This window comes from Arcobacter acticola, assembly GCF_013177675.1.
Lineage (GTDB): Bacteria > Campylobacterota > Campylobacteria > Campylobacterales > Arcobacteraceae > Aliarcobacter > Aliarcobacter acticola.
Window position 1 is genome coordinate 576,341 of record NZ_CP042652.1, and the last position, 57,671, is coordinate 634,011.

General features: G+C 27.1%; 56 protein-coding genes (2 of these 56 running past the window's edge). 37 read left to right on the forward strand and 19 right to left on the reverse strand.

The annotated features are described in order from the left end of the window. Positions 1-188, reverse strand: partial view of a DUF302 domain-containing protein gene (locus AACT_RS03020; protein WP_172124842.1) — the beginning only. The gene continues 271 nt to the left of window position 1, outside the view; only the first 188 of its 459 coding nucleotides appear in the window; the start codon lies at positions 186-188; the stop codon falls past the left edge of the window. After that, entirely contained in the window at positions 185-1,333 is a 1,149-nt protein-coding gene (locus AACT_RS03025; RefSeq protein WP_172124844.1) for a type 1 periplasmic-binding domain-containing protein, read from the reverse strand. The genes AACT_RS03020 and AACT_RS03025 overlap by 4 nt, the downstream gene beginning before the upstream one ends. Before the next feature lie 129 nt (positions 1,334-1,462). Between AACT_RS03025 and AACT_RS03030 the strand changes: the two genes are divergently transcribed. From AACT_RS03030 to pqqE, 9 genes are all read left to right on the forward strand, one after another. Continuing rightward, positions 1,463-2,425 carry a PQQ-dependent catabolism-associated beta-propeller protein gene (locus tag AACT_RS03030; RefSeq protein ID WP_172124846.1) on the forward strand — a complete coding sequence of 321 codons (963 nt, stop codon included), beginning with the start codon at positions 1,463-1,465 and terminating at the stop codon, positions 2,423-2,425. A gap of 1 nt (position 2,426) precedes the next feature. Further along, entirely contained in the window at positions 2,427-3,149 is a 723-nt protein-coding gene (locus tag AACT_RS03035) for an ATP-binding cassette domain-containing protein (protein ID WP_172124848.1), read from the forward strand. 3 nt (positions 3,150-3,152) lie between these two features. After that, positions 3,153-3,935 (forward strand): ABC transporter permease, encoded by a 783-nt coding sequence (locus tag AACT_RS03040; protein WP_172124850.1) that lies wholly within the window; start codon positions 3,153-3,155, stop codon positions 3,933-3,935. Positions 3,936-3,991: 56 nt separating this feature from the next. After that, a complete protein-coding gene (locus AACT_RS03045; RefSeq protein ID WP_172124852.1) occupies positions 3,992-5,773 on the forward strand; it encodes a methanol/ethanol family PQQ-dependent dehydrogenase in 1,782 nt (593 codons plus the stop codon). A gap of 34 nt (positions 5,774-5,807) precedes the next feature. Continuing rightward, entirely contained in the window at positions 5,808-5,882 is a 75-nt protein-coding gene (pqqA, locus tag AACT_RS15700) for a pyrroloquinoline quinone precursor peptide PqqA (protein ID WP_128357823.1), read from the forward strand. Positions 5,883-5,995: 113 nt separating this feature from the next. Continuing rightward, complete coding sequence (pqqB, locus tag AACT_RS03055; protein WP_172124854.1) at positions 5,996-6,913, forward strand: pyrroloquinoline quinone biosynthesis protein PqqB; 918 nt, start codon at positions 5,996-5,998, stop codon at positions 6,911-6,913. 28 nt (positions 6,914-6,941) lie between these two features. After that, entirely contained in the window at positions 6,942-7,649 is a 708-nt protein-coding gene (gene pqqC, locus AACT_RS03060; RefSeq protein WP_172124856.1) for a pyrroloquinoline-quinone synthase PqqC, read from the forward strand. 5 nt (positions 7,650-7,654) lie between these two features. Then, complete coding sequence (pqqD, locus tag AACT_RS03065; protein WP_172124858.1) at positions 7,655-7,924, forward strand: pyrroloquinoline quinone biosynthesis peptide chaperone PqqD; 270 nt, start codon at positions 7,655-7,657, stop codon at positions 7,922-7,924. Beyond that, the gene (gene pqqE, locus AACT_RS03070; protein WP_172124860.1) at positions 7,917-9,017 is read left to right on the forward strand and encodes a pyrroloquinoline quinone biosynthesis protein PqqE; all 1,101 of its coding nucleotides are present in this window, start codon (positions 7,917-7,919) and stop codon (positions 9,015-9,017) included. Before pqqD ends, pqqE begins: the two co-directional genes overlap by 8 nt. A gap of 18 nt (positions 9,018-9,035) precedes the next feature. On the opposite strand, the gene AACT_RS03075 is transcribed toward pqqE, so the two are convergent. The 4 genes from AACT_RS03075 to AACT_RS03090 form a co-directional block, all read right to left on the reverse strand. Continuing rightward, positions 9,036-9,659: a LysE family translocator gene (locus AACT_RS03075; RefSeq protein ID WP_216658215.1), complete on the reverse strand. Its 624-nt coding sequence runs from the start codon at positions 9,657-9,659 to the stop codon at positions 9,036-9,038. Between the two features lie 13 nt (positions 9,660-9,672). Beyond that, positions 9,673-10,818: an MFS transporter gene (locus AACT_RS03080; RefSeq protein ID WP_172124862.1), complete on the reverse strand. Its 1,146-nt coding sequence runs from the start codon at positions 10,816-10,818 to the stop codon at positions 9,673-9,675. A gap of 113 nt (positions 10,819-10,931) precedes the next feature. Beyond that, on the reverse strand, positions 10,932-11,591 hold the full coding sequence (locus tag AACT_RS03085) for a response regulator transcription factor (protein ID WP_172124864.1): 660 nt from the start codon (positions 11,589-11,591) through the stop codon (positions 10,932-10,934). Beyond that, positions 11,588-13,495, reverse strand: coding sequence for an FIST N-terminal domain-containing protein (locus AACT_RS03090; RefSeq protein ID WP_172124866.1), 1,908 nt, complete (start codon positions 13,493-13,495; stop codon positions 11,588-11,590). Before AACT_RS03090 ends, AACT_RS03085 begins: the two co-directional genes overlap by 4 nt. Positions 13,496-13,717: 222 nt before the next feature. Here AACT_RS03090 and AACT_RS03095 point away from each other — a divergent pair, with 222 nt between their 5' ends. Together AACT_RS03095 and AACT_RS03100 are read left to right on the forward strand one after the other, a co-directional pair. Further along, a complete protein-coding gene (locus tag AACT_RS03095) occupies positions 13,718-15,214 on the forward strand; it encodes an aldehyde dehydrogenase family protein (RefSeq protein ID WP_172124868.1) in 1,497 nt (498 codons plus the stop codon). 77 nt (positions 15,215-15,291) lie between these two features. Next, positions 15,292-15,663, forward strand: coding sequence for a DUF779 domain-containing protein (locus AACT_RS03100; RefSeq protein ID WP_172124870.1), 372 nt, complete (start codon positions 15,292-15,294; stop codon positions 15,661-15,663). Between the two features lie 56 nt (positions 15,664-15,719). Here the strand turns inward: AACT_RS03100 and AACT_RS03105 are convergent, their stop codons facing one another. From AACT_RS03105 to AACT_RS03115, 3 genes are all read right to left on the reverse strand, one after another. After that, positions 15,720-15,938, reverse strand: a complete 219-nt coding sequence (locus AACT_RS03105) for a cold-shock protein (RefSeq protein WP_172124872.1) — start codon at positions 15,936-15,938, stop codon at positions 15,720-15,722. Between the two features lie 223 nt (positions 15,939-16,161). Beyond that, positions 16,162-16,551, reverse strand: coding sequence for a biopolymer transporter ExbD (locus tag AACT_RS03110; protein ID WP_172124874.1), 390 nt, complete (start codon positions 16,549-16,551; stop codon positions 16,162-16,164). Position 16,552: 1 nt separating this feature from the next. Beyond that, on the reverse strand, positions 16,553-17,026 hold the full coding sequence (locus AACT_RS03115; protein WP_172124876.1) for a MotA/TolQ/ExbB proton channel family protein: 474 nt from the start codon (positions 17,024-17,026) through the stop codon (positions 16,553-16,555). 64 nt (positions 17,027-17,090) lie between these two features. Between AACT_RS03115 and AACT_RS03120 the strand changes: the two genes are divergently transcribed. After that, a complete protein-coding gene (locus AACT_RS03120; RefSeq protein ID WP_172124878.1) occupies positions 17,091-17,951 on the forward strand; it encodes a 1-aminocyclopropane-1-carboxylate deaminase in 861 nt (286 codons plus the stop codon). On the opposite strand, the gene AACT_RS03125 is transcribed toward AACT_RS03120, so the two are convergent. From AACT_RS03125 to AACT_RS03140, 4 genes are all read right to left on the reverse strand, one after another. Further along, the gene (locus AACT_RS03125) at positions 17,944-20,817 is read right to left on the reverse strand and encodes an EAL domain-containing protein (protein WP_172124880.1); all 2,874 of its coding nucleotides are present in this window, start codon (positions 20,815-20,817) and stop codon (positions 17,944-17,946) included. The two genes, AACT_RS03120 and AACT_RS03125, sit on opposite strands and share 8 nt — an antisense overlap. A gap of 120 nt (positions 20,818-20,937) precedes the next feature. Further along, positions 20,938-21,501 (reverse strand): IS630 family transposase, encoded by a 564-nt coding sequence (locus tag AACT_RS03130; RefSeq protein ID WP_172124293.1) that lies wholly within the window; start codon positions 21,499-21,501, stop codon positions 20,938-20,940. Between the two features lie 43 nt (positions 21,502-21,544). Beyond that, the gene (locus AACT_RS03135; protein ID WP_172124295.1) at positions 21,545-21,943 is read right to left on the reverse strand and encodes a helix-turn-helix domain-containing protein; all 399 of its coding nucleotides are present in this window, start codon (positions 21,941-21,943) and stop codon (positions 21,545-21,547) included. A 52-nt stretch (positions 21,944-21,995) separates the two neighbouring features. Continuing rightward, on the reverse strand, positions 21,996-22,154 hold the full coding sequence (locus tag AACT_RS03140) for a CBS domain-containing protein (RefSeq protein WP_172124882.1): 159 nt from the start codon (positions 22,152-22,154) through the stop codon (positions 21,996-21,998). Between the two features lie 108 nt (positions 22,155-22,262). On the opposite strand from AACT_RS03140, the gene AACT_RS03145 reads away from it, so the two are divergent. The 10 genes from AACT_RS03145 (at position 22,263) to AACT_RS03190 (ending at position 32,912) form a co-directional block, all read left to right on the forward strand. After that, positions 22,263-22,772 (forward strand): shikimate kinase, encoded by a 510-nt coding sequence (locus AACT_RS03145; RefSeq protein WP_172124884.1) that lies wholly within the window; start codon positions 22,263-22,265, stop codon positions 22,770-22,772. After that, positions 22,773-24,068 (forward strand): histidinol dehydrogenase, encoded by a 1,296-nt coding sequence (hisD, locus tag AACT_RS03150; RefSeq protein ID WP_172124886.1) that lies wholly within the window; start codon positions 22,773-22,775, stop codon positions 24,066-24,068. A gap of 41 nt (positions 24,069-24,109) precedes the next feature. Further along, positions 24,110-24,412 (forward strand): DUF2018 family protein, encoded by a 303-nt coding sequence (locus tag AACT_RS03155; RefSeq protein ID WP_172124888.1) that lies wholly within the window; start codon positions 24,110-24,112, stop codon positions 24,410-24,412. 13 nt (positions 24,413-24,425) lie between these two features. Then, positions 24,426-25,325 (forward strand): polyprenyl synthetase family protein, encoded by a 900-nt coding sequence (locus AACT_RS03160; RefSeq protein ID WP_172124890.1) that lies wholly within the window; start codon positions 24,426-24,428, stop codon positions 25,323-25,325. After that, entirely contained in the window at positions 25,326-26,624 is a 1,299-nt protein-coding gene (gene hemA, locus AACT_RS03165; protein WP_172124892.1) for a glutamyl-tRNA reductase, read from the forward strand. Positions 26,625-26,666: 42 nt separating this feature from the next. Beyond that, positions 26,667-28,373 (forward strand): proline--tRNA ligase, encoded by a 1,707-nt coding sequence (locus tag AACT_RS03170; protein WP_172124894.1) that lies wholly within the window; start codon positions 26,667-26,669, stop codon positions 28,371-28,373. Positions 28,374-28,385: 12 nt separating this feature from the next. Continuing rightward, complete coding sequence (locus AACT_RS03175; RefSeq protein ID WP_172124896.1) at positions 28,386-29,246, forward strand: mechanosensitive ion channel family protein; 861 nt, start codon at positions 28,386-28,388, stop codon at positions 29,244-29,246. Beyond that, positions 29,221-30,618, forward strand: a complete 1,398-nt coding sequence (locus AACT_RS03180) for a CCA tRNA nucleotidyltransferase (RefSeq protein WP_172124898.1) — start codon at positions 29,221-29,223, stop codon at positions 30,616-30,618. The genes AACT_RS03175 and AACT_RS03180 overlap by 26 nt, the downstream gene beginning before the upstream one ends. A 70-nt stretch (positions 30,619-30,688) precedes the next feature. Then, the gene (locus tag AACT_RS03185; RefSeq protein WP_172124900.1) at positions 30,689-31,126 is read left to right on the forward strand and encodes a DUF3015 family protein; all 438 of its coding nucleotides are present in this window, start codon (positions 30,689-30,691) and stop codon (positions 31,124-31,126) included. Further along, complete coding sequence (locus tag AACT_RS03190; protein ID WP_172124902.1) at positions 31,110-32,912, forward strand: Lnb N-terminal periplasmic domain-containing protein; 1,803 nt, start codon at positions 31,110-31,112, stop codon at positions 32,910-32,912. The genes AACT_RS03185 and AACT_RS03190 overlap by 17 nt, the downstream gene beginning before the upstream one ends. Before the next feature lie 41 nt (positions 32,913-32,953). Here AACT_RS03190 and AACT_RS03195 read toward each other — a convergent pair whose 3' ends face one another. Beyond that, on the reverse strand, positions 32,954-34,186 hold the full coding sequence (locus tag AACT_RS03195) for an apolipoprotein N-acyltransferase (protein ID WP_172124904.1): 1,233 nt from the start codon (positions 34,184-34,186) through the stop codon (positions 32,954-32,956). A 28-nt stretch (positions 34,187-34,214) separates the two neighbouring features. Between AACT_RS03195 and yajC the strand changes: the two genes are divergently transcribed. From yajC to AACT_RS03265, 14 genes are all read left to right on the forward strand, one after another. Beyond that, complete coding sequence (yajC, locus tag AACT_RS03200; protein ID WP_172124906.1) at positions 34,215-34,490, forward strand: preprotein translocase subunit YajC; 276 nt, start codon at positions 34,215-34,217, stop codon at positions 34,488-34,490. 78 nt (positions 34,491-34,568) lie between these two features. Further along, positions 34,569-36,134: a protein translocase subunit SecD gene (secD, locus tag AACT_RS03205; protein WP_172124908.1), complete on the forward strand. Its 1,566-nt coding sequence runs from the start codon at positions 34,569-34,571 to the stop codon at positions 36,132-36,134. Then, entirely contained in the window at positions 36,134-37,102 is a 969-nt protein-coding gene (gene secF / locus AACT_RS03210) for a protein translocase subunit SecF (RefSeq protein WP_172124910.1), read from the forward strand. Before secD ends, secF begins: the two co-directional genes overlap by 1 nt. Before the next feature lie 441 nt (positions 37,103-37,543). Beyond that, on the forward strand, positions 37,544-38,044 hold the full coding sequence (locus AACT_RS03215; protein ID WP_172124912.1) for a hypothetical protein: 501 nt from the start codon (positions 37,544-37,546) through the stop codon (positions 38,042-38,044). Between the two features lie 86 nt (positions 38,045-38,130). Continuing rightward, positions 38,131-38,475, forward strand: a complete 345-nt coding sequence (locus tag AACT_RS03220; protein WP_172124914.1) for a DUF6394 family protein — start codon at positions 38,131-38,133, stop codon at positions 38,473-38,475. Further along, on the forward strand, positions 38,475-40,940 hold the full coding sequence (gene leuS / locus AACT_RS03225; protein ID WP_172124916.1) for a leucine--tRNA ligase: 2,466 nt from the start codon (positions 38,475-38,477) through the stop codon (positions 40,938-40,940). The genes AACT_RS03220 and leuS overlap by 1 nt, the downstream gene beginning before the upstream one ends. A gap of 8 nt (positions 40,941-40,948) precedes the next feature. Next, positions 40,949-41,473 (forward strand): LPS assembly lipoprotein LptE, encoded by a 525-nt coding sequence (gene lptE / locus AACT_RS03230; RefSeq protein WP_172124918.1) that lies wholly within the window; start codon positions 40,949-40,951, stop codon positions 41,471-41,473. Positions 41,474-41,475: 2 nt separating this feature from the next. Beyond that, on the forward strand, positions 41,476-42,648 hold the full coding sequence (locus AACT_RS03235; RefSeq protein ID WP_172124920.1) for a folylpolyglutamate synthase/dihydrofolate synthase family protein: 1,173 nt from the start codon (positions 41,476-41,478) through the stop codon (positions 42,646-42,648). Beyond that, the gene (locus AACT_RS03240) at positions 42,632-44,758 is read left to right on the forward strand and encodes a DEAD/DEAH box helicase (RefSeq protein WP_228720526.1); all 2,127 of its coding nucleotides are present in this window, start codon (positions 42,632-42,634) and stop codon (positions 44,756-44,758) included. Before AACT_RS03235 ends, AACT_RS03240 begins: the two co-directional genes overlap by 17 nt. A 20-nt stretch (positions 44,759-44,778) precedes the next feature. Then, complete coding sequence (locus AACT_RS03245; protein WP_172124922.1) at positions 44,779-46,392, forward strand: cation:proton antiporter; 1,614 nt, start codon at positions 44,779-44,781, stop codon at positions 46,390-46,392. Positions 46,393-46,416: 24 nt separating this feature from the next. Next, positions 46,417-47,373: an HD domain-containing phosphohydrolase gene (locus tag AACT_RS03250; protein ID WP_216658216.1), complete on the forward strand. Its 957-nt coding sequence runs from the start codon at positions 46,417-46,419 to the stop codon at positions 47,371-47,373. Positions 47,374-47,465: 92 nt separating this feature from the next. Continuing rightward, the gene (locus AACT_RS03255; protein WP_172124924.1) at positions 47,466-50,459 is read left to right on the forward strand and encodes a response regulator; all 2,994 of its coding nucleotides are present in this window, start codon (positions 47,466-47,468) and stop codon (positions 50,457-50,459) included. A gap of 1 nt (position 50,460) precedes the next feature. Then, positions 50,461-53,931, forward strand: coding sequence for an ATP-binding protein (locus tag AACT_RS03260; RefSeq protein WP_172124926.1), 3,471 nt, complete (start codon positions 50,461-50,463; stop codon positions 53,929-53,931). 103 nt (positions 53,932-54,034) lie between these two features. Next, positions 54,035-54,550, forward strand: coding sequence for a rhodanese-like domain-containing protein (locus tag AACT_RS03265; protein ID WP_172124928.1), 516 nt, complete (start codon positions 54,035-54,037; stop codon positions 54,548-54,550). 14 nt (positions 54,551-54,564) lie between these two features. Here AACT_RS03265 and AACT_RS03270 read toward each other — a convergent pair whose 3' ends face one another. The 3 genes from AACT_RS03270 to AACT_RS03280 are packed head-to-tail and all read right to left on the reverse strand — an operon-like array spanning position 54,565 to position 56,192. Then, positions 54,565-54,951 (reverse strand): ExbD/TolR family protein, encoded by a 387-nt coding sequence (locus AACT_RS03270; protein ID WP_172124930.1) that lies wholly within the window; start codon positions 54,949-54,951, stop codon positions 54,565-54,567. Further along, entirely contained in the window at positions 54,948-55,457 is a 510-nt protein-coding gene (locus AACT_RS03275; protein WP_172124932.1) for a MotA/TolQ/ExbB proton channel family protein, read from the reverse strand. Before AACT_RS03275 ends, AACT_RS03270 begins: the two co-directional genes overlap by 4 nt. Positions 55,458-55,460: 3 nt before the next feature. Continuing rightward, positions 55,461-56,192: an energy transducer TonB gene (locus AACT_RS03280; RefSeq protein ID WP_172124934.1), complete on the reverse strand. Its 732-nt coding sequence runs from the start codon at positions 56,190-56,192 to the stop codon at positions 55,461-55,463. 350 nt (positions 56,193-56,542) lie between these two features. Between AACT_RS03280 and AACT_RS03285 the strand changes: the two genes are divergently transcribed. Beyond that, on the forward strand, positions 56,543-56,935 hold the full coding sequence (locus AACT_RS03285; protein ID WP_172124936.1) for a TolC family protein: 393 nt from the start codon (positions 56,543-56,545) through the stop codon (positions 56,933-56,935). Here AACT_RS03285 and AACT_RS03290 read toward each other — a convergent pair. Both AACT_RS03290 and AACT_RS03295 read right to left on the reverse strand, forming a co-directional pair. Then, entirely contained in the window at positions 56,914-57,477 is a 564-nt protein-coding gene (locus AACT_RS03290; protein ID WP_172124293.1) for an IS630 family transposase, read from the reverse strand. The genes AACT_RS03285 and AACT_RS03290 overlap by 22 nt on opposite strands. A 43-nt stretch (positions 57,478-57,520) precedes the next feature. Continuing rightward, a protein-coding gene (locus AACT_RS03295; RefSeq protein ID WP_172126026.1) for a helix-turn-helix domain-containing protein crosses the window boundary here: on the reverse strand, positions 57,521-57,671 show its final stretch. The gene runs 248 nt beyond the window's last position; the window shows 151 of its 399 coding nt (coding positions 249-399); its start codon lies off the right edge, out of view — the gene reads right to left on this strand; its stop codon occupies positions 57,521-57,523.

Below are 57,671 nucleotides of genomic sequence, written 5' to 3' on the forward strand. Positions count from 1 at the left end.
TTTGCAAGGTTTAATTCATATACAATAGTAAAACCTTGAAAATTTATCTCATCTTTTAGATTTAATAAATTTTCTTTAAAACTTGTATTATGTGTTTTTACTAAAAAAAGATTTTCATTTTCTATTATTTCATAATTTGCACTTAAAAAAGAGCATAAAAAAAGAATTAATAAAAAACTCTTTTTCATTTTTTACATTCCATTTCAAATGGAGCGATTCCTAAGGTATCTAAGTCTGTAATTGGATGTAAAAAACCAACTTGTGGAGAAGTTGATATTAATGCTCTTGGCTGAACTAAAGATATAGGAATTCGAACTTGTCCATTATACTCCCTAAAAGATAGTTTCCTTCCCATATAAGCAGCTACATCAAAATCATCTGAATAAATATAATCTAGATTTGTTTTTAAATCAGCTGTTTTTGTTTTTGAAATAGCTGTAATTATAGTTCTTATTGCTAACCAATTTGAATAATCCCTTGATTCCATCCATCTTGAAGAGAATTTTTCAAATCTACTTTGCATTTGAGCAGCTCCCCATTGTTCTATTACTTTATGCCATAAAACAGGAGTTAGTCCTTGCGTTCCAGCAACTGGTCTTGGAAGCCAAGAGTTAAAATATACAAACTCTCCAAAATCACCATAATAATCAGCAAGTAAAATTACATCATAATCTTTAGCTTGAGTAAATACCGGAAACTCATCAGTGGCTTTTCTTCTTATATCACTATTATTATCCCACTCTTTTTCAACAACAATTTTTGCCCCAAATTTTTTGGCAGCTCTTTTAATATCCTCTTTTATTTGTAAGTCTTTTGGATTTGTTCCACTTAATAAAAATATCTTTTTAAAGTCTCTTTTTACTAAAAACTGAACTAATCCATCATAAAGCATAGCATTACTTGCACTTGTGTGAAGAAGGTTATTTTGGCAAATAGTTTTTCGCAAGTTTGTATTTTGGCTACTTGCATTTATTAATAAGGCATCTTTTGAAAGGGGATTTTTAAGTAATTTCTCTAAAAGTGAATCTTCAACATTTAATAAAACATAGCTATTTTTGTTTTTGATAAACTCTTCAAAAGTTTTGATTAACTCATTTTCATCAAAAGATATTTTGCTTTCTAAAGTGAAATTTTGATTTAAAAATTTCGCACTTTTATTACTATCTATTATTGCAATTTGTGCACCTTTAATTCCTAAATCTTCAGGCTCTTCAATTATATTTGATAAAACAGGTGGTTTTTGGATTTTTTGCTCTAAATATAAGATATTTACATTTAAAATATCTGCATTTACAATACTTAATAAAAATAGAATAGATATCAGGATTTTCATTTTATTGTCCTTTTATGGTTTAGATGGATTATATAAAATATTTATAGCCTGAGTTTAGCAAAAATAGTCGCTAAACTTAAGCTATAAAAGTAGTATAGAATTCATCAAAATAAAATTGGAGAGAAATTTATGAAAAATAAAATTATTACAGCAGCTATTCTTTCAAGCTCAATATTATTAGCAGATACTATTTATGTATCAAATGAAAAAGATAATACTATTTCTGTTATTGATTCACTTACAAATAAAGTAACAGAAACTATAAAAGTAGGTCAAAGACCAAGAGGAATATTATTAAACAATGATAAAACTCAATTATATATTTGTGCAAGTGATGATGATACAGTTCAAGTATTAGATTTAAAAACAAAAAAAATCATACATAACTTACCATCAGGTGAAGATCCTGAGCAGTTTGCTTTAACTCCTGATGGAAAAGAGCTATATGTATCAAATGAAGATGATGCAATTGTAACAGTTGTTGATACAGTAAATAGAAGTGTTGTTACTCAAATTGAAGTTGGTGTTGAGCCTGAGGGAATGGCTGTAAGTCCAGATGGAACTGTTGCTATTAATACAACTGAAACATCAAACTTTTTACACTGGATTGATACAAAAACAAAAAAGATTATTCATAATACATTAGTTGATCAAAGACCAAGACATATTGAATTTACAAAAAGTGGTGATAGAGTTTGGGCTTCAAGTGAGATTGGTGGAACTGTTATGATAGTTGATTCTACAACAAAAGAGAGTATTGGAAAAGTTTCTTTTAAAATTCCAGGAATCTTCAAAGACTTAATTCAACCAGTTGGTATAAAACTAACATCTGATGGAAAATATGCTTTTGTAGCACTTGGGCCTGCAAATCATGTAGCTGTTGTTGATGCAAAAACTTTTAAAGTTATAAAATATTTATTAGTTGGAAAAAGAGTTTGGATGCTTGATTTTGCACAAAATGAAAAAAAACTTTATACTACAAATGGTGTAAGTGGAGATGTATCTGTTATTGATGTTGATTCTTTAAAAGTTGAAAAAACAATACCAGTTGGGCGATATCCTTGGGGATTAGCCGTAATTCCAAGTAAGTAGAATGAAAAAAAATATTTTAGAAATAAATCATATTGATTTTTCCTACGGAAAGAAAAAGGTTTTAGATAATATCAATTTTTCTATTGAAGAAGGAACTTTTAGCGTTTTATTAGGACTTAATGGTGCTGGTAAATCTACAATTTTTTCTTTAATTACAAGATTACAAAATCTTGTAGTTGGAGAAATATCTATCAATAACTTTCCAATAAAAGATTACTCAAATGCCTTAAAAGATATTGGAATTGTTTTCCAAGAACCAACTTTGGATTTAGATTTAACTGTAAAACAAAACCTTTATTATTATGGTTCTTTAAAAGGTCTTGATTTCAAACAAACACTTTTTTCAATAGAAGATGAAATCAAAAAACTTGAACTAGAAAATCATTTAGATACTCAAGTACGAAATTTAAATGGAGGTCATAGAAGAAGAGTTGAAATTTTAAGAGCTTTAATAAATAAACCAAAATTACTTTTACTTGATGAGCCAACTGTTGGACTTGATTTAAAAAGCAGATTTGATATTTTGGAGTATGTAAGACAGCTTGTTCTTACAAAAAACATATCTGTATTGTGGATTACTCATTTATTTGATGAAATTGAAGAAGATGATAATGTAACTTTAATTAAAACAGGGAAAATCATAGAATCAGGAATTGTAAAAAATATTATTGCTAAACACAAAAAAGAAAACTTAGTTGAAACTTTCAACTATTTAGTAAGGTAGAAAATGAAAAAATATATATATTGTATGAAAGGAATTGTTTATAAAGAGCTAATAAGATTTTTAAAACAAAAAAGTAGATTCTTTTCAGCTCTTGTTAGACCACTTTTATGGCTATTTATTTTTTCAGTTGGATTTAAAACTGCTTTAGGTCTTGCAATTATTCCTCCCTATGAAACTTATATAACTTATGAAACATATATAGTTCCAGGACTTGTTGGAATGGTTTTACTTTTTAATGGAATGCAAAGCTCACTAACTATGATATTTGATAGAGAAATGGGAAGTATGAAAATACTTTTAACTTCTTATATAAATAGAAACTATTTACTATTTTGTAAAATGTTTGCAACAGCAATTGTTTCAACTTTACAAGCTATTACTTTTTTAATAGTTGCAATTCTTTATGGTGTTGATATTTCATATATAGCTATTATTTTAACTATACCTATTATTATAGTTTCATCTATTATTTTAAATGCTTTTGCCCTTTTTATTTCATCGGTTATAAAACAGTTGGAAAACTTTGCAACGGTTATGAATTTTGTGATTTTCCCTATGTTTTTTCTAAGTTCTGCACTTTATCCACTTTGGAAAATAAAAGATTCATCACTTCTTTTGTTTAATATCTCCTCTTATAATCCATTTACTTATATTGTAGAGGCTATACGATTCTCACTTTATGAAAAATTTGAGCTAGAAATCTTTCTAATTTTAGGAATTTCATTTGTAATTAGCCTAATAATGGCCTTTGTAGGGTTTAAATCAAAAAAAGTAAGTCATGGCTAAACTTAGGCTATAAATGTCATGTATACTTTTGCTAAGACAATAATTAAGGAGAGAAAATGATTAAAAAAAAGCTACTAACTAGTGCCGCTGCCGTTACACTTTGTGCCCTAATTAGCGCTCAAGCAAATAGTAACACAAGTAAGGTTATAGAACCATCATACAATCCAGTTACTTATACTGAAATTTCAAATGATGCGAAGTCTACAGAAGATGTTTTAACTTATGGTTTAGGACAACAAGGTCAAAGATATTCAACTCTTGAACAAATTAATAAAAAAACAATTAAAGATTTAGTTCCTGTGTGGAATTTCTCTTTTGGTGGTGAAAAACAAAGAGGACAAGAATCTCAACCAATTATCAAAGATGGTGTAATGTATGTTACAGGTTCTTACTCTAGAGTTTTTGCTATTAATATAGCAAATGGTGAAGAAATTTGGCAATATGATGCAAAACTTCCTGATGCAATTTTACCTTGTTGTGATGTTATCAACAGAGGTGTTGCTATTTATGATAATTTAGTTATTTTTGGAACTCTTGATGCAAAATTAGTTGCACTTGATAGAAAAACTGGAAATGTAGTTTGGAAGAAAAAAGTAGAAGAGTATAAAGATGGTTACTCAATAACAGCTGCTCCTATGATTGTAAAAGATATGGTAATTACAGGTGTTGCAGGTGGTGAGTTTGGTATTGTTGGAAAAGTTGAAGCTAGAAATGCTAAAACAGGTGAACTTGTATGGACTAGACCTACTGTTGAAGGTCATATGGGTTACTTAAATGGGAAAGAAAATGGAATAACTGGTGGAGAAGCTGGTAAAACTTGGCCTGGAGATTTATGGAAATCAGGAGGAGCTGCTACTTGGTTAGGTGGAACTTATGACCCTGATACTAACTTAATCTTTATGGGTACAGGAAATCCAGCTCCTTGGAATTCACATTTAAGACCAGGGGATAACTTATATTCATCTTCAAGATTAGCACTTGACCCTGATACTGGGAAAATCGTTTGGCATTTTCAAACAACTCCACATGATGGATGGGATTTTGATGGTGTAAATGAATTAATTTCATTTGATTATACAAATAAAGATGGAAAAATAGAAAAACTAGCAGCAACTGCTGATAGAAATGGATTCTTCTATGTATTAGATAGAACTAATGGTAAATTTGTTACTGCAAACCCATTTGTTTCGAATATTACATGGGCAACTGGTATTGGAAAAGATGGTAGACCACTTTATGTAGAAGAGGGAAGACCTGGAAATCCTGGAGCTGAGTCTAAAGGAACATCAGTGTTTGCAGTTCCTGCATTCTTGGGAGCTAAAAACTGGATGCCAATGGCTTATTCACAAAAAACAAAAAATTTCTATGTTCCATCTAATGAGTGGGGAATGGATATTTGGAATCAACCTGTTTCTTATAAAAAAGGTGCTGCTTACTTAGGTGCTGGATTTACAATCAAGCCAATATTTGAAGACCATATTGGTTCTTTAAAAGCAATCGAGCCATTAACTGGAAAAGTTAAATGGGAATATAAAAACCCTGCACCATTATGGGGTGGAGTTTTAACAACTGCTGGTGGACTTGTATTTACAGGAACTCCTGAAGGTAAATTATTAGCATTTGATGATGAAACAGGTGAAATCTTGTATACATTCCAAGTTGGTTCTGGAATCGTTGGGTCTCCTGTTACTTGGGAACAAAATGGTGAACAATTTATCTCAATCGTTTCAGGTTGGGGTGGAGCTGTACCTTTATGGGGTGGAGAAGTTGCAAAACAAATCAAAAACATAAATCAAGGTGGAACAGTTCACGTATTTAAACTACATAAATCTAAATAGATTTATGTAAATCTTATGAAAGGAGGGCAATATTATGAAATGGGAAAAACCAATGTTCGTTGATAATAGATTCGGATTTGAAGTGACAATGTATATTTGTCATGAATAATAGGTCTTAATTGTAAGTTTTAATTAGCAAGAAAGGGATTATTTCCTTTCTTGCTCTTTTTATTATTGAGTTTATAAAAGATAGATTCAATTATAAAAAGAGTTAGGAATAATATGAAAATAGAAATCTTAGGTTCAAGTGCAGGAGGAGGACTTCCTCAGTTTAATTGTAATTGTCATAACTGTAAGGGTTATAGAGAAGGCAAACCTACAATTAAAAGAAGAACACAAAGTTCAATTACTGTTAGTGAAGATGGAGAAAATTGGGTTTTATTTAATACCTCTCCTGATATTTTAGAGCAAATTCATAACTCACCTTTTTTACATCCTACAAAAACAAGAGAAACAAAAATAAAAGCTATTATTTTTAACGATGCTCAAATTGATCATACAACTGGACTTTTGATGTTAAGAGAGGGATGTCCTCATCAAATATATTGCACAAAAGAAGTAAATGAAGAGTTAAATACATCTTTCCCTTTAATGAAAATGCTAAAACATTGGGATGGTGGCGGAACTTTTTGGCATGAAATTATTCCAAATAGCACAACAAAATTTGAAATTCCAGTGATGCCTTCTTATGAATTTTATGCACACTCTTTGATTTCAAATGCACCGCCTTATTCAGCATATAGAGATAAGCCAAGAAAAGGCGATAATATTGGAGTTACAGTTGTAAATAAAAAAACTGGAAAAAGACTTTTTTATCTTCCTGGACTTGGAGTTCTTGAAGAGCATATCTTAGAAGAAATGGCAAAGGCTGATATTTTATTATTAGAAGGAACACTTTGGACTAATGATGAAATGATAAAAGGAAATTTTTCAAAGAAACTTGGAACTGAAATGGGACATATTCCATTAAATGGGGAAGAGGGTTTAATAAAAGTTTTAGATACTTTAGAAAAACCAAGAAAGATATTAATTCATATAAACAATACAAATCCTATCTTAGATGAATCAACGCTTGAATATAAAGAACTTATATCACATGGTATTGAAATATCTTATGATGGTATGAGTATAGAAATTTAAATTTAGCACTTAATAAAAAGGAGAGAAAATGCAAGAAGCTTATAGTAAAGAAGAATTTGAAACAAAACTTAGAAATATGGGAAGTATGTACCATATAAATCATCCTTTTCATATAAGAATGTATGAGGGTTCTTGCACTAAAGAAGAGATTCAAGGTTGGGTTGCAAATAGATTTTATTATCAATGTATGATTCCTATTAAAGATGCAGCTATTATGTCAAATTGTCCTAGTTTAGAAGATAGAAGAAAATGGATAGATAGAATACTTGACCATGATAGTGTTGGTGGGGGAATTGAAGCTTGGTTAGAGTTAGGTGAAGCTGTTGGACTTAAAAAAGAAGATTTGATTTCACATAAATTTTTATTACCATCTGTTAAATTTGCAGTTGATGCTTATGTAAATTTTGCTAAGCATGCTCCTTGGAAAGAAGCTGCAATGTCTTCATTAACTGAAATGTTTGCTCCTCAAATTCATCAACAAAGGCTAAATACTTGGCCAGATAACTATCCTTGGATTGAGCAAAAAGGTTTAAGATATTTTCAAAAAAGATTAAGTGAAGCAAGACGAGATGTTCAACATGGTTTAAATATTACACTTGAAGAGTTTAATACAAGAGAACTTCAAGAAAAAGCTTTTTCTATATTACAGTTTAAACTTGATATTCTATGGACAATGTGCGATGCTTTATATTTAGCATATGAATTAAAAAGACCACCATATTTTAATTGTAAGTAGGTAACATGGAAAATTTAAACAAAAAAATAAAATTAAATCCAAATTTTCAATTTCAATGGGAAGATAAACAAAACTGTTATGTATTGCTTTATCCTGAGGGAATGGTTCAACTAAATCAAAGTGCAGGGGAAATTTTGGCACTTTGTACGGGTGAAAATGATGATAAAAGTATAAATAAAATTTTATGTGAAAAATTTGAAGTTGAAGATTTAACACAAGATATACAAAGCTTTTTAGAAGAAGCAAAAAATAGAAATTGGATATGTTATGAATAATGAAATAAAACCACCTTTATGGATACTTTTAGAGTTAACTCACAAATGCCCCTTAGAGTGTGCATACTGTTATAATCAACTTGATTTTGCAAGTACAAAAGATGCAATGAGTAAAGAAGATTGGTTTAGAGTGATGGAGCAAGCAAGGGCTATGGGAGCTGTTCAATTAGGGATTTCTGGAGGTGAGCCTTTATTAAATAAAGATGTAGTTGAAATTGTAGAAAAAGCAAATCTTTTAAAATTTTATACAAACCTTATAACATCAGGTGTCGGTGCTCCTAAAGGAATAGTTGCTAAGTTAAAAGAAGCAGGACTTAAAACAGTTCAGTTGGGTATTCAATCTCATGATAGAGATACTATGACTTTAATTACAAATAATAAAAATTCATTTGATGAAAAAATGGCTTTTGCAAAAGAGGTGAAAGAAGCCGGACTTCAGCTGATTATAAATACTTGTATCACAAGACAAAACATTCATCAAGTGGGAGAAATAATTGAGCTTGCGGAAAAATTAGGAGCAAATTATTTAGAAATTGCTAATATTCAATATTATGGATGGGCATTAAAAAATATTAATTCACTTTTACCATCTCAAGAACAAATCACAGAAGCCAGAAAAGTTACAAATTATTATAGAGAAAAAAGAAAAGATATGAAAGTATTTTTTGTTGTTCCTGATTATTTTGCTACTAGGCCAAAAGCCTGTATGAATGGTTGGGGAACTACATTTATAACTATAAATCCAGATGGAATTGCACTTCCTTGTAATACAGCAAATACACTGCCTCTTACATTTCCAAATGTAAAAGAGTTTAGCATTGAGCAAATATGGAATGAATCAACAGCTTTTAATTATTTTAGAGGAGATAGCTGGATGAAAGAACCATGTAGATCATGTGATGAAAAAGAGAAAGATTTTGGAGGATGTAGATGTCAAGCGTTTGCATTAACAGGTGATATGAATGCAGCTGATCCTGTATGTATAAAATCACCGCAACATGGAATTATAAATAAAAAAATAGAAGATAGTGTTGTTTTTGCTGATGATAAAATTCTTTATAGAAATAGAAAAAATTCTTTAACTTTTATGTAATGTAAATTTTAAAGGGTTTTACGCTCTTTCTTGTGTTGCTAATTTTAAACCTAATCCTATAAGAATCACTCCACTTGTTTTATTTATATATCTTAAAACCATAGGTCGTGACTTAATCCAAAGGGACAAAACTCCTGATATAAAACCAATTGGTGCTTTAATAAAAAAAGCTAATATTGCGTATGTAATTCCTAAAATAAAAAGTTGTAAAGATTGATTTCCTTCATTTAAAGTGACAAATTGTGGAAGGTATGAAAAATAAAATATGGCAATTTTAGGATTCATAATATTTGTTAAAGCTCCTTGTATAAACATTTTCTTATATGAAGCTTTTGGAAGAGTTTTTATGGCTAATTTAGGCTCTTTACTTACTAATAATTGATAACCTATATAGATTAAATATGCAGCTCCAATAAATTTAATCACATCAAATAACCATGTTGAGGTCATAAGTAAAGAACCCAATCCAATTGTTGCTAATAAAGTATGTCCTAACAATCCAAAACTAACTCCAAGAGCAGTTATAATTCCAGCTTTTTTACCATGTGAAATAGATTGAGACATTACCATCATCATATCTTGTCCAGGAGTTAAAATGATAATGATTGAGCTAAGAACAAATAATAATGTGATAACTTCCAAGTAAATCCTTTAACTATAAATGAGTAAATAGTTTTTTTCTTCTTATAAGTAAAAGCATACTTATGATTAATATAATACAAAACATATATATCACAGCATTCCATCCAAATTTTTCATAAACAATAGATGGAATATAAGAACCAAAAGCCCCACCTAAATAATAAAATGTTAAATACATTCCAGATGTTAGTGATTTTTGAGATGCTTTCATAGAGTTTGCTAATCCTGTACTTACACTATGAACTGTAAACATTCCTAAACAAAATAAGAAAATCAGTAAAAATAAGATTAGAATATTTTTTATAACTAAAAATATTGTTATAAATAAAAAAAGAACTAAAGCAAATAAAACTGTATTTATTTCATTTTTAAAAAACTTGATAATCTTTCTTGAGTTTAAAGAAACTAAAATTCCCATTCCATAGCCCAAATACAATAAAGAAATTTGAAATTCAGATACATCAGATGAGATTTCTTTTACTCTAAAAGGAAGTATATTTAAAACCCCTGCAAAAACGAAAAAAACACAAAACATCAAAATATAAACTGTTGAAAATCTTTTATCTTTTAATATTTCAGTTACATCATTTATTTTTGGTTTTACAATTGTAGCTTCACCTTCATATGATAATTTAGAGATAAAATAAATTGAAACTAAAATAGCTAAAGATAAAGAATAAAATACAAATTGATAAGAAAAATTAGTTGCAATAAATCCTGAGAATATTCTTCCTACAAGTCCCCCAAAGACAGTTGATGCCACATAAATGGACATATTAAATTTTATATTTTCCTTATCTATATTTGCTAGGATACTCATAAGTGAAGTTAAAATTGCAGGAACAACCAAGGCTTCTACTGTTCTAAAAAATAAGAAAAATTCATAAGAACTTGATAATCCTAAAAATATATTAGTAATAAAAAGTATAATAGAAGAGTTTATTAACATCTTTTTGGCATTTACTTTTTCTAAAATATATCCGTAAATTATCGGAGATATTGCTAAAAAAAGCATTATAATTGCAGTAAATTGAGATGCTTTTGTTATAGATATATCAAATTCTTTTGCAAGAAGGGGTTGAAGTGGTTGGGTTGCATACATAACTGATAAAACAATAATTATGCAATAAACTATTATAAATAAATCTCTTTTTTTCATAGGCCAATCACTATTTTTAATTTTTATGATTTTTTTAATTATTAGTAAAAAAAGATTTTATTATAAAAAAACTTATTTTAGTCTTTTCATTAAGTTAAGACTTTTAAATAAAATTATTCAGGTCTTTCAATCATATATCCGCTTCCTCGAATATTTTTAATGAAATCCTCTTTTAAAACAGTTTTTACTCTATTTACTTCAGCTCTAATAGTTGCATTATCAATATAATCATCATTCCATACATAATCTCTAAACATATCGTATTGAACAACTAAACTTCTGTTTAAGGCTAAAAGTTCGATAATTTGAAGTTGTCTTTTTGGTAAAATATGCGGTTCATTATTGTATAAAAGAGTCATGTTTTCTGAATCAAAACTATAGTGCTTTGATAACCTTTTATGGGTTTGAGGAACTATTCTTGTTTTTAAAATTTTATTGATTCTTAATGTTAATTCTTTTAAATGAAAAGGTTTTTTCAAGTAATCAAAACAGCCTAAATCAAAAGCTCTTGAAATATCTTCAATATCAATAAGTGCAGAAATATAAATAGTAGGAATCATTCTTTTTTGTTCATGCATTTTTTCTAAAATAGTAAAACCATCAATATCAGGAAGATTTATATCTAAAATTAGCAAATCAAATTTCTCTTTTTCCAAAATCTGTAAAGATTCTGTACCTGTTTTTACACTTTTTATAATATGTCCAGTTGATGTGATATATTCAGCAATCATTTCATTTAACATAATGTCATCTTCTACTAATAATATTTTCATAATACGTCCTTAAATGTATATGTAAATGAGGCCCAATTTTCGCCTGATTCTAGTTTTATCCCAACATTTTCTTCACTACATATTCTTTTTACTAAATTTAATCCAAGACCAAAACCATCTTTTGAAACTTCTTCTCTATAATATTCTTCGAATATTTTTTGGGGATCAAGAATTTGTGCTGAACGACTCTCTATTGTTAAATCACAATCTTTTTTATGGACCTTTAAAATCACGTATATTTTTTCATTTGGAAGGGTATATTTAATTGCATTAGTAAGATTATTATCAACAATTCTTTGAAGTTTTATTTCATTGAAATTTATAATTATCTCTTCTCTTGCATGAATAAATTCAAAGTTAGATTTAAATCTAATTGCAGTTTGAGTAAAAAAGTCTATTCTACTTCGTATAAAATCTATTAAATTTATTGTGTGAGTTGCTTTATTTACTTGATCTTTTTTTACAAGATAACTCAAATCATCATAAATACTAAAGATATTTTTCATTGCAATTTCAATATTTGTAAGATATTTATTTTTTCCCAATTGCATTTCAAACATATCAATATTTCCCATTATTACAGATAATGGAGTATTTGTTTCATGAATTGCATATTTTAAAAACTGTTTTTGAGATGTAATTAAATTTTGTGCATAGATATTTTTACTTTCTAACTCTTTTGATTGTTTATTATAATCTTCAGAAGATTGTTGAATCAAATGAGTTAGAGCTTGTAAACTTCTTGCATGATCACTAAGTGTTGATGATTCTTTTTCTTCCTCATTTTCTTTTTCTTCTTCTTCGATTTCTTTTTCACTTAAGGAAAGAACAGTTAATGTTTGGTTTAACAATTCGTTATGACTATAATGATGATAAAACTCACCATATGTGAAAAATCCAGAAGTACTAGCTATTTTGGAAAAAGGACTAATTTCAGTATCAATTAGATTTGGCATATATCTTCTTCTTGCCATACATGCATAAATAAAAAATGATTCAGTATTATTTATTTTAGATTTACTAAATAAAGACTTTAATGGATTATTCATCATTAATTCAACATTTCCAAAACCTAATTTAACGATATCTCCTTTATATAAATTTCCAGCAAAACTAAGACTTCCATCTTCATGCTTTGCAATAACAGCACGAGCAAGTGGAATATTGTTTTTTTGAACAATTAAAGGAAACTCAATTCCTGTTGCAGGAAGAGTTCTAGCTACATGTTCGCCTAAATATTTTTCATAAAAATCCAAAGGTGTTAATCCTGAAATTTTATATACTCTATTTCCCTCAACTTCTTCAATTTCATGTTCAATTCCAATTGGTGACCAATTGAAGTTATAAGCATTGTAAACTTTTAAGATATCAGAATTAAAAGAAACACCAACTGATCCACGTGTTAAGATATTATTTTGTGATGAAATAAATGTTTGTGTAAAATGTGCATTATCTCCAGCCATTCCACCTGAAACTAATACCTTTTCATTAATAGAAGCAATTCCATTTAAGAACTCTTCTCCATTTGTAGTATCACCATCTGTAAAAGTAAGTAATAACTTTGTATTTTCACAGCACAATTCACTTGCAAGTAAGGCACCATTTTTAAAAGAATCTTTTTCTTCTATATGAGTAGTTTTTAAAGTTGTATTTTCAAAAGTAGAAATAGAGATTACAGTTTTTAATATACTAATTTCTGCATTATTAATTTCTCCATCTGTTGATGAACCAATACAAATAGCTTGAGGCAATTTATTTGTGATCTCTTTTAATATCTTTTCTAATACATCTTTTTTTTCTCCACAAAATATTTGAATTAAAATATTTTTTTCTTTTTCAAAAACTGGAAAATCAATTAATGAATCTAAAGATTTATCGTTAAGTGTGTAATTATATGTTTTCATAAAAAAATTGTAGCAGATATTTTAAAAATTTCAAAGGAAAAAAACTCATTAAAAGTACGAAAATACGGGAATTTGTAACAAATCTTAGCACCGCTATACTCATGCTATACTAATGCTAAACTTACGCTATAAATGTCGTGTAGAATTTCATCAAGCGAAAAGATAAGTTCTTAAACTTAACACTTTTTCCAAAAATTAAATTAATAAAATAAGGAAATTAAAATGATTTACAGTAAACCTCAATACAAAACTCAATATGAGAATTTCATTGGTGGAGAATGGCTTGCTCCTACAAGTGGTGAGTATTTTGATAACATTTCTCCTGTTGATGGTGAAGTTTTAACAAGAATTCCAAGATCAAATGAAGCAGATGTTGAAGCTGCAATTCTAGCTGCTGATAAAGCATTTCAATCATTTAAACATACTTCAGTTGTTGAAAGAAGTAACTTACTAAATAAAATGGCAGATGCAATCGAAGCTAATTTAGAAAAATTAGCAATTGCAGAAACTTTAGATAATGGAAAAGCAATTAGAGAAACTTTAAATGCAGATGTTCCTTTAGTTGTTGATCATTTTAGATATTTTGCATCAGTAATTAGAGCAGAATCAGGAACAGTTTCAGATTTAGATGAAAATACAATTTCACAAGAAATTCATGAGCCTTATGGTGTTGTTGCTCAAATTATTCCTTGGAATTTCCCATTATTAATGGCTGCATGGAAATTAGCTCCTGCTATTGCTGCTGGAAACTGTGTTGTTATGAAACCAGCATCTGCAACTCCTATGTCAATTTTATTATTAATGGAAGCAGTACAAGATGTATTACCAAAAGGTGTTATTAATATTATTAATGGTGCAGGTGGAAAAATTGGTAAATTCCTTTCAACTCACCCATTAGTTAAAAAAGTTGGATTCACAGGTGAAACTACAACTGGTCAATTAATTATGCAATATGCAACTGAAAATATTATTCCTTCAACATTAGAACTTGGTGGTAAATCTCCAAATATCTTTATGGAATCAATTATGGATGCTGATGATGAATTCTTTGATAAAGCAATTGAAGGTTTAGTTCTATTTGCATTTAACTCAGGTGAAGTTTGTACTTGTCCATCACGTGCATTAATTCAAGAATCAATCTATGAGCCATTTATGGCAAGAGTACTTGAAAGAGTTAAGGCTATTAAATTAGGGAATCCTTTAGATACAGATTGTATGATGGGTGCTCAATGTTCATTAAGTCAAAAAGAAAAAATTACTGAATATATAAAAATAGGAAAAGAAGAGGGTGCTGAATTACTAATTGGTGGAAATGTTCATAATTCTGAAACTAATCCAAATGGATATTATATTGAGCCAACTTTATTTAAAGGTCACAATAAAATGAGAATCTTCCAAGAAGAAATTTTTGGACCAGTATTAGCAGTTACAACTTTTAAAACAGAAGAAGAAGCATTAGAAATTGCAAATGACACTATTTATGGTTTAGGTTCAGGTGTTTGGTCAAGAGATGCTCACCAATTACATAAATTCTCAAGAGGAATTGAAGCTGGTAGAGTTTGGGTAAATTGTTACCATATCTATCCTTCACATGCTTCATTTGGTGGATACAAAAAATCAGGAATTGGTAGAGAAACACATATGATGATGTTAAATTCATATAGACATACAAAAAATATTTTAACTTCATACAATAAAAATAAATTAGGATTCTTTTAGGATTTAATTCTAAAAAACAATAGAAAAACCCATAGAATTTTATTCTATGGGTTTTTTGCTTTATAAAGGATATTGAAATGTCAATAAAAAGAGTAGATGTAACACCAGCTGCAGCTGAAGTTATAGAAAAATTAAAAGCAGAACATGGTGAATTAGTTTTTAATCAAAGTGGTGGTTGCTGTGATGGAACTGCTCCCATGTGTTATGAAAAGGGTGATTTTTATGTTCCTAGTCGTAATGTAAAATTAGGTGAAATTTGTGGATGTGAATTTTTTATCGATAAAGATCAGTTTGAATATTTTAAACATTCTCATATTACAATAGATGTGAGAGTTGAAAAATCTGCTTTTGGGAATTCATTTTCCCTAGAAATAGACTTAGGTTATCAATTTATTACAAAGTCAAGAATCTTTACAGATGAAGAATATGCTTTATTAGAAGAAAAATAGCATAAAAAAAAGGGAAAGAGTAAAACTCTTTCCCTTTTTAAATAGTAAAGCTAAAATTATAAAGCTGTTACGTTTTCTGCTTGTAAACCTTTTTCACCTTGACCAACTTCAAAAGTAACTTTTTGACCGTCATTTAATGAAACTCTACCATAACCAGTGTTGTTGATATTTCTGTAATGAACAAAAACGTCTTTTCCACCATTATCTTGCTCGATAAAACCATAACCTTTTTCGCTATTAAACCATTTTACTGTTCCGTTTACTAATGTTGCCATTGTAACTCCTTTTCTTTTTTGTTAAAATATACTTCATTTCTAAAGTGTTGAAGATATAAAATTGAGAATTCTTTAGATTGAGTGTGTACTTAAAACTAGCGTTACAAGAAAAACATAAACTATAGATGAACCCTAAACCATCTTTCAATGTGGTTATTATAGCACAAAAAATACAAAATAAACTTTTTTATTGAATTTTTTTCATTATTTCTTCAAATTCTTTTTATTTCTTTTCTTCATTTGTAACTAATGCTAGGTTTGAAAGGTTATATTTTTGTAATAAATCTAATACTTTTACAACTCTTTCATACTCTACTTTCTTATCAATCCTCACGATTACGGGTTTTTCTTTATCTTTTATTGCTTTTAAGTTATCTTCTAATGATTCAAAAGATACTTCAATCCCTTTTATTGCAAGTTTGTTTTGACTTAACTCTATAAATACCTGCTCTTTTTGAATTTCCATCTCTTTAGCATTAGATTTTGGTAAATCTAGCATCAAAGCTAACTCTTCTTTTTTGAAAACAGAGGTAACTATAAAGAATATTAGAAGAATAAAAACAACATCTATAACAGGTGTTAAGTCTAATCCTAAGGATTCTCTTCTTTTCATGTTAGTTTTGCCCAACTATCTCTTTTTTAGCTTTTAATTCAATTGAATCAATCATAGCAATAAAATGGTTGTAAGCAATTTGATGAGGAATTGCAACAATCAAACCAGCAATTGTAGTAATAAGTGCTATTCCAATACCATTTGAAAAAATAGTAGGATTGCCTAATCCATTTTGAGTAATAGCTTCAAATGATTTATAAACTCCAATTACAGTTCCTAAAAGTCCCAAAAGGGGAGAAACCATCGCGATGTTTTTTATAATAGTTAAACCTGATTCTAATTTCTTTACTTCATATTCAATTTGAGAAGATACAGATGAGTTAATAGTTACACGACTTTTTATTTTACTAATGATTGCATTTTTTCTTGGAAGTGTGAAAAATTTCCATAAAATGATAGTGAACCCAATTATATTTAATGCTATTAAAATATAAACTATAGCTCCACCTTTATCAATATAACTCATTAAATCCATTTTTAGCCCCAATATTTTTTTTGTTATTGTACAAAACTTTTGCTAATAGATGGTACAATTTTTTATGAACTATATAAATTCCCCAATTGAACAAATTACTTTTAATAGTAGAAAATATTTTATAAAAAGAGATGATTTATTGCATAAAGATTTCTCTGGAAATAAGGCTCGAAAACTTTATTACTTTTTAAAAAATGATTTTCCCAATATTAAAAAAGTAGTTTCCCATGGCTCAGCTCAGTCAAATGCAATGTATTCATTAAGTGTATTATGTAAAATCAAAGATTTATCCTTTGATTATTATGTTGATCATATTGCAAGTTTTTTAAAAGAAAATCCAAGTGGAAATTATAAATATGCTTTAGAAAACAAAATGAATATAATTGATGCCGAGCTACCTAAAACTTTTGAAGAGGATACTTTATTTATAAGTGAAGGTGGTGCTGTAAGTGAAGCATGCTTTGGAATTGAAATATTAGCAAATGAGATAATATCTTGGGCAAATGAGAATAAAATAGAAAATCTAAAAATTTTTTTACCAAGTGGAACGGGAACTACAGCACTATATTTACAAAAATATCTTCCCTTTGAAGTTCTAACATGTGCTTGTGTTGGTGATGAAGATTATTTAAAAAAACAATTTAATATGCTTGAAAAAGAAAATCACCCTACAATAATAAAAGCAGAGAAAAAATATCATTTTGGAAAATTATATAAAGAGTTTTATAAAATACATAATGAACTTTTAACTCAAACAAATATAGAGTTTGATTTTTTATATGATAGTTTGGGCTGGATTTGTCTTGAAAAATATCTTGAAACTTTGCAAGAAAAAGATTTTGAAATACTATATATCCATCAAGGAGGGATATTAGGGAATATTTCTATGCTTGAAAGATATAAAAATAAATATGGATCTATTTAAAGTTTTTTGCAAACTCAATAAAATCATTTTCCCTTAAGGCTTTACCATATAGCCAACCTTGAATTTCATCACACTCTTCTTGTTCTAAAAAATCTTTTTGTTTTTGTAGTTCAACACCCTCTGCGATGGTTTTCATTTCTAATCCTTTTGCAAGGGCTATAATAGTTCGGGCAATTGCTACATCTTTTGGATTATTTGGAAGTTCATTAACAAATGATTTATCAATTTTTAATTTATCAATTGGAAATTTTTTTAAATAACTTAAAGATGAATACCCAGTTCCAAAATCATCTATAGCTAGTTTGATACCCAAGTCTTTTAGTTTATTTAAAGTTAAAAGAGATTGCTCGGTATTTTCCATAATATAGCTTTCTGTTAATTCTACTTCTAAATATTTTGCATCTAAATTTGAATTTTTTAAACTATTTAATATAAGATCAAATATATCACAATTTTTTATTTGAATACTTGATATATTAACAGCAACAATTGCCCCTTGGGCTAAATTCATATTTTGAAGTTTTTTTATAAAATTACAAGCAGATTTCAAAACAAATTCTCCTAATGGAAGAATTAATTTAGTCTCCTCTGCATATGCTATAAATTCATTTGGTAAAATTAATCTACCATTTCTATAATTCCATCTAACAAGAGCTTCTAATCCAACTATTTTATTTTCTTTTATATTTATTTGAGCTTGATAATATACTTCAAAATCACCATTTTTTAAAGCATCTGAAATCTCTTTTTTCATAATTATTTTTTCAAAGATTTCAGAAGTCATTTCATTTTTATAAAATTGAAACTGATTTCTACCTGCATTTTTTGCACTATACATCGCAGTATCTGCATGTTTTATTAAATCTTCTGCATCATGACTATTGTTAGGAAATAAAGATATTCCAATACTTATAGTTACATCAAAAAGATATTCTTGTAGTTTTATAGGTTCTTTAAAATCATCTAATATTTTATTAGCTATTTTTTCTACACTTCTTTCTTGGTCAATGTTTTCAATAACTATAACAAACTCATCTCCACCAATTCTTGATATTGTATCTTCAGCTCTTAAATTTTTTTGTAATCGTGATGCTACAAGATTGATAATTTTATCTCCAATTGAGTGTCCATAAGTATCATTAATAACTTTAAAATTATCAATATCTATGAAAAATAGAGCTAAAATTTCTTTTGAAATGCTTGCTCTAGTAATAGATTGATCTAATCTTGCTTTTAAAAGTAATCTATTTGGTAGATTTGTTAGTGGATCATGATGTGCCAAATATTCAATTCTTTCATTTGATTTTTTGATTTTTGTAATATCTGAAAAAATTGCTACATAATTTAAAATATTTCCAGAAGAATCTTTAACGATAGAAATATTTAACCATTCAGGATATATTTCACCATTTTTCTTTCTATTCCAAACTTCACCTTTAAATTGTCCTGTTGTTAGTAAATCACTCCATAATTTTTCATAAAATTCTTTATCATGTTTGCCTGATTTTAAAACTTTTGGATTTTTATTAATAATATCTGCTTCTTCATAACCTGTAATTTTTGTAAAAGCACTGTTTATTGAGATGATATTATTTTTATTATTTGTAATCAATATACCTTCATTTGTATTTTCAAATACAATATCAGATAATTTCAGTTTCTTTTCGATTTTTTCTTGAGCAGTAATATCTTTAAAAATACAATGGGTTTTTAACTCCCCGTTTATATTTGAGAAATTTCCAGTAAAACTAGCAAGAATAATTTCACCATTTTTCTTTTTTATTTTTATCTTTTCATTTTCAACTTTTTTATTTTCTAAAAATATTTTAAATAAAGCTTTTAATCTTTCATATGATTCATCTGTAAATATACTAAATTTTTGTCCAATAGCTTCATCTTTACTATAACCTGTAACATCACACCATTTTTTATTTACATTGATTAATAATCCTTTATCATCCAAAGACTGATAAGGATATGGTACATTTTCATATAAAAGTTTAAATTTATTCTCTATTTGTTTATTTGTGTGGGCAATTTCTGAAATATTTGTAAAAAGTAATTTTATAATTGAACTATCAAGTAAAACTGTATTCATAACTGTAAGTTGAAAAACATTGTCATTTATCTCTAAAATTTCATTTTCTTGGAAATCATTTGCTAAAATTTTTTTATAAATTGAATTCCATCTTTGTTCTGGAATTACAGATGTGATATTTTTATCTATTTGAATATCAAATAGTTTTTTTGCTTTATTATTAAACCAATAAATTAATTGTTCTTCTTCGTTATCAAAAAGTTCAATAACTGCTTCATTTAAAGAGTTAAAAGTACTTTTAACATCTCTTAATTTTGACTCTAAAAATAGATTGTAATTTCCTTTTATATTATTTAAGATATCTTTTGAAGTGATAATAAAATAATCTTTTTTTATTCTGTCATAAATTACAGCTCTTCTGATATTTTCTTTTCTCATTTTATTTACGACATCATAAAGTAAATCTTCTGTATCAAAACAAACTAGATTTTTGTGCATAAATTCTTGAATATTTAAAGAAGGGTCAATATGTTTTTGAGCAAGATTTATAATATCACTCTCTGTTAAAATTCCAATAGGTTTATTGTTATCAAAAATTAAAATAGAGCCAATATATTTTTCACTCATTAGGTCAATGGCAGTTTGAATATTTGCTTCTTTTTGTACAAAAAATGCTTTTAAATTAACTCTAATTAAATCTTTTGCTTTTGTGTGGGTTTTAAAAATATCTTGTTCAAACTCATAAATAATTTTTTCTTGAAGAATTGTTCCTAAATAGTTTCCTTCTAAATCAACTATAACTACTCTTCTTATTTTATGATTTAGCATAAGTCCTAAAATATAATTTACTTTTCTGTTTGATTTACTGGTTATTAGACATTTTTTTGCAAAATCAATAGCTTTTAAATTAAGATCAATATGTTTAGTGTATAGAAATAAGATAAGTACCTACTTAAAATTAATGTCATAATTAGTTCCAAAGCCAGCTAATAAATTTTTAACATGTTTATGTAAATTATCAAATGATAAATAAGCTTCTAGTTTATGATAGTGATATTTCATATGTTTCCACAATATTTCTATTTTATTTAGTTCAGGTGAATATGGTGGTAAAAATAATAATTGTAGTCCAAGCTTCTCCCACTTTTCTATCTCTGCTTTAAAAAGCTTACTTGTGTGAATAGATGCATTATCAAGTATGACAACAGTAGTTTTTGTAATCTGATTTACAAAATCATTAAAGAAATCTATAACAACTTGTGTATCTACTTTTGTTATTGTAGTTTTCGAAAAGAGATGATTATTCTTTGTATTTAAAAACCCTAAAACATTTATTCTTTTTGCAAATCTATTTGATGGAATTTCTACTGGCTTACCTATTGGTGACCAATAATAAGGGATATTTGAATCAAGTGAAAAACCACTCTCATCAAAATAATATGTATCAATCCAATCTTTAGCAGACCAGCTTAAAACATTAAGTATTTGAGCTTTTTTGGAAGAATAATTCATCCACTTCTTCTCTTTAAATATAGTGTTTCTAGCTCTTTTAAAACTATATTGTATATTTTTTTAAATATCTTTTTAAGATTTGAGGTGATACTTTTTTAACTCTTTTTGACTCTTTATTAAGAGCTATACAAGTCTCTTTGATACTATTTGTTTCAATAAGTTTTTTTACTTTATCAATATCATTTTCATTTAGTGCTGGTTTTCTACCACGACCAATTTCATCAGATAAATTTTCTATTTGTTCTTCTTTGAATCTATCAAACCATCTATAAACTGTTCTTGTTGACTTATTGAATATTTTGCATATCTCTTTTACTGTTATACCTTCATTACTTAAAAGTATAGATTTAGCTCTTTGTCTTAATTGCAATGAATTACCATTTTTTACTATTTTTTCTAATTCTTTTACTGTTTTATTATTTAAATTACTTATATATCTCATATAGTATTATAGCTAAAACTAGCTTATAAAACAAGACATTAATTTTGATTAATTACTTATCTCTTTCTGTAATAATTCCTACAGGTTTTTTATTGTCTAATAAAACAAAATGTTTAGTTTTGTTATTTATCATTGAATCTAAAACTTCTTGTAGGGTAATATTATGTTCTATTGAATCAATAACATTTGATATTAGTTTTTGTAAGGCCATTTTTATCCTATTTTAAACTTGTGTATAAAAAATTATTTTATCTAAATAAAGTTAATAATAAACATAAGAGTATAAAAATTTACATAAGTTTAGATATAATCCAAAACTATGAGAAAGAACAATATAATATTAATAGGTTTTATGGGTGTTGGTAAAGGGACAGTTGCGCGTGCATTAGTGAAAAAATCTAATATGTTTGCAATTGATACTGATGATTTAATAGAGAGTATGGAAAACAGAAAAATCAAAAAAATTTTTGAAATTGAAGGTGAACCATATTTTAGAGCATTAGAAAAGAAAACTGCTTTATGGTTGCAAAAAAGTGTAAATAACACGATTATTTCAACAGGTGGTGGATTTTATAAGCAAGAAAATATAAACAAAATAGGAAAGGTTGTTTATCTAAAATCATCATTTCAAGGTATATTGGACAGAATAAATGAAGCACCAAATGCAGAAAATAAATTAAAAAAAAGACCACTTTTACAAAATATGGAAGAAGCAATTAAACTTTATAATTCAAGAGCAAAAGAGTATGAAAAAGTTGCAAAAATAGTTGTTGATGTTGAAAATAAAGATATAAAAGATATTGTAAAAGAGATTTTAGGACAAATATAAATGAAAATTATAAATACAAAAGATAACAATTTTGAAGAAGAGTTTGAAGCAATTTTAGCCCGAGCTAAAAGTGATATTAAAGGTGTTTCATCAATTGTTATGAATATTATTGATGAAATAGTTGTTGAGGGAAATACAGCTTTAAAAAGACATATCCAAAAGTTTGATAAATGGGAAGTTAAATCAGATGAAGATTTAATGATAAATCCAGATGATATGAAAAAAGCTTATGAAAATATTGATGAAAAATTAAGAGCTGCACTTCATACAGCATACGATAGAATTAAAAATTACCACGAAAAACAACTTCCAAAGTCTTGGTTAGATTTTGAATCAAATGGAACTATTTTAGGTCAAAAAGTAAGTGCAGTTGACAGAGCGGGACTTTATATTCCTGGTGGAAAAGCTGCATATCCAAGCTCACTTTTAATGAATGCAATTCCTGCAATCGTAGCTGGTGTTAAAGAGATAGTTGTTTGTACTCCAACTCCTGATAATGAAGTAAATGAACTTTTACTTGCAGCTTGTCACTTATGCGGAATCAAAAAAGCTTATAAAGTTGGAGGGGCTTCTGCAATTGCTGCGATGGCTTATGGAACACAAACTATTCCAAAAGTTGATGTGATTACAGGTCCCGGAAATATTTTTGTAGCAACTGCTAAAAAACTTGTTTTTGGTGAAGTAAATATTGATATGATTGCAGGTCCAAGTGAAATTGGAATTCTTGCAGATGAAACAGCAAAACCTCACTATTTAGCTATTGATTTATTATCTCAAGCAGAACATGATGAGATGGCTAGTTCGATTATGATTACAACTTGTGAAGAAGTTGCTTTAAAAACAAGTGATGAGGTAGAAAACTATTTAAAAACATTAAGTAGAGAAACGATTGCTAGAAAATCTATTGAAGATAGAGGTGCAATTATTGTGGCCTCTTCAATGGAAGAAGCAATAGATTTAATGAATGAAATTGCTCCTGAACACTTAGAAGTAATGACACAAAATGCTTTTGAATTATTACCATATATCAAACACGCAGGTGCAATTTTCTTAGGTGAAAATACTCCTGAACCAATTGGTGATTATTTAGCAGGACCAAATCATACCCTTCCAACAGGAAGTACAGCTAAGTTTTATAGTCCATTAAATGTAGAAAATTTTATGAAAAAAAGCTCAATAATTAATTTCTCAAAAAATGCTATAAATGAGCTTGGTGAAGCATGTGCTTTACTTGCAGATACAGAAGGTTTAACAGCTCACGCTAAAGCTGTTAGAGTAAGACTTGAAAATAAATAAAATATAAATAATATAAAAGAAAAAATTAAAGGAATAGACAAATGTCAACATTTAAAGACTGGTTTGAAGAAGATGAAGATGATATTTTTATGGGAAGCCCAAAATCAAAATTTTTTGATGTAAGCAGAGAAGCTTCAAAAGATATCGTTGAAGAAGAAATAGATAAAATTATTGAGAAATTAGCTGTTTTAGAAATGATTATTAGTAAAGATAAAGATGAAGACTTTGATATCAATCAATACATTAAGGACTATACTTTAGATAATATGTCAGAAGTAAAAGCTATGAAAAAAGGTTTGTATGTAGAATTTACAGGTGAAATTATTTGTAGATTAGACTCATAAGGTAAAGATTTAAGTGGAAGAATTAGAAAAAGTTAAAAATCAAATAAGAGCGTTCGTTGAAGTTTGTAATCATAAAAAAAGTTTAGATTTACTTGATAAATTAGCAACAGGAAAAATGTTGCGTTCTAAACTTATTTTAAAAATCGCAGGTGTATCTGATGAAAGTATTAAACTTTGTGCAATTGTTGAAATGATTCATGCAGCATCACTTTTACATGATGATGTAATAGATGAAGCAAATACAAGAAGAGGAAAACCTTCTGTTAATGCCTTATTTGATAATAAAACAGCCATAATGTTTGGTGATATTTTATACTCAAGAGCGTTTACAGAATTAACTTTAATGGATAAAAGAGTTGCATATACTATTTCTAACTCTGTAACTCAGTTAAGTATTGGTGAGATGTTAGATGTGGATTTAGCTAATACTTTTAATACTTCTTATGATAAATATCTTGATATGATTTATAAAAAAACTGGCTCTTTAATAGAAGCAGCAGCAAAAGCAGCAGCTATTTTAGCTGGACTTGATGAAAACAAATATGCTTTATATGGAAAAAATCTAGGGGTTGCTTTTCAAATGATTGATGATATTTTAGATATCACTCAAGATTCGCAAACTTTGGGAAAACCTGCAATGTTAGATTTTGTAGAGGGTAAAGTAACCATTCCATATCTTTTACTTCACGAAAGATTAGAAAATAAAACAAAATTAGAAGCTTTATATAAAAAAGAGTTAAGTGCTGAAGAAAGTCTATGGATTAAAGAACAAATGAATATTACGAAAGCTTTAGAAGATTCTATTACTCAAGCTAAGGAAATAGGAAATATCGCTATTAATGCAGTAAAAGATGAAAAAGATAGTGAAACTTTAGTATTTATTATGAAAGCAATGATTGAAAGAGAGTTTTAGATGAGTTACTTAGTAATTAGTTTTTCTCATAAAAATATAGATATAAAAATGAGAGAAAAACTAGCTTTTAGTAGTACTGAAGATAAAGATAGATTTATTAGAGTTCTTTTAGAACATGAGTGTACAAAAGAGGTAGTTTTATTATCAACTTGTAATAGAGTTGAAATAATTACTAGATCTTCAAGTATTAAAGCAAGTGCCAGAAATATTATAGAAAAATTAGCTTCTTATTCAGGAGTTGATTTTGATGTGCTATATGAAAGAGCCGATATTTATGATAATGATGGTGCAGTTCATCACTTGTTTTCTGTAGCCTCTGCCCTTGATTCTTTGGTTATTGGGGAAACTCAAATTGTAGGACAATTAAAAGATGCTTTTAGATTTTCACAAGCAAAAAATTATTGTTCTTCAAATATAACAAGAGTTATGCACTATGCGTTTAAATGTGCTGCAAATGTTAGAAATGCAACATCTTTAGGAACAGGATCTGTTTCTGTTGCTTCAACAGCTGTTGCAAAAGCTAAAGATATTATTGGGAATACAAAAGGCGTAAAAGCTTTAGTTATAGGTGCAGGAGAAATGAGTGAGCTTACAATTAAGCATCTTATTTCATCTGGTTTTGATGTTGTATTAACAAGTAGAGATATTAAAAAAGCTCAAATTTTAGCAAGTAGTTTTGAAGTTCATGTAAGTGTTGAACCTTATAGTGAATTATCAAATTTATTAGCAAAAACTCCAGTTATGATAACAGCAACATCAGCTCCATATCCAATTATTACAAAAGAAAATGCACCAAGTGCTTCAATAGATAGATATTGGTTTGATATAGCAGTTCCTAGGGATATTGATGAAGATATTTCTTTAAGTGATTTAAAAATTTATTCTGTTGATGACTTACAAGATATTGTAAATGAAAATATGAGTTTAAGAGCTGAACAAGCCAAAACAGCATATGGAATTGTAAGTCGAATGTCAGTGGAATTTTTTGAGTGGTTAAAGTCATTAGAAATTGAACCGATAGTAAAACATCTTTATGTAAAAGGTGAAGATATTATTGATAAAAAAGTAAAAAATGCAATTAAAAAAGGTTTTATAAGTGCTTCTGATGAAGAAAATATTAGAAAGCTTTGCCAAACAGTTATAACTGAGTATTTACATAATCCTTCTAAACAATTAAAAGATATTTCAAAAAATATGGAATGCGATATTGTTGTTGGAGCTGTTCAAAATATGTTTGGATTAGCAAGTGATTCAAATAGATCAAATAAATATAGATGTGATCATTTAATAAAAAATTAGATAAAACTCAAAAACAATAAATTAAAAATAGGAAAATAATAAATGAAATTTAGCAAAATGTTTATTCCAACAACAAAAGAAACTCCAAATGATGCAACCCTACCATCACATCAATTTTTATTAAGAGCTGGATTTATATCTCAAACAGGTGCTGGAATTTATGATTATATGCCTTTAGGAAAAATAGTTTTAGATAAAATCAGAGCTGTTGTAAAAGAAGAAATGGATAATAGTGGAGCAAATGAAGTTCAATTTGGTTTTGTAACACCACTTTCTTTATGGGAAGAATCTGGACGTGCAACTACGATGGGAAATGAGCTTTTAAGATTTAAAGATAGAAAAAATTCTGATTATGTTTTATCTCCTACAAATGAAGAAGCTGTTGTAAATATGGTTAAAAACAGAATTACTTCATATAAAGATTTGCCTATTAATTTATATCAAATTTATACAAAGTTTAGAGATGAAGCAAGACCTAGATTTGGTTTAATGAGAGGTAGAGAGTTTTTAATGAAAGATGCTTATTCTTTCCATTCATCTACTGAAGATTTAGTTAGAGAATTTAATCTTATGGAAGAAACTTATAAAAAAGTTTATACAAGGTTAGGATTAGAATTTAGAGTTGTTGAAGCTGATAGTGGTGCTATTGGTGGAAGTGGTTCTAAAGAATTTCACGTTTTAGCTTCTAGTGGAGAAGATACAATAGTAGTATGTGATTCATGTGATTATGGAGCTAATATTGAGGCTGCTACTAGAAAGCCAAATGCAAAAGATAAATTAGAAACAATTGCTATTGAAAAAATTGAAACGCCAAATTGTAAAACAATAGAAGAAGTAAGTTCATTTTTAAATGCTGATGCTTATTACTCAATGAAAGCAGTTATAAAAAATGCTATTTATGAAAATGGTTCAAAAATTGCAGTTTTCTTTGTAAGAGGTATTGATGAGTTAGAGGAAACAAAAGCTTGTAATTCTATTGGAGCTTTAGAGCTTGAAGATGCAAATGAAGATGATATTATAAAAGCTGGTTTACATGCTGGTTATTGTGGAATTGTAGATTTACCAAAAGATGTTTTAGTTGTTGTAGATAGTGAATTAAAAAATGATAATAATCTTGTATGTGGAGCAAATGAAGAAAACTATCACTTAAAATGTGTAGATTTAACTTCAATTGAAGGCTTAAAATTTGCAGATTTAATATCTGTAAAAGAGGGTGATACTTGTGCTTGTTGTGGTGGAAAATTATCTTATACAAAAGGAATTGAAGCTGGACATATTTTCCAATTAGGAACTAAATACTCAAGTGCTATGAATGCAAATTTCTTAGACTCAAATGGAAAAGCACAAGCTTTTGTAATGGGATGTTATGGAATTGGAGTTTCAAGATTAGTAGCAGCTGTAATTGAGCAAAATCATGATGAAAAGGGTTGTATCTGGACAAAAGAAACAGCTCCTTTTACTGTAGATATTATTGTTTCAAATTCAAAAAAAGAAGAAGAAGCACAAGCCGGTGAAAATATTTATAATGAATTAAAACAAGCAGGTGTAGAAGTTATTTTAGATGATAGAATAAATGCTAGATTTGGATTTAAAATGGGAGACTTTGAACTTATTGGATTCCCTTATGCTGTTGTTATTGGTAAAAAACTAGCTGATGGATTTGTTGAATTAGTTGATAGAAAAACATTAGAAAAAACGGATATTAAAATAGAAGATATAACTGCTAAAATATTAGAATTAATAAAATAAGAAGGAGTATTTTTGGAAAAAGAATTAGAAAAAAATATTGATAATATCACAAAGGACATAACATCATATATTCCTGATAATATAGTAGAAATATTAGGTAGTTATGCATTTTCATTAGTAATGGCATTACTGATTTTTATTATTGGTAAATGGGCTGTAAACAAAATCGTTGCATTACTTGGAAAAGTGTTAAGAAAAGTAAAAGGTATGGATGAAACTTTAATTAAGTTTTTAGAAAATATCGTTTATTACGCTTTAATGATTGTAGTTTTATTAACGGCTTTAGGAAAATTAGGAGTTGAAACAACATCGTTTTTAGCAATACTTGGAGCTGCTGGTTTAGCTATTGGTCTTGCACTTAAAGATTCTTTAGGAAACTTTGCTTCAGGTGTTATGATTATTATGTTCAAACCTTTTAAAGTAGGTGATGTGGTTACAGCAGCAGGTGTTACAGGAAGTGTTAGTGAAGTTGGAATTTTTAATTCAGTATTTACAACTCCTGATAATCAAAAAATCATAATTCCAAATGGTGCGATTACAAGTGGTTCAATAACAAATATAAATGCTAATGACACAAGAAGAGTAGATTTAGTTGTTGGTATTGGATATGAAGATGATATTAAAAAAACAAAAGATGTTTTAAATGATATTATATCTTCTCATGAAAAAGTTTTACTAGACAAAGGTATTACAGTTGCAGTTTCAGAATTAGCTGATTCTTCTGTAAACTTTGTAGTTAGAGCTTGGGTTAAAACTCCTGATTATTGGGATGTTAAATTTGCTTTAACAGAAACAATAAAATTAAGATTTGATGCGGAAGGTATTTCTATTCCATTCCCACAACAAGATGTACACCACTACAATAAAATTTAATATTCCCAAAATATTAGAATATATTTTAAATGATTTACAAGAATTAGGAGCTAGACCTATTCTTGTGGGTGGTTGTGTTCGTGATTACTTTTTAAATATTCCTGTAAAAGATTATGATGTTGAAATCTTTGGAATAGACTGCTTTGATACTATAGAAAACTCATTAAAAAAATTTGGTTCTGTTAAACTTGTAGGAAAATCATTTGGTGTATTAACTTTAAGAGTTGATAATTATGATTTTGATTTTGCTCTTCCACGAAGAGAAAAAAAAGTTGGAAATAGCCACCAAGATTTTGAAATTATAACAAATGCAAATCTAAGCTTCAAAGAAGCAGCTATGCGAAGAGATTTTACAATAAACGCAATAGGATATGATTTTTTTAATAAAGAGTTTCTTGATCCTTTTGATGGATTAAGTGATTTAAAAGCAAGAGTGATAAAACATATTGATGATAATACTTTTATTGAAGATTCTTTGAGAGTTTATAGAGCTGTTGGTTTTGCTTCTAGATTTAATTTTAAATTAGAAGAAAAAACAAAAGATCTTTGTAAACAGATAGTTTTAGAAGATGAGTTAAAATATTTACCAAAAGAGAGAGTTTTTGAAGAATTTAAAAAACTTTTTTTAAAATCAATTAAACCTTCAATTGGATTTGAACTTATTTATGAATTAGGAATTCTAAAATATTTTCCTGAGTTAAAAGCACTAATTGGATGTATACAAGATAAAGAATATCATCCTGAAGGTGATGTTTGGATTCATACTATGATGTGTCTTGATGAACTAGCTAGAATAATTAAAGAAGAAAAAATAGATGATGAATACAAAAAACTATATCTATTTTATTCAGTACTCTGTCATGATTTAGGAAAGCCTTTTTGTACACAAGAAATAAATGGTAAAATCACATCTCACAAACATGAAGTTTTAGGAATAGAGCCTACAATATCGTTTTTATCTAAGCTTACAAATGAAAAGAAATTTATAGATATTGTTTGCTCTTTAGTAAAAAGTCATTTAGCGCCTTTTCAATTATATTTGGCAGAATCATCACTAAAAGCTATAAAGAGACTTTCTTTAAAAGTAAATATTGAAGATTTATGTTTAGTTTGTTTGGCTGACTGTTTAGGTCGTGATATTCCCGATAAAGATAAATGTTATGCAGCTACAATTTGGCTTTTAGAAAAAGCAAAAGAGCTTGAAATTCATAATGAACCTATTAAGGCTTTAGTTCAAGGACGTGACTTAATTGCTTTAGGATTTAATCCATCGCAAAAATTTAAAGAAATACTAGATTTTGCTTTTGATTTACAATTAGATGAACATTTAGGAAAAGAAAATATTATAAAAGAAATTCTAAAAAAGTACTAGAATAATTATTTTTTAAGTAATTATTTAAAAAAAAGATACTAGAATGAATCAAAATTTAGAGGAGATAAATATGAAAAAAATAATTAGTTTAATCGCAGCAATTGGTTTAACAACATCAATGTATGCAAATGATAATACAGGTTGTGGTTTAGGTTCTCTTGTAATTAAAGATCAAAGTACAGTTATGTTACAAGTATTAGCTGCAACTACAAATGGTACATCAGGAAGCCAAACTTTTGGAATCACAAGTGGAACATCAAATTGTAATAAACCATCTAATTTTGTTGCAAATGACAAATTAAATCAATTTGTTGGTGAAAATATGGATGAACTAGCATTAGATATTTCAGCTGGAAAAGGTGAAACTTTATCAACAGTTGCAAAATTAATGAATGTTGAAAATACTCCTGAGTTCTCTGCAAAATTACAAGCAAACTTCTCAAACATTTATACAAGTGAAAATGTAACTTCAGCTACAGTTATTGATTCAATTGCTAAATATATGTAATATTTCTAATAGAAAAAGTAAGTATTTATTACTTACTTTTCTATTTTCTACTTCTTGCTTTTCTTCCTCTGAAATAAACTCTTTAATAGAACAAAATAAACTTTATGAAAATGCTTATTGGTCAAAATTATTACACTATAGAAATGGTTCAAGTGAAATAGATTCAAATAATTTTTTTATCTCAAAAGATGGTAAAACAGATTTAAAGAAAGAATTATTTGAAACTATAAACTCTTTAGAAAGTGGACAAAATGATGTTTTATGTAGATTTCCATTAAGAGTAAAATGGTTAAAGCAAAATATTCCTCAACTGAAAAAAAATATTGTTCCTTACTCTTGTCCTAAATTAAATGAATATTTAGGAGCTATTGATGCAAAGCAAGTAACTATGGTTTTTCCAACTGCTCATATAAATTCACCTGCTTCAATGTATGGCCATACTTTTTTACGAGTTTCATCAGATGAAGAAACTCCTTTAATATCAAATGCAATAAATTATGCGGCAAAAACAACTGATACTAATGGATTTATTTTTGCCTATAAAGGTTTATTTGGAGAGTATGAGGGAAGATACTCAATTTTACCTTATTATGAAAAAATCAAAGAATACAATAATCTTGAACAAAGAGATATTTGGGAATATGATTTAGATTTAAAACAAGATGAAATAGATAGATTGGTTTTACATGCCTATGAACTAAAAGATGTGTACTCTGATTATTTCTTCTTTAAGGAAAATTGTTCATATAATATTTTATGGTTACTTGAAATTGCAAGAAGTGACTTGGATCTAGTTAGCCATTTTTCTTTGAAAACTGTTCCTTTAGATTCTATTAAAATTTTGAAGCCTTATAATTTAATAAAAGATTCAAAATTTAGATACTCATCAATGAAAAAAATGAAACATATTTTAGAAGAAAAGATTGAAAATAAAGAGTATTTAGACTCTTTTGTAAATGATAATGAGCCTTTAAATGAGGATTTAAGTATAGATGATAAAATCTCTTATTTGGATTTTAAAATCTCTTATTTACAGTATCAAAGAGCAAACAATGAATATGATAAAAAAGAGTATTTAAGTAAATATTTAGAGCTTTTAAAACAAAGAAGTACTTATAATCAAAGCTCAAATTATGATATCAAAGCTCCTAAAAATCCCTTAGATTCCCATGATTCAGCAAGAGTATCTTTTTATTATAATTCAGATGATAGCTTTGAATTATCAGCAAAGCCTGTTTATCATGATATTTATGACATAAGTGATGGATATTTACAAGGGGCATATATTGACTTTTTTGATATTAATATAAAAAAAGAGAAAGATGAAAATATTAAATTAGATAGATTTACCTTACTAAAAATAAAATCTTTGGCGCCTAGAGATATGTTTTTTCAACCAACTTCATGGGGAATTGATTTAGCATATGAACACTTTAAAGATCAAAGTGATTATTTAAAAATAAAGCCAGAAGCAGGACTTACATATGGAAATGAAAAAGATTTCATTTATTTGATGTTAGGTTCAAATGTATATTATAAAAATTCAGATCAATTATATTCAATTGGTTCAAGTATTGGTTTTGTTACAAATAGATTTGATGATATAAAACTTGGATTAAATTATTCGTATGATAGATACAATAAAAGTCTTGAAAATAACCAATTTGAAGCCTTTGGGACTTATAAATTAGATCAAAATGCTTCTTTAACAATTAAATATTTAAATGATGATTTATATAAACAAAATGATGAAAAAGTTAAACTAGGAGTATCTTATTATTTCTAAATACTCTAAACTCTAAAAAACTTTAGAGTTTAGAATATATATTAGGGTCTATATATTCTATTTGGACTTCCATTTACCACATGAAAAATAGTTACATTGTATGTTCTTGAATAAAACTTTAGTAAAAGATGTTGTAATGTTGGCTCAATTGATGGTGTAAACCATGCGTTATTGGAAATAGCTATCATATATTTTGTATCACCTAAGTTCTCAAAAATCTTATCAGTTGTTGCTTCATAACAAATAGCATTTCTTATTTTTTCACCTTTGATTATAAAATCAGTGGGTTCTGATGCTTTTGAATAATCTTGGGCACCATCATAAAAAACTTTATTTATTAAATCAACAAAAAACTGAGGAAGTGGAATTTCTTCACCAAAAGGAACTAATACCACTTTTTTAGCAACTTTGATTTCACCTTTGCTAAAGTGATATGATGCATTATAAATTTGTTTATCTTCCACATATAATGCCCCTGCAATTATGTCAATATCATATGATAATTCTTTTAGACGTTCTGATATTTCAGCATTTCTATTTAAAACTGTAGTAAATGTAGTTTCAGGTAAAACAACTAAATCTTTTTTTAATTCAATTGCTTTTGCTATTTCTTCAAAATTGTTTTCGTGTAAAACTCTTTGATAATCTTTTTCCCATTTTAACTCTTGTTTTATATTCATTTGAGGCATAAAAATACTAGCTTCAGGATTCTGAATATAAACACCTTTCCCTAAATTTAAAGCAAATAAAATAGGTATTACCCCTAAAACTTTAAATCTTTTTAATTTTATAATTAAATAAAATGAAAATAGCACAAGAAAAAAAGCAACTTTTGAAATATCAATATATGAATCAACAAATATTAATTCAAATTTCATCCAATTAAAACCAAAAGGTGCAAAATAAGTAAATGCAAAGATAGTTAAAATTCTAAAAACTAATCTATCATAAAATGCAAATAAATAAAAAATTATGGCATATACAAGACTGATTCCTGCAATAAAAACAGGAGCTAAATATGTTAAATCATAATATTGCATACTTACAGCCATCCAATTGCACCATAAAACACCAGATAAAAATCCAGCTACAAAAAGTGCTTTTTTAGGAATTACTAATAATAAATATATGGCAAATAGACCTAAAATTGTATTTAAAATTTTATATTCTACTTCGAAATAGCTTAAGTACATAAAAGAAGCTAATAAAATTGCAGTGATGAAGCCTTTTATTATGAAGTTTTTGTTAGAATAATCGCGTTTTAGTAAAAACATAATAAACTACTTTTTAAAAGGAAATTTGATGGAAGGTTCGAGTACAGATTTAATAAGCTCATTGTTACCTCTAGTTGCATTATTTGCGATTTTTTACTTTTTGATTATTAGACCACAACAAAAACAAGCGAAAGCTCATAAGGAAATGGTTTCTAATTTGAAAAAAGGTGATAAGATTGTAACAAATGGTGGCTTAATGGTAGAAGTTACAAAAGTGGAAGATGCATATTTTGTTGTAAAAAACAGTGATGGCACTGAAATGAAGCTTGTAAGAGAGTTTGTAGCAAAACTTTTAGAAGACTAAAATTCTTCAAATTTTTAAGATATGTAATTTTACATATCTTAAATCACTTCAAATAAAACCCTAACTCAAGGAAAAGAATTGAAAATCTTTAATTATAGACTTATAATATTTATATTAAGTATTATTTTTGGTGTTGTACTTTCAATACCATCTTTATTGCAAACAGATACAGGAAAAAAAATCTCATTAGGCCTTGATTTACAAGGTGGATTACATATGCTTTTAGGTGTTAATACACACGAAGCTGTAACTTCTAAAATTAAAACTATTGCAACATCAGTAAAATATTTTTCAGATGATGAAGAGCTTTTAATTGATGCTTTATCCATAAATGCAGATAGTGTTACTTTTACAGTATTAGATGCAGATGAAATCCCAAAAATGGATGAAATGCTTAAGCAAATTACTGGACTTGATATTTCAAGAGATGAGCTAAGATATACTTTAAAATTAACTTCAGAAGATATTGCTAAAACAAAAGATTTATCAGTTGCACAAGCTGTTGAAACTATCAGAAATAGACTTGATCAATTTGGTTTATCTGAACCAACTGTTGTAAGACAAGGAGAAACTGATATTGTTGTTGAGCTTCCAGGTATTAAAACTGCTGAAGATGAAAAAGCAGCACGTGAGTTAATCTCAAAACCTGCAAACTTAGAATTAATGGCAGTTGATGAAGAAAGAAATGACCAAGTTAACACTATGACATCATCTCAAGCTGCTGCTTATGGAAATGTTATTTTAGAAGATACAAATAATCCAAATATTAAATATCTTGTAAAAGAGATACCTATTTTAAATGGTTCTCAAGTAATAGATGCACAAGTTGCATTTGACCAATCTAATCAAGCAATTATTAATTTTACTTTAAATTCAACAGGTGCTAGAATTTTTGGTGAGTTTACAGGTAAAAGTGTTGGTAAAAGATTAGCTGTTGTTTTAGATGGTAAAGTTTATTCTGCACCAAATATTAGAGAGCGAATTGGTGGAGGAAGTGGACAGATTTCAGGTGGATTCACTGTTGCTGAAGCTGGAAATGTTGCTATTGCACTACGAAGTGGAGCATTACCTGCAACTGTTACTTTACTTGAAAAAAGAAGTGTTGGACCATCACTTGGAGCTGATTCTATAAAAGCTTCTTTAGTTGCACTAATTTCAGGTTTTTTAATTGTATTTATTTTTATGATTATTTATTATAAGCGTGCAGGGGTAATTGCATGTATTGCACTTGTTACAAATATTTTCATAATCATAGCTGTAATGGCAATGTTTGGAGCTACCTTAACTCTTCCTGGTATGGCAGGAATTGTTCTTACAATTGGTATGGCAGTTGATGCGAATGTTATTATCACAGAAAGAATAAGAGAGTTAATAAGAGATGGATTATCAATACCAAAAGCAATTGAAGATGGTTATGCAAATGCAATGAGAGCAATTTTAGATGCAAATGTTACTACGCTTTTAGTTGCAGTTATATTATATGCTTATGGAACAGGACCTATTAAAGGTTTTGCGATTACTATTTCTATTGGTATTTTAGCTTCAATGTTAACAGCAATTTTAGGAACTCATGGTATTTATGAGGCCTTACTTGGAAAAATAGCAAAAGATAAAGATAGTAAAAAATGGTTTGGAGTTAAGTAATGGAAATTTTTAAAACAGATAAAATTTATGATTTTATGGGAAAAAGATTAGCTTTTTTAGGTTTTTCTTCTATTTTAGTTATTGCTTCAATTGTTTTACTTTTTACAAAAGGTTTAACTTTTGGTATTGACTTTGCTGGTGGAACTATTATTCAAGTTAAATATGAACAAGTAGCACCTATTAATCAAATTAGAGATACATTAAAGCAAACAAAATATGCAAATTCATCTATTACAAAATTTGGGAGTGATGAAGAAGTTGTTATTAGAATTACAGGTTCTAGCTCTGATTTAGTAAATGATATTGGTGATGAGATGCATAAAATTTTAGCATCAACTGGTAACTTTGAAATTAGAAGAGTTGATATGGTTGGGGCTAAGGTTGGTGGAGAACTTAGAGAAAAAGGTATTATGGCCTTATCTTTATCTTTAATAGTAATTTTGATTTATCTTTCATTTAGATTTGAATGGAGATTTGCTCTTGCTTCAGTATTTGCATTAATTCACGATATTACTATTGCCATGGGTGCAATTTCATTATTTAGTATTGAAGTAAATCTTGATATTTTAGCAGCAATTTTAACCTTACTTGGATATTCTTTAAATGATACAATTATCGTATTTGATAGAATTAGAGAAGGAATTCAAACTTCTAAAGCTAATGAATTAGCTGAAATGATAAATGAATCTGTTAGTAAAACACTATCAAGAACAACTTTAACTTCGTTAACAACTGTGTTTGTTGTTGCGACATTATATTTCTTTGGTGGAGAGATTCTAAATGGATTCTCATTTACTTTACTTGTAGGTATTATTATAGGTACTTATTCATCAATTTTCGTAGCTGCTACATTCTTAGTTCAATTAAAGTTCTCTGTTGATGATTTTAGAGCTAAGGATGCTGAGAAATTAAAAAGACAAAGGGAAAAAGAAAAAATTAGAGCTATGTATGAACAAGGTACTGTTTGATTTATTTTTTGTAGTTTAATAACATTATGTTTTTATAAAAGGAGAGGGCTTTTTGCTCTTTCCTTTTTTTATGTCTATTATTTTTAATTTGATTTTGAGATTTGTTTTTTGTGATGCTTCCATACTTTTAAATTTCCAACAACTTTGAAAAATTAAGAAAAAAGAGGTGAGCATTTTGAAACTCTGTGAACGCTTTTCTTTTGTCAACTTTTTTTTACTAAAAAGAAAAGTAGAATCCTTAAAGAATAAGAAATGTATAATATTATTTAAAATAATCAATAAAAGAGATTTATGGAGAAAATCACAATCACATACCTTATCTATTAACTTATTATTTTAATAAGACAAAATACAAGTAAAAAATAATATATTTTCCTAAATTTATTTGATATAATTCAAATTAATAAATAAAAGAAATTCTATTTTAAAATAGGAAAAAATATGCAAGAAAATATAGTAAGCAAGAATAATATTTCATTAAAAGAAATAAAATATAAATTTGATTTAATTACTTCAGAAAATGGTAAAAATTGGCTACTAGCTTTAAATTGGATTTTAGTATTAGAGTTTTTTTCATCATTTATTGAATATGAATTTTTAGATGTTGCAAAAGGCTATATTGAATATATACCAAATGGAGTATTTAAAGAGTTATTAATTGCTATTTTAATAGTTTTATTTATTTGGTATAGCATATATAATTTTATTTTTATGCAAAAACAGAAATTCTTAACATTTACCCTTTATGTATCAATTTGTATTTACTTACTATCAACTAGAGATATGTCTTTTAATTTATTATTACATAATCTTAATATTTTTGAAGTTACATTAGGTGGATTTGGTTTTTATATGATAAGTCAACTTTTATTGAAATTTATAATCTTTTATTTAATCTATAAAATGTTGATAGCTTTTAGAAATAGAAATAAGATAGATTAAACAAAAAATCGAAAAGCAATTTTTTATCATTTTTTAGCTAATATGTATGCTTTAATAAAAGCAAAACTTATATCTAAAGGATAAAAATGGATTGGGGTAAAGTAACCTATATTTTCTTTTCACTAATGTCTTTAACAACAACAGCAGGGTTCTTATATGAACCAAATACAATTGCCTTATTTGTAGCAGCAGGTGTTAATGTGATTTCAACAATACTTAAACTCGGTGTTAAAAATTTGCTCGCAGCTGAATTGCTTGCTAGTTCGTTAGTTGCTGATTTACATCTAATCCCAGCATTTTTGGTACTTACATTTACAAATGATTTGCCTTTAACTATATCTTTAGCTATTGGTGCAATAGTTGCTAATATTTTCTCTGTTGCATTAGCATTGATAGAAAGCGCAAAAAGTCAAGACAAGGAAGAGTTTTAATGGAATATAATTCAAAAGATATTGAAAAAAAATGGCAAAATTTTTGGAGTGAAAATCAATCTTTTGAGCCAAGTGATGATCAAACAAAAGAAAAAAAATACATATTAAGTATGTTCCCATATCCAAGTGGAAGAATACATATGGGACATGTTAGAAACTATTGTTTAGGTGATGCATTTGCAAGACATTTTAGAAAATCTGATTATAACGTTTTACACCCAATTGGTTGGGATAGTTTTGGAATGCCAGCTGAAAATGCAGCAATTAAAAATAAACTACATCCCAAAAAATGGACTTACGAAAATATCGATTATATGAGAGATGAATTAAAAGCTTTAGGTCTTTCTTTCTCTGAAACTAGAGAATTTGCAACTTCAGATGAACTTTATACAAAATGGGAACAAGAGTTCATTATTAAAATGTATGAAGAAAAACTACTTTATAGAAAATCAACTATAGTAAACTGGTGTGAAGAGTGTCACACAGTTTTAGCAAATGAGCAAGTAGAAGAGGGTTGTTGTTGGAGATGTGATAATGAAGTAGAGCAAAAAGAGATGCCTGGATATTACGTAGGAATTACTAAATATGCTCAAGAATTATTAGATGATTTAGACCTATTAAAAAATGACTGGCCATCAAAAGTTTTAACAATGCAAGAAAATTGGATTGGAAGAAGTGAAGGTTTAGAGTTTAAATTTGAATTATCACATGATTCAAAATCAAAACTAGAAAGATCATTTACTAAATATTTTGTATTTACTACACGTCCTGATACTATTTATGGGGTTTCTTACTCTGCACTTGCACCTGAACATCCAATAGTAAAATATATGGTAGAAAATAATTTATTGCCTGAGAAAAAAATTAAAGCTATAAAAGATATGCAAAAAATTAGTGAAAGGGATAGAGCAACTCAAGATAAAGAAGGAATTTCTTTGGAAATTGATGTTGTTCATCCATTAACAGGTGCATTAATACCTGTTTGGGTAGCAAATTTTGTTCTTAGCTCTTATGGTGGAGGAGCTGTTATGGCAGTTCCTGCTCATGATCAAAGGGATTTTGAATTTGCAAAAAAATATGATTTACCTATAAAACAAGTAATTGTTGGCCCTGAGGGAATTATTGAAAATCAAACAGAAGCATACACAGGGGAAGGTAAGTTAATTGATAGTGAGAGTTTTACGGGACTTCCAAATACAAAAGCTAAAAAAGCAATAATTTATCATTTTGAACAAAATTCTGTTGGTACAAAACAAGTTAATTTTAAACTAAGAGATTGGGGTGTTTCAAGACAAAGATATTGGGGAGCTCCAATTCCATTTGTTCATTGTGACGATTGTGGTTTAGTTGCTGAAAAAATTGAAAATCTTCCAATTGCATTACCAGAAGATGTTGAAATTACAGGTGAGGGAAATCCATTAGATTTACATCCGACTTGGAAACATTGTGCTTGTCCATCTTGTGGGAAACCAGCTCTTAGAGAAACAGATACATTAGATACTTTTGTTCAATCTTCTTGGTATTTTTTAAGATATGCAACAAACCCAAAATCTTGGAATGATGTAGGTATTTCAGAATCTGATAGTGACTATTGGATGAATGTTGATCAATATATTGGTGGAATTGAACATGCGATTTTACACCTTTTATATGCAAGATTCTTTACAAAAGTATTAAATGATTTAGGTTATACAAACTCAAGAGAACCATTTAAAAAACTACTTACTCAAGGTATGGTTTTAAAAGATGGTGCTAAGATGTCAAAATCAAAAGGAAATGTTGTTGATCCTGATTTAATTGTTGAAAAATATGGAGCTGATACTGCAAGATTATTTATGATGTTTGCGGCCCCTCCTACAAAAGAATTAGAATGGAATGATAGTGCAGTTGATGGGGCTTATAGATTTATTAAAAAATTCTATGAAAGAGCTGCAAATGTTACACAAGATGGTTTAGATACTTTTGCATCAATAAATCATTCTTCTTTAAATAAAGAAGAAAAAGAAGCTAGAAAAAAAGTTTATGAAGCACTTGTAAAATCAAATGAAGTATTTACAAAAACTTATACTTTTAATACTTTGATTGCCTCTTGTATGGAAGCTTTAAATGCCTTACAAGCTCAAAAAAATGAAGCTGTTTGGAGTGAAGGTTATTATGTTCTAACAAATATTTTAGAACCTATTATCCCCCATGCTTCTTGGGAATTGTCAAATCAATTGTTCAAACTTTCAAATTTCGATAAAAAATTAGAAATAAAAGAAGAAGTATTTACTCTTGATGCTATTATTTTAGCAGTTACAGTTAATGGTAAAAAAAGATGTGAAATTGAAGTAGCACCTGATACTTCTAAAGAAGAAATTTTAGTTCTTGCAAAAAAAGCAGCAGCTAAATGGTTGGGTACAAGTGAGCTTATAAAAGAAATCGTAGTTCCTAATAAACTTGTGAACTTCGTAATAAAAGGATAATGAAAAATATGCATATTTTTAAAAAAGTGCTGTTTGTAATTTTTACTTTTGCAATATGTTTTTCTTTGGTATCTTGTGGATATAAACCATCAAGTTATTATGCAAAAAAAGAGATGGAAGGTAATGTTTTTGTAAGAACACTTGTTAGTTTATCTGATCCAAAGAACTCTGTTATAGTAAAAGATGAAATGAATAAATTATTGATTCAAAAACTAGGCTCTAACTTAGTTAATAGTGAAGAAAATGCAGATGTTGTAATGGATATTTCTATAAACTCTATATCTATGCAAACATTATCATATACTTCAGATGGATATAACAAACTATATAATGCTGTTGTTGTTCTTGGTGTTAAATACTATAGAAAAGATGATGGAATTAGAAAATCATTTACCGTTGATGGTGAATATGATTTCTCTGTTGATGATGGAGAAACAATTACTGAAACAAAAAGATATGCTGCAATTACTCAATCTGCACAAAATGCCTTTGATGAAGTTTTATCAAAAATTGCAGTATCTTCATTTAAATAAACATGCAAGTTGATTTAAAGAAAGCTACATTAGAAGAGTTTTTGGAACATAAAACTCTTTATTACGACAAGATAGATTTTACAATAGTAAAATCTTCTTGGGATTTATTATCTAAAAAAATAACTCTTCCTTTTGTTATTCATATAGTTGGAACAAATGGAAAAGGAAGTACGGGAAGATTTTTAGCCCACTATTTACATAAAAAAGACTACAAAGTTTTACACTATAGCTCTCCTCATATAATGAAATTCAATGAAAGAATTTGGATAAATGGGAATGATGTTAGTGATGAAAATTTACAAGATGCCCATAAATTCTTACAAGAGTTATATCCAATAGATTTATTAAGTAAATTAACTTATTTTGAATATACAACATTATTAGCATTTTATTTATCAAAAGATTTTGATTATCTAGTTTTAGAAGCGGGGCTTGGTGGAGAATTTGATGCTACAAATGTGGTAGAAAATAACTTATCATTAATTACAACAATAGGTCTTGATCATCAAAGTTTTTTAGGAAATACAGTAAGTGAAATTGCAGCTACAAAAATGCGTTCAGTTGATAATAAAATGCTTATTGGATACCAAGTTTTTGATGAAGTAATTAAAACAGCATATAAAGTAAAAGAGCAAATATTAGAACAAAGAAATAGAAATATAGAAATAATAGAGATTAAAGAGTTTGAAAAATATAATATAAATGATAAATTTGCTTCATATTTAAAAAGAAATTTACACTTAGTAATTACTTGTTTAAATGAGTTGAAAATAGATATTGATTTAACATTATTTGATGATGTAAAACTATTTGGAAGATGTCAAAAATTAAGATCAAATATAACTATAGATGTGGGGCATAATCCCCTTGCTGCACATGTTATTGTAAAAGAGTTTGAAAATAAGAAAATCACACTTATTTATAATTCATACAAAGATAAAGATTATGAAGAGGTTTTGAAAATATTAAAACCAATTATAAAAAAAATTATCATAATTCCTTTAGAAGATAAAAGAGTAGTTGAAAAAAAATCTTTATTAAAAGTTATAGAGCAATTAAATTTACTAAGTGATGATACAATTAAAATAGATGAAAATGAAGAATACTTAGTTTTTGGTTCATTTTTAGTTGTTGAAAATTTTTTAACTTTGATTGGTTATGATGACAAATCTTGAAATACAATTAGAAAATCTTTATATTCAGAAGAATAAAATTGAAGAAGAAATAGAGCTTGTAAAAGAGCAAATAAAAGCTGAAAAAGAATCAGTTTTAGTTAAAAAGAAGTTTTCAAAAGATGAAAAAATAGAACTTTTCAAATCTTTATTTATAGGAAGATTTGATATTTTTGCTAAAAAATGGGTAAGTCAAGATGGAAGTAAACAAGGTTTTTATCCTGTAACTAGTACTTTTAGGGGTGAAGATTATTTACCCTTTACAAATAGAGAAATAGAAGAGCATTTAAGAGGAATTTCTTTTTTAGCGACCTATTGCATAAATCAAAAGAATATGTCAAAATTTGTGGTATTTGAAATTCTTGATGAAGATAAATTTAAATTACAAATTGCATTAAACTCTCTAAATATAAAAGCCTATTATGAGTTGAATTCATATAATTCCTTATTTGTATGGATTTTTTTAGAAGAAGAAATCTCTTCAAAAATTGTTTTTAATTTTGCATCTTATATTTTAAGAAAAGCAAATATCACAGCTAAAATCTATCCAAATAAAGAATTTGCTACAAAAGAGAGTTTAGGCAATTCTTTGGAACTTCCATTAAATTTAAAATACAGAGATAAGAATAAAACCATATTTATAGATGTAAATACAAATAAAATCTATGATGATCAATGGCAAGTTTTAAACAATGTACAAAAAGTATCATCTGTTATTGTTTCTAGTTTTGGAGAGAGTACAAGTGTTGTTAGTCATGATAAAGAGTATAAAAAAATAGTATTTCCATTAAATACGATTGAAATACTTTTAGATGATTCCATTTACATCCCAACGTTAAATTTATCAAAATCATTAATAAATAAATTAAAATCATTTGCAACTTTTGAAAACCCTCAAATAAAAACACTTTTAAGTTTACGAAAGCCATTATATAATACTCCTAAATATATCAAATCATTTGAAGAGAATGAAACTTATCTTATTCTTCCTCGTGGTTTAAAAGAACAGATAATTGATTTTTTCAATATCAATGCTGTTTCATTTTCATTTATTGATAATAGATATTTTAAACAAATTGAAACAAGAAAAGTTACCTTTAATTTGAGACCTGAACAAAATGATGCAATTAAAGAGATAAAAAAAACTGATTTATCAATTTGTGTTGCACCTCCTGGTTTTGGAAAAACACTAATAGGCGCAAAAATATTCGAAATTAGGGCTTGCTCAACAATAATTGTTGTAAATAAAAATATGCTTTTAAATCAATGGATTGAAAGATTTGTAGATTATTTTGGATATGAAAAAAAAGATATTGGCTATTTAGGAAAAGGTCATAATAAACTAAATGGAATCATTGATGTAGCAACAATGCAGAGTTTAAAAAATGACCCAGATATAATAAATAACTATTCTTTTGTAATTGTTGATGAATGTCATCATATCCCAGCTATTACCTTTGAGCAAATTATTAAAAATTTTAAAGGTAAGTATCTTTTAGGATTAAGTGCAACACCAAATAGAAAAGATGAACTTCAACCAATTTTATATCAACAATTAGGTGATATTTCATATGAATATAAAAAGAAAAAAACACACACGAATAAACTACAAATAATTAGAACACAGTTTGAAAGTAATGCAGATAATTATGCTACAATCATAAATGAGTTATGTTTAGATGAAAATAGAAATAATTTAATAATTAATGCAATAAAAGAGAATATTCAAAGAAAAATTTTAGTTTTAACTGATAGAATAGAACATATAAATGTTTTAGAAAATCATTTTTTAAAAGAGGGCTTTGATTATATTAGTGTTCATGGAAGCTTAAATAAAAAAGAGCAAGTTGAAAACATGAATCTAGTAAAAAGTAAATCTTTGATAATTGCAACAACTTCATATTTTGGTGAAGGAATTGACTTCCCCCACTTAAATACAATTATGTTTGCTACTCCTATTTCTTATTATGGCCGTTTAGTTCAATATTTAGGACGAATAGGAAGAGGAAATCAAGAGTGTTTAGCAATAGATTTTCTAGACTCAAAAAATGCAATGTTAAATTCAGCCTATAAAAAAAGGTTAGAAGGATACAAACAAATGCATTACAAATAAAATTAAAAGGAGGTAATTTAATGTTAGGGATTATTGTATCAACAACGCTTATTGCATTAATTTTGAATTTAATTTTAAAAAAAGTACATTTACCTACTATTATTGGTTACATACTAACAGGTACAATTATTGCATATACTTTCAATCTACATGAAGCTGTTAATAATCACGAATTAAGAGAAATAGCTGAGTTTGGAGTTGTTTTTCTAATGTTTACAATAGGATTGGAGTTTTCTATTGCTCATTTAAAAAAAATGAAAAGAGAAGTTTTTTTAACAGGAAGTCTACAAATAATTATAACAACTATGTTTGTGTTTTTAATTGCAAAATATGCAATTGGTTTAAATACCCAAACAGCAATGATTATAGGAACAGCACTTGCTCTATCATCAACAGCAATTGTATTAAAAACATTTAATGAAACAAAAGAGATAAATAAACCTTATGGACGAAGAGTTCTTGGTATTTTAATTATGCAAGATATTGCAGTTATCCCTATTTTATTAATGATTTCATTTTTTTCTATGACAGAAGAAGGAAATTTAACTTTAACAATTGGTAAAACTATTTTTGCAGCAGCTGTATTGCTTGGATTATTATACTTTAGTGGTAAACATTTATTAGAGCCTTTTTTAAGATATGTATCTCAAACTAAATCAGATGAGCTTTTTGTTGCATCTGTTTTATTACTTGCTATGGGTTCTGCTTATTTAGCTTATTATTTTGGATTTTCATACTCTCTTGGAGCATTTATAGCAGGGATGATGATTGCTGAGACAAAGTTTAAACATCAAGTAGAAGCTGATCTTATTCCTTTTAGAAATATATTATTAGGTGTGTTTTTTATTACCGTTGGTATGCAAATAAGTTTTCAAATAATTTATGATTATTTTTTAGTGATTATTTTATTACTACCAGTTGTTATGGGTATAAAATTTGCTGTTATTTATGGACTTGTTAGATATGAAGATAATAAAAGAGTTGCTTTTAAAACTGCATTATCATTGATTCAAATAGGTGAATTTTCACTAGCTATTTTAGAATTAGCTAGAAGTAAAAATTTAGTTGATCCTACACATTCTCAAATTCTTATTGTTACAATTGTTATTTCAATGATTTTAACTCCAATTATTCTTAAAAATTTATCAAAAGCAGCAGCAAGATTAATTCCTGAAGATGTTATGATGATTACAACTACACATAATGTTTCAGAAGATACTGAAAATCATGTTGTTGTATTAGGATATGGAAGATTTGGTCAAGCTATTGTTCAAGAGTTAAAAGCCTTTGGTCAAAAGTATGTAATATTGGAACATAATGTTAAGTTCTATCAACTTGGAAAAGAGAGAAACGAGCCAATAGTTTTTGGAAATGCAGCACAAAGGCATATATTAAATTCTGTAAATATTACAAAAGCATCCGCAGTTATTGTGGCTGTTAATAATCCAGAAGTTTTACATCTTATTTGTGAGGCAGTTGGTGATTTAACACATAATAGTAAAACTATTGTAACAGTAACAAGTGAAGCTGATAAAGAGGCTTTACAGGGTTTACATTTAGAGCATGTGGTTGTAGAAACCAATCAAATAGCAAGAGCTGTTGTGGATGAAGTATTATATTGTAGGTTAGACTAATTGATATATATTTAGGAGTTTATAATGAATGTTGAGAATATGAAAATTCTTTCTATTGATGATAATAAAACTAATCTTTTAATTATTGAAAGTTATGCGAAAATTCTTAATTTAGAAATAGAGAGTTTTTTAAATCCAAAAGAAGCTTTAGAAGCATCATTTGAAAAAGAGTATGATTTAGTTATTGTGGATTATATGATGCCCGAAATAAATGGTTTAGAATTTATACAAAGTTTTAGACAAAATAATCAAAGTACCCCTATTATCATGCTAACTGCTGTTGGTGATGATATGAATCTTCAAATAAAAGCTTTAGAATATGGAGCCAATGATTTTTTAAGTAAACCAATTAATGCACCTGCTTTTAAAGCAAGAATTATAAATATGCTTAAACTTAGAAAATCTCAACTTTTATTACAAGATAAAGCATTACTTCTGCAAGACGAGGTTAAATTAGCAACTATTAGACTAAAAGAATCAGAATATGAGACTTTACAAATGTTAGGTAAAACAGCAGAATTTAAAGATCCTGAAACAAATGCTCATACCCAAAGAGTTGCTTATTATTGTAAATTACTAGCAAGGGCATATGGTTTAGATGAAAATCTTCAAGATATAATTTTTTATGCATCTCCTTTTCATGATTTAGGAAAAATTGGAATACCTGATAATATACTTTTAAAGCCAGGAAAATTAGATGATGATGAATTCTCAATTATGAAAAATCACGCAAAAATAGGTTATGAAATATTAAAAGGGTCTAAGAGTAAATATCTAAAAGCTGGTGGAGTAATAGCTTATAATCACCATGAAAAATATGATGGGACAGGTTATCCAAATGGCTTAAAAGGTGAAAGTATTCCAATTTTTGGAAGAATTACAGCAGTTGCTGATGTATTTGATGCGCTTACTTCTTCAAGACCATATAAAAAAGCTTGGTCTTTAGAAGAAGCCTTTGATTTTTTGATAGAAGAAAAATAAGTTCATTTTGATCCAAAACTTGTTGATTTATTTATAGAAAATAAAAATGAGGTAATTGATATTCATAATAAATTTAAAGAAGATTAGAATTTATGATTAAATATATTTATAAAACCATAACAAATCCAATTATTGGTCCTGTTGTAGTATCTTCTGTTATACTTTCCCTTCTAGTAATGTTCTATTTACCAACTCTATCTTTACAAAATCAAAAAGATAAAGTTGTCTTAGAATCATTAACTTTAATTGATCACTTAAAAATATTTAGAACTTATTATAATGAAGCAATTGTTAAAAAATTAAAATCAAAAACAGATATTGCAATTGATTATAACCATGAAATTGCTTCAAATACTCTTCCTCTTCCTGCTACAGTAATTTATAATTTAAGTGAAAGATTAAATAATGAAAGAGGAATTACTGTAAATTTCTTTAGTGATTATCCTTTTCCAAATAGACAAAAAAGAGTTTTAGATGGACATCAAAAAGAGTCTTTATCTTTTTTAAGAGAAAATCCTTCTGAAACATTTGTAAAAGAAGATTATATAGATAATAAAAAAGTTTTAAGAGTTAGCGTATCTGATGTTTTAACTTCTCAAGAATGTCTTAATTGTCATAATCATAGAATAGATACTCCAAAAAATGATTGGAAATTAGGTGAAGTTAGAGGTGCTTTTGAAGTTATTATGCCCCTTGAAGAACAATTTTTATTAAATCCTATTCAAATAAAAGCAAGTATAGCTTTTATGCTTTTTGTAATTGCATCATTTATTCTTCACTATACAATCTTATTTTTAAGAAGAGAAAAAGAGATTAAATTTCAAACTGCATTATTAGAAGAAGAGGTTTCAAAAAGAACCAAAGATTTAAATAGTAGCAATCTTCTTCTTCTTGAGTATAAAAAAGCAGTTGATGCAAGTGCCATAGTTTCAAAATCTGATTTAAGAGGTACTATTACTTATGTAAATGATACTTTTTGTGAAATTTCAGGTTATACAAAAGAGGAATTGATTTCTAAACCTCATAATATTGTTAGACATCCTGATATGCCAAAAGAGTTTTTCAAAAATCTATGGGATACTATAAAAGCAAAAAAAGTTTTTAAAGGAATATTGAAAAATAAAAATAGAAATGGTGAGTCTTATTATGTAGCAAGTACAATTGTTCCTATTTTAGATGATAATGGAGATATTATTGAGTATTTATCTTTAAGATATGATATTACTGAATTAGTTGATGCAAAGGAAAAAGCTGAAATTGCCCAAAAAGCAAAATCAACATTTTTAGCAAACATGAGTCATGAAATAAGGACTCCATTAAATGCAATTATAGGATTTTCTGATATTTTATGTGAATCTAATATAAATATAGAAGAAAAAGAACATGCAAAAATAATATCAAGAAGTGCAAAATCTTTATTGAATATTATTAATGATGTTTTAGATATTTCAAAAATGGAGAATGGAAAATTTGAATTAGAAGAGGCTGAATTTTCATTATTTAATTTAACAGAACATATAACAGAACTTTTTTCTGTAAATATTAAGGATAAAAATATTAAATTTATATATACATTTGACCCATTGTTACCCGAATTAATACTAAGTGATTCTTACAGAATACAACAGGTTTTATCAAATCTTATTAGTAATGCTATTAAATTTACTCCTGAAAATGGTAAGGTATATTTTGAAATAAAAGTAATAGAAAAGAATGATAAAAATGTAAAAATCAATTTTATAATCAAAGATACAGGTATTGGTATAAGTAAAGAGCAAGAAGAGTTTATTTTTAAACCATTTTCACAAGCAGATTCAGGAATTACAAGAAAATTTGGAGGAACAGGCTTAGGATTAGCTATTTGTAACGATATTGTTACGATGTTAAAATCAAAAATTCAAATTAAATCTGAACTAAATAAAGGTAGTGAATTCTCTTTTATTGTTGATTTTAAAATAGGAAATTCTATTGATGAAAATATTAAAAGAACTGATATAAACTTTGCTATATCTGAACATTTTGATGATGAAGACAATATAAAATCAATTGTTAAGAATTATCTTGAAAAAATCGGTTTGGTTTTTGAATTTCCTGAAGCTTTAAGTAAGAAGATAGATATCTTTTTCTGCTTTGCTATGCAGGATTTACTCATAGAATTAGTAGAATTTAAAAAATATAATTTTGACTCTAAAATAGTTTATATAGGGGATAAATATAGCTTAAATAAAGCTGTATTATCATATATCGATTATTATGTTGATTTACCAATATATGGTTCAAAAATCTATAATATAATTGCTGAAAATTCTAAAATAAATAGAAATGTTTTAAATAAATCTTCAAATTTTGAGAATTTAAAAGGAACAATTTTAGTTGCTGAAGACAATCCTAATAATCAAAAATTAATAGAAATTCTTTTGTCAAAAATAGGTTTACAATCACTTATTGTATCAGATGGTCAACAAGCAATTGATATGTATAAAAAAAGAAAATTTGATTTGATTTTAATGGATATAAATATGCCTATTATTGATGGTATAAAAGCTACTAAAATAATAAGAGAAATACAAAATGAATATTATAAAATCCCAATTATTGCATTAACTGCAAATTCAATAGCAGGAGATAAAGAAAAATATTTATCATCTGGCATGGATGATTATTTATCTAAACCAATTGATTTTGATAAATTAGTAAATATAATAAAAAAATATTTACAGAATAATGAGAAAAAACTAAATTATATTGAAAAAAATATTACTCCAGAAAAGAAATTTAGTAAAAATATTATTAAAGAACGACTCTTTTTAGATGATTTAACAATAGATATGTTGTTAGATAATTTCTTTTTAACTTTAGATAATGATTTAGAAAAATTGCAAAAAGCAATAGATTCAAAGAATTGTGATGAGATATCAAAAATGGCTCATTATATTAAAGGTAGCTGTTCAAATTTAGGAATGGATGATTGTGCTTTTATTTTAGAAAAAATAGAAAAAGAATCAAAAGATTTTAAATATGATTTTAGTCTTAAAGAGTTAATAGGGTTATTTAATAAAATAAAAAAAGATTTAAAGGGGAACTAAGATGAAAAATATGAGAATAAAAGTAAAACTAATATTTCTTTTTATTGTTATAAAAGTAATACCTCTTTTAGCAATATCCTATATAGCGTACAATGGGGTGATGAAATTAGATTTATACTTAAACAATAGTACTAAATTACTTTTTGATCAAAGTAAAAATATTATACAAAATACTGCTAATTTATCTATTGAAGATAGTATAAAAAATTTAGATAAAAAATCTCAAGAATCATTAGAAAAAATCTCCTATGAAATTGCAAATAAAATTGCAGAGTTTTTATATGAAAGAGATAACGATATACTTCTTTTATCTAAACTTGAATTAAATCAAAAAACATTAGAAAAATTTTATGAAGTTAAAAATAAAAATATTACAATCCATGGTAAATATTATTATGATAATAGTAGCAGTGAATATAAAAATAATGAACAAATAATAAAAGAGCAAAGAGTTAATACTAAAGCAAATTTGAAAGATAATGAAAAAGAGTTTAATTATATTGATCCTTTGGAATTTAAAATAAAATCTATACCCATTTACAAAGAGCTTAACTATTTTGATTTAGATGGAAAAGAGATATATAAAGTTTCTTCTATTAATGAAAATAAATTAGATTTATCAGATAAAAAAAATACCTATGTGAACTCAGAGACTTATTTTGAAGAGATTAGTAAATTAAAAGAGAATGAAATATATGTTTCAGATGTAATTGGTGAGTATGTTGGTTCAAAAATAATAGGTTATTATACAAAAGAGAAAGCAAAAAAAGCAGGTATTGAGTTTGAACCAGAAAAGTCTGCTTATGCAGGAATTGAAAATCCATTAGGAAAAAGATTTGAAGGAATTGTAAGATTTATAACTCCTGTATATAAAAATGGTCTTAAAACAGGATATGTTTCAATGGCTTTGGATCATAGACACGTAAGAGAGTTTACAGATACTTCAAATCCTACAGGAAATAGTGTAAAACAAAATATTTCAGATGCAAGATTGGGTAATTATGCTTTTATGTGGGATTATGAGGGAAAAAATATTTCTCATCCAAGAGATTATTCAATTATGGGATATGACAGAAGTACTGGGCAAAAAGTAATGCCTTGGCTTAGTGCTGATTTGGCTGAAAAATATTATGCTTCAAAAAAAGATATAAATGAGTTTTTAAAAGATTATCCAATATTTGAAGAGCAAAGTCTTAGTAAAAAACCTAATTTAAAACAATTAAAAGAAGATGGAAATGTTGGTTTAGATTGTAGATATTTAAATTTTGCACCACAATGTGAAGGTTGGATGCAATTAACCCAAAATGGTGGATATGGTTCTTTTATCATAAATTGGAGTAATGTATGGAAACTAACAACAGCTGCAACGATCCCTTATTATACAGGTAAATATGCTAATACAAAAAGAGGATTCGGATTTGTATCAATAGGTGCTAGTGTAGATGATTTTCATTCTGCTGCTAATAAAACAAAAGAAGATGTTTTGAGTATATTAGAAAACCAAACAAAAAGTATGCAAACAATAGTAAGTTCCAATCAAGTTGAAATTGAAGATTTTATTACTTTGTTAATTAATGAACTAACTATTATTACTTTAACCTTAGTATTAATAATTATATTTATTGCAGTTTGGATGTCGGATTATATAATATCAAAAATAAATAATCTTCTAATTGGTACAAAAAAATTTGCAAATAATGAGTTAGATTACAGAATTAAAGTTACTTCAAAAGATGAAATAGGTGAACTTGAAAGTTCGTTTAATGATATGGCAAAAGAGATTAGTACTTTAATTTCAACACAAAAAGAGTTAAATGACCATTTAGAAGATAAGGTTGATGAAAAAACTAAAGAGTTATTACAAATAAATGAAACATTAGAAAAAGAAGTAGAAAATAGAACGGAATCTTTAAAAGAAGCTCTTTTAAAAGCACAAAATTCTGATAAGGTAAAATCTACATTCTTAGCAAATATGAGCCATGAAATAAGAACTCCTCTTAATTCAATTATAGGTTTTTCAGAACTATTAGCTAATAACTCTGATATAGATGACTCTGCTAAAAAATACTCTTCAATAATTGAAGAGAGTGCAAAATCTTTATTATCAATTATAAATGATATTTTGGATATTTCAAAAATAGAAAGTGGTAATTTTGATATTAATATCAAAGAAACAAATATCAATGAAGTTTGTAAAAATGTATATGAACTTTTTTCTAATAAAGCTGATGAAAAAAACATTAACTTTAATTTTAAAATCAACAAAGATATTCCAAATTGTGTATTGAGTGATGGAATTAGAATTAGGCAAGTTTTATCAAATCTTATTAATAATGCAATTAAATTTACTAAATTAGATGGTGAAATTGATTTTGAAGTATTACTTATTGAAAATAAAGATGAATTAATAAAATTAAGATTTTTAGTAAAAGATAATGGTATTGGTATTCCCTCAAACAAGCTATTAAATATTTTTGAACCTTTTATTCAAGTGGATAATGAATCAAATAGACAATATGAGGGAACAGGACTTGGACTAAGTATTAGTAGTCATATTGTTAAATTATTAGGATCAAAAATTGAAGTTTCAAGTAAAATAGATTTAGGAAGTTCATTTTGGTTTGATTTAGAAGTAAGTGTTTGTGACAGTGGTGTAAGTATTCTTGAAGAAAAAAAAGAAGAGATAGTTCCTAATGATACATTTTATGGAAAAATTTTAGTTGCTGAAGATAATGTTTTAAATCAACAATTGATTAAGTATATACTTGAAAATCTAAACTTAAATTATAAAATAGTTTCAAATGGTCAAGAGGCTATTAATGAGTACAAGAATGATTCTTATAATTTGATTCTTATGGATATTAATATGCCTATTGTTGATGGAGTAAGTGCCTTTAATCAAATAAGAGAATATGAGAAAAACAATGACTTAATATTTATTCCAATTGTTGCATTAACAGCAAATGTAATAAAAGGTGATAGAGAAAAATTCTTGGATTTAGGTATGGACAATTATTTGACAAAACCTATTAATATGAATAAGTTAAAGCAGATACTTAATACCTATCTATCTTTAAATATTAAAGAAAAAAATATTGAAATGAAAATGGATAATATACAAATGCAAAATATTGAAAAAAAAGAGCCGCTAGAAGAATTTGTTTTAACTTTCGATAAAAATGATGCAATAAATCAACTAGGCTTAGATGAAATTACTATTGATATGTTACTTGATAATTTCTTTTTAACTTTAGACAGTGATATAAATAATATTCAAGAAGCCATTGATTTAAAAGATAGTAACAAGATATCACAAACTGCACACTATTTAAAAGGTTCTTGTGCAAATCTAGTAATGAAAGATGCTGTTGATATTTTACAAGATATTGAAAGTAAATCAAAGTTAGGTGAAACAAATTTTGATTTAAAAAAGTTAAAAGAGATTTTTGAAAAGATAAAACAATTTATATAATATTTAATTATAATTATTATATAAATTATAGTTATGATTTTTATAAAAAATTAACCTTTTTTTATATAGACTAAAACTTACATAATATTACTAAAGGATGTTTATGAAGTTTTCAAAAATAGTTTTATCAATGGGATTATTAGCTAGTAGTTTATTTGCAAATGAATTTATCAATTATGATAATTTATCAAAATCATTAAAAGATGATGCAAAGAAAAATGGTTTATATGCAACTACAGATGAAGTAAAAATGGCATTAAAAGAAAAAGACTGGGCGGTAGTTGATGTACGAACGGCTGAAGAATGGGCTGGAGCTTTTATAAAAGGTAGTCAAAGAGTAGGTCGACAAACTCCAGAAGTTGCAATTGAGAATTTTGTTACAGATGATGATGGAAAACTGATAAAAGACAAGATAATTGTTGTTTGTAATTCAGCAGCAAGAGCATCAATAGAAGCTCAAACATTTAGACAAATGGGATTTAAAACTGTAAAAATTTATGATTTATACTCTTGGATTGATGAGTGTAATCCTGTTGTTACAAAATACACAGTTAAAAATGATAGAAGCGGAACAGGTTTAAATTTTGGTGAATATTACGCAGAACATTGTAAAAAGTAATAGATAATTATCTACTACTTTTTAGTGTCAGTTATTAAAGATATGTTAAATAGTTGATGTTTTTGAAGGACTTCAAGAACTTCAATTATTTTTTCATATTTTACTTCTTTATCAATTCTAAAAATTATATTTTTTTCTTTATCTTCTATTGCAGCTATTTCTTGTTCTAACAACTCTAAAGTAATCTCTTTACCATAAACAGCTAATTTATCACTATTTAATTCAATAATTAATTCTTTTTGCTTAAGTTCAATCTCTTGCGCACTTGAGGTTGGAAGATTTAAAACTAAAGCCAACTCATCTTTTTTAAATACAGAAGAAACAATAAAAAATATTAAAAGAATAAAAACAACATCTATAAGTGGTGTAATATCAGGAGTTAATATTTCTCTTTTTTTCATATCTTTTTAAGAACCTCTTTTTGGATTTTTAGCTCAATATCATCTAAAATACCAACAATATAGTTATATCCTATATAGTGAGGAATCGCCACAATTAATCCAGCAATTGTAGTAATCAAAGCAACTGAAATTCCACTTGAAAATATAGAAGGATCACCTAATCCACTTTTTGTAATAGAATCAAATGAATCTAAAACTCCAATTACCGTTCCTAAAAGTCCTAATAATGGGGCAATAGAAGCTATGATTTTTACAGTGTTTAATCCAAACTCTAATTTTCTTATTTTTCTATTTATAAAATTTTCAATAGAATCTTTTTTAAATTCTTCATTATTCTCTTTTGCAAAAGTGATTATCTCATTTATTAAAAACTCTCTTTTATTGCTAGATAGTGCAATTACTACAAGTTTCCAAAACATAATTGTAAAACCAATAATATTTAAAAAAATTAGAATATAAACTATTATTCCACCTCTGTCGATATAAGTAATTAAATCAACACCCATTTCTTAACTCCTTGTTATTTGATAAACTATTGGAACTGTTATTTCCCAAGAGTTCTTATTTAATTTTTCAGGTATTGGCTCAAATCTATTAATCTTTGCAAGAATCTCTAAAGCTGCTTCATTTAATCTTTTGTAGTTTGAATCTTTTACAACTTTTACATCTTTGATTTGTCCATCTTTTGAAATAACAAAACAAACATGAACTTTTCCCATTTGATTGAGTCTTTTTGCACTTTGTGGATAGATTTTATTTTTTTCAATTAAATATCTAAGTTTTGATAAATACTCATTTTCTAAGGCTTCTATTTGGCTTGGATCTATTGTATCTTTTTGTTTAAGCACTTCTTTTGAAGCTAATTCTTGTACTTGAGGTTCAGCTTTTTGTTCAACTTTAACTTCTTGGGTTTTCTCTACTTCCTTTAGAACTTTTTTTTCAACTTTTTTTACTTCTTTTATCTTTTTTTCTTTTTTCTTTTCTTGCTTTACTATATTTTTACTTTTAGTTTCAGGTAAAGGTTTTTCTATGATTTTCTCAACAATAGGCTCCACAACAGGTTCTACTTTTGGTTCAGGCTTTTTGATTACTACATTTTTTAGATTTATTTTTGAAATATTAACTGCTGGTTTATTTTGTGCAACAACAACTTTTTCTTCAAGGTCCAAATTTGCGAATAGTAATAAATGCGCTGAAATTATCAGTGTAAAGATGATTAGTAAACTTTTTTTATTTTCCATATGCGAATCTTAATATAATATTGATAATAATTATCTTAATTGAATATAAAAATATAGAATTTAATTTTTAGAAATCATAAATCATTATCTCCAAGTATTGAGAATTTTGCTAAATAATCTCTATCTTTGTATAAATATTACTTTTGTATTTTCTTTTTTGCTTCTTCTATGATTTTAATTAATTCTTTATTTTGAGTTGCAAATTTTTTAAGCCAAATATTTTCAAACTCTATTTTAATTGGAAAGTGTATAATTGATAATAATTATCTAAATTAAGTAAAAAAAGATATTTCATTAAAAAATCATTAAAAAACCTTATATATAATTCTTAAAAAACAGAAGGAAGGGCTTTGCGTAAGATATTAATTTACTCATTATTTTGTAATTTTGCACTTGCAAATGGATTAGATGTATTACAAAATGATAAAAAAGAGTTAAGGAATTTAGAAAAAAAAATCATCGAAACTAGCTATAAAAGTTTAAAAAATGATTGGATTTCACCTATTACTATTAGTTCAAGTTTAAATAGAAATTATTCAAATATTGATGAAAATGATAAGTTATCAAAAAATATGTCAATTGGTTTTTCCCAAAGTATTTATGAATCAGGGGGGATTGAATTATCAATTCAATATGCAAAAGATAAATATAATTATGATTTACTTTCTTGGGAAAATATTAATAATCAAATACTGCAAGCTGTTTATGAAACACTAAGTACCTACTTAAAATTAATGTCATAATTAGTTCCAAAGCCAGCTAATAAATTTTTAACATGTTTATGTAAATTATCAAATGATAAATAAGCTTCTAGTTTATGATAGTGATATTTCATATGTTTCCACAATATTTCTATTTTATTTAGTTCAGGTGAATATGGTGGTAAAAATAATAATTGTAGTCCAAGCTTCTCCCACTTTTCTATCTCTGCTTTAAAAAGCTTACTTGTGTGAATAGATGCATTATCAAGTATGACAACAGTAGTTTTTGTAATCTGATTTACAAAATCATTAAAGAAATCTATAACAACTTGTGTATCTACTTTTGTTATTGTAGTTTTCGAAAAGAGATGATTATTCTTTGTATTTAAAAACCCTAAAACATTTATTCTTTTTGCAAATCTATTTGATGGAATTTCTACTGGCTTACCTATTGGTGACCAATAATAAGGGATATTTGAATCAAGTGAAAAACCACTCTCATCAAAATAATATGTATCAATCCAATCTTTAGCAGACCAGCTTAAAACATTAAGTATTTGAGCTTTTTTGGAAGAATAATTCATCCACTTCTTCTCTTTAAATATAGTGTTTCTAGCTCTTTTAAAACTATATTGTATATTTTTTTAAATATCTTTTTAAGATTTGAGGTGATACTTTTTTAACTCTTTTTGACTCTTTATTAAGAGCTATACAAGTCTCTTTGATACTATTTGTTTCAATAAGTTTTTTTACTTTATCAATATCATTTTCATTTAGT

What these genes read in the sequence shown, in the direction of transcription:
- AACT_RS03040 (WP_172124850.1), top strand. Translation starts at nt 3,153, where the DNA reads ATGAAAAAATATATATATTGTATGAAAGGAATTGTTTATAAAGAGCTA.
- pqqC (WP_172124856.1), top strand. Translation starts at nt 6,942, where the DNA reads ATGCAAGAAGCTTATAGTAAAGAAGAATTTGAAACAAAACTTAGAAAT.
- AACT_RS03145 (WP_172124884.1), top strand. Translation starts at nt 22,263, where the DNA reads ATGAGAAAGAACAATATAATATTAATAGGTTTTATGGGTGTTGGTAAA.
- AACT_RS03240 (WP_228720526.1), top strand. Translation starts at nt 42,632, where the DNA reads ATGATGACAAATCTTGAAATACAATTAGAAAATCTTTATATTCAGAAG.
- pqqD (WP_172124858.1), top strand. Translation starts at nt 7,655, where the DNA reads ATGGAAAATTTAAACAAAAAAATAAAATTAAATCCAAATTTTCAATTT.
- AACT_RS03115 (WP_172124876.1), bottom strand. Translation starts at nt 17,026, where the DNA reads ATGGATTTAATGAGTTATATTGATAAAGGTGGAGCTATAGTTTATATT.
- lptE (WP_172124918.1), top strand. Translation starts at nt 40,949, where the DNA reads ATGCATATTTTTAAAAAAGTGCTGTTTGTAATTTTTACTTTTGCAATA.
- yajC (WP_172124906.1), top strand. Translation starts at nt 34,215, where the DNA reads ATGGAAGGTTCGAGTACAGATTTAATAAGCTCATTGTTACCTCTAGTT.
- AACT_RS03140 (WP_172124882.1), bottom strand. Translation starts at nt 22,154, where the DNA reads ATGGCCTTACAAAAACTAATATCAAATGTTATTGATTCAATAGAACAT.
- AACT_RS03095 (WP_172124868.1), top strand. Translation starts at nt 13,718, where the DNA reads ATGATTTACAGTAAACCTCAATACAAAACTCAATATGAGAATTTCATT.
- AACT_RS03035 (WP_172124848.1), top strand. Translation starts at nt 2,427, where the DNA reads ATGAAAAAAAATATTTTAGAAATAAATCATATTGATTTTTCCTACGGA.
- AACT_RS03185 (WP_172124900.1), top strand. Translation starts at nt 30,689, where the DNA reads ATGAAAAAAATAATTAGTTTAATCGCAGCAATTGGTTTAACAACATCA.
- AACT_RS03195 (WP_172124904.1), bottom strand. Translation starts at nt 34,186, where the DNA reads ATGTTTTTACTAAAACGCGATTATTCTAACAAAAACTTCATAATAAAA.
- AACT_RS03100 (WP_172124870.1), top strand. Translation starts at nt 15,292, where the DNA reads ATGTCAATAAAAAGAGTAGATGTAACACCAGCTGCAGCTGAAGTTATA.
- hemA (WP_172124892.1), top strand. Translation starts at nt 25,326, where the DNA reads ATGAGTTACTTAGTAATTAGTTTTTCTCATAAAAATATAGATATAAAA.
- AACT_RS03250 (WP_216658216.1), top strand. Translation starts at nt 46,417, where the DNA reads ATGAATGTTGAGAATATGAAAATTCTTTCTATTGATGATAATAAAACT.
- hisD (WP_172124886.1), top strand. Translation starts at nt 22,773, where the DNA reads ATGAAAATTATAAATACAAAAGATAACAATTTTGAAGAAGAGTTTGAA.
- pqqB (WP_172124854.1), top strand. Translation starts at nt 5,996, where the DNA reads ATGAAAATAGAAATCTTAGGTTCAAGTGCAGGAGGAGGACTTCCTCAG.
- pqqE (WP_172124860.1), top strand. Translation starts at nt 7,917, where the DNA reads ATGAATAATGAAATAAAACCACCTTTATGGATACTTTTAGAGTTAACT.
- AACT_RS03045 (WP_172124852.1), top strand. Translation starts at nt 3,992, where the DNA reads ATGATTAAAAAAAAGCTACTAACTAGTGCCGCTGCCGTTACACTTTGT.
- AACT_RS03135 (WP_172124295.1), bottom strand. Translation starts at nt 21,943, where the DNA reads ATGAGATATATAAGTAATTTAAATAATAAAACAGTAAAAGAATTAGAA.
- AACT_RS03170 (WP_172124894.1), top strand. Translation starts at nt 26,667, where the DNA reads ATGAAATTTAGCAAAATGTTTATTCCAACAACAAAAGAAACTCCAAAT.
- AACT_RS03080 (WP_172124862.1), bottom strand. Translation starts at nt 10,818, where the DNA reads ATGAAAAAAAGAGATTTATTTATAATAGTTTATTGCATAATTATTGTT.
- AACT_RS03220 (WP_172124914.1), top strand. Translation starts at nt 38,131, where the DNA reads ATGGATTGGGGTAAAGTAACCTATATTTTCTTTTCACTAATGTCTTTA.
- AACT_RS03255 (WP_172124924.1), top strand. Translation starts at nt 47,466, where the DNA reads ATGATTAAATATATTTATAAAACCATAACAAATCCAATTATTGGTCCT.
- AACT_RS03110 (WP_172124874.1), bottom strand. Translation starts at nt 16,551, where the DNA reads ATGAAAAGAAGAGAATCCTTAGGATTAGACTTAACACCTGTTATAGAT.
- AACT_RS03130 (WP_172124293.1), bottom strand. Translation starts at nt 21,501, where the DNA reads ATGAATTATTCTTCCAAAAAAGCTCAAATACTTAATGTTTTAAGCTGG.
- AACT_RS03090 (WP_172124866.1), bottom strand. Translation starts at nt 13,495, where the DNA reads ATGAAAACATATAATTACACACTTAACGATAAATCTTTAGATTCATTA.
- secF (WP_172124910.1), top strand. Translation starts at nt 36,134, where the DNA reads ATGGAAATTTTTAAAACAGATAAAATTTATGATTTTATGGGAAAAAGA.
- AACT_RS03085 (WP_172124864.1), bottom strand. Translation starts at nt 11,591, where the DNA reads ATGAAAATATTATTAGTAGAAGATGACATTATGTTAAATGAAATGATT.
- AACT_RS03245 (WP_172124922.1), top strand. Translation starts at nt 44,779, where the DNA reads ATGTTAGGGATTATTGTATCAACAACGCTTATTGCATTAATTTTGAAT.
- AACT_RS03280 (WP_172124934.1), bottom strand. Translation starts at nt 56,192, where the DNA reads ATGGAAAATAAAAAAAGTTTACTAATCATCTTTACACTGATAATTTCA.
- AACT_RS03120 (WP_172124878.1), top strand. Translation starts at nt 17,091, where the DNA reads ATGAACTATATAAATTCCCCAATTGAACAAATTACTTTTAATAGTAGA.
- AACT_RS03155 (WP_172124888.1), top strand. Translation starts at nt 24,110, where the DNA reads ATGTCAACATTTAAAGACTGGTTTGAAGAAGATGAAGATGATATTTTT.
- AACT_RS03025 (WP_172124844.1), bottom strand. Translation starts at nt 1,333, where the DNA reads ATGAAAATCCTGATATCTATTCTATTTTTATTAAGTATTGTAAATGCA.
- AACT_RS03235 (WP_172124920.1), top strand. Translation starts at nt 41,476, where the DNA reads ATGCAAGTTGATTTAAAGAAAGCTACATTAGAAGAGTTTTTGGAACAT.
- AACT_RS03270 (WP_172124930.1), bottom strand. Translation starts at nt 54,951, where the DNA reads ATGAAAAAAAGAGAAATATTAACTCCTGATATTACACCACTTATAGAT.
- AACT_RS03030 (WP_172124846.1), top strand. Translation starts at nt 1,463, where the DNA reads ATGAAAAATAAAATTATTACAGCAGCTATTCTTTCAAGCTCAATATTA.
- leuS (WP_172124916.1), top strand. Translation starts at nt 38,475, where the DNA reads ATGGAATATAATTCAAAAGATATTGAAAAAAAATGGCAAAATTTTTGG.
- AACT_RS03290 (WP_172124293.1), bottom strand. Translation starts at nt 57,477, where the DNA reads ATGAATTATTCTTCCAAAAAAGCTCAAATACTTAATGTTTTAAGCTGG.
- AACT_RS03275 (WP_172124932.1), bottom strand. Translation starts at nt 55,457, where the DNA reads ATGGGTGTTGATTTAATTACTTATATCGACAGAGGTGGAATAATAGTT.
- AACT_RS03260 (WP_172124926.1), top strand. Translation starts at nt 50,461, where the DNA reads ATGAAAAATATGAGAATAAAAGTAAAACTAATATTTCTTTTTATTGTT.
- AACT_RS03105 (WP_172124872.1), bottom strand. Translation starts at nt 15,938, where the DNA reads ATGGCAACATTAGTAAACGGAACAGTAAAATGGTTTAATAGCGAAAAA.
- AACT_RS03180 (WP_172124898.1), top strand. Translation starts at nt 29,221, where the DNA reads ATGTACACCACTACAATAAAATTTAATATTCCCAAAATATTAGAATAT.
- AACT_RS03215 (WP_172124912.1), top strand. Translation starts at nt 37,544, where the DNA reads ATGCAAGAAAATATAGTAAGCAAGAATAATATTTCATTAAAAGAAATA.
- AACT_RS03125 (WP_172124880.1), bottom strand. Translation starts at nt 20,817, where the DNA reads ATGCTAAATCATAAAATAAGAAGAGTAGTTATAGTTGATTTAGAAGGA.
- AACT_RS03265 (WP_172124928.1), top strand. Translation starts at nt 54,035, where the DNA reads ATGAAGTTTTCAAAAATAGTTTTATCAATGGGATTATTAGCTAGTAGT.